The following is a 57,671-nucleotide window of genomic DNA, read 5'->3' on the forward strand; positions in this document are numbered from 1 at the left end:
GAGTAGCTCAAAGGGCAGTCAAGCACTTATTACTGCATGTAATATTAGTTATCGTGAGTATGAAAAACGCTCATTTTTTCAGGCTCAACTAGTGCGTTTTTTATTTTCGGTAGGAGCGATTATAGTCGCAATTTTTGCGCTATTAATTATTGGTATTTTACCTATTGTACTTAATTTAGTGGGACTAAAAGAAAGTATAGATTTATTAATTAAACTCATTTCTTGGCCATTATTGGCTTTTACCTTTAATTTTGCATTGGTACTTTTATATCGTTATGCCCCACATCGTAAACCTGCTAAATGGCGTTGGATCACAATGGGGTCGTCTATTGCTACCGTGCTGTGGATTTTGGCATCTATAGGTTTTTCTTTTTATGTGTCGCGTTTTTCTAGTTATAACGAAACGTATGGCTCACTAGGTGGTGTAGTGATCATGTTGATGTGGTTGTATATCAGCGCTTATATAATCACATTAGGTGCTGTTATTAATGCAGCTACTGAGCAGCAAACAGGTAAAGATAGCACTGTAGGGCCGGCTAAAGAGCGTGGGCAGCGAGGCGCCTATGTAGCAGATCACCTCGATGTAAAAAATGAATAGCTATTAATTAGTTAAATTAGTAAGTGCAGTAATTTGCTCTTTAAATTCTTGTGCTGCAGGACCAAGCCTGTCGTTGTCGTTGCACATTAAATATAAATTAAGAGTACGAGTAGTCCCTTGATCTAAATTAAGTGCAATGAGGGTTTGATCTTCAATTAAGTGTGCAATTTGTGTTTTTGGCAGCCAAGCGTAACCTAAATTTTGACTAACCATATCAATGGAGTTGCGTAAGTGGCTTACTGTCCAGCGCATATCTGCACCTAGCCAGCCTTCATTGTGACTGGTGTAGGTTGCTGAATCGCGCACTACTATTTGTCTATGTAGCTTTAAATCACGAAAGTTGAGTTGTTCAGTATGTTGTTGTAATACATGGTCTTTATGCGCAACCGCTATAAATTCTATATCGCATAACGTACTGCAACTAATTCCATAGATAGGAATTGACGAAATGGCTAAATCAACCACTGAGTTATGTAATAATTCGTTTGCACCGGTTAGCACGCTTTCTACTAAATCAATTTTTAAAAGAGGGTAAAGCTCACTCGTTTTAGCAAGTGCTTGATATAAAATAGCGTGTGGAAAAACCTCATCAACAGCTATTTTTAATGTGCTTTCCACGCCTTCGCTTAGTGTACTTGCTACCGATTCTATTTTAGTCGCTTCTTCAATTAAAAACTCGGCTCTGCGTAAAATCAGCTTACCGCTATCGGTTAAAAATGCTTTACGGCCTTTTACTTCAAGCAACTTAATTTGCAAGGCGGCTTCAAGTTTTTGCACAGCATGGTGTACGGTTGACTGACTTTTATGTACAGCTGCGCTTGCGCCTGCAAACCCGCCATGATCCACAACCGCTTTAAACATTCGCCATTGCTCTAATGTTGCTTTTGCCATTTTTAAATCCTGTTACTACTTTATATCTGATTGCTTAACTTGACCGCGCAGACGCATTATTTATTGCGTAACAGTGATTTTTGTCTATTTATTTTAATAAAGCTACTTTTTTATCAGCTAGAAGTGCCATAAAACTGCTTTTATTTAAAGGTCTTGAAAATAAATAACCTTGACCGTAATCGCATCCTGCTTCAAGTAGTAGCTGCATTTGTAATTTAGTTTCAATTCCTTCGGCGATTACTTTTAAGCCCAACTGATGCGCCATAACAATGATGGCTTCACACAATGCAAGTTCTTGGCTGCCTATTTGAATATTATCAACAAAACGTTTATCTATTTTTAAATAGTCGGTGTCCATTTCTTGTAAGTAAGCGAGCGACGAATACCCGGTACCAAAATCATCAAGAGCAAGCTGCATTCCTGATTTTACTATTTCTTTTAGGCGTCTTTGCGTAAGTGCTTCAGGATTAACCATTAAGCCTTCAGTTATTTCTGCGACAATTGACGAAGCAGGTAGTTTTGCTGCTTTTAGCATATCGTACCATTCATCTATGCCACTCTCTGGCGTGGATAATTGCACTGGCGATACATTTACACTTATTTGAAAAGTATCATCGGTTAGTGTTTTTATATCGTTAAGTGTTTGCAAAGCTTGGGCAAATACAAATTGACCAATTGCATTTATTTGCCTGGTTTCTTCAGCAAGTGGGATAAATGCGATAGGGCTAATTAGGCCTTTTTCGGGATGTTGCCAACGAATAAGCGCTTCAGCTTTATGAATATGTAAATCATTTAAAGCAACTATGGGCTGATAAAATAACTCAAACTGTTCAAGTTCTATGGCACTTCGTAAGTCTTTTAATAGCACCATGCGCGCGTGTGCATATTCGCGCATGTCAGCAGAGAAAAACTCAAAACAGTTGCGACCATTACTTTTTGCTTTATACATAGCCTGATCGGCTGCCTTTAAAAGCTGTTCAGTATTTTCACCATCATTAGGAGCGCAAGCAATGCCTATGCTTGCACTAATAAATAACTCTTCGTTTTCAAGATGCAAAGCTGACGATAGACTAAGTAAAATATTACTCGCAATTTGATTAATATGGCGCGTACTTTTAATGTGACTAAATACAATAACAAACTCATCTCCCCCAATTCGTGCCACAAACTCAGCGTTTTTTGCCGACTGGACTATACGCTGAGATACGAGTTTTAATAAGTTATCGCCATAGTGATGGCCTAATGTGTCATTAATATCTTTAAAGTGATCAATATCTAAAAGCATGACAACCAATTGATTATCTGGAGTAACAACATTTGAAAATCGTTGATTTAATCGCTCCTTTAATTCTAAACGATTTGGTAAGTCAGTTAGGTGATCAAAATGAGCTTGTCGCCAAATGGTTTCATCAGCTTGTTTTTTTTCTGTGAGGTCTGTGAATATCGCGATACGACGAATAGGTGCGTTGTTTGTATCATAAATAGTATCGATTGTGAGCCACTCAGAATAAAGCTGCCCGTTTTTTTTACGGTTAATAACCTCGCCTTGCCAGCGGCCTGTTTGCTGTAATTCAGACCACATTTTATTGTAAAAATTCTTATCATGTTTTCCTGATGAAAGAATTGAAGAGGACCGGCCAATTACTTCTTCTTTACTATATAAAGTCGTTTTGCAAAATGCAGGATTTACATCAAATATGATACCCGTTGGATCGGTGATTGCCATGCCTTCACTACTGTTGTTATACACTAGTGAGGCAAGGTGGAGTGCTTCTTCATTTACTTTTCGTTGTGTTATATCTCGTAGTACAACAACGTATTCATTTTTACTTTGCATTGCGCTAATACGTGCTTCAAAGCTGCGTTTAGGATCTGATTTTTCGAGTGTGAATTCTAAATTACTCGAAACATCAAGTTTAGATAACTGCGATAACAAAAGCTGAACATTGCTGTGTGAAAGTATTGATGATAAATGAGGTACTACAGTGCTGTTAGGATTTACTTGAGGCTTAAACTGTCCTGTTATGTTGAGAATATCGCCATGGATGTTAATTCTAACGTAACTATCGGGCAGAGTATTAAGCAAGCTAGTAAGCTCATCATGCTTGTTTTTTAAATTAGCTTCAGCTGTTAACCGAGTTTGCGCCATTGATTTAAAACGCTGATAGAGAGTATTTAGCTCTGGATTATTGGGTTGTATTTTTTGTGAGGGCATCTCGCCCTTAGCCAATACGTTTGTTGCATTTGTTAGATTATTAATTGGGTCAATAATGCTGGTTTTAAGTAGTTTACGTGCAATTAAAGACAGTATCAGCAGCGATAAAATAAACACACCAATCGCTATAAAAAAATTATTATTTATTTGCTTTAAAGCATGCGTAACAGGAAGTGCGATATGTATATTTAAGCTGTTATTACTCGGATCGCTGTAAATAACAGAGTGGTGAAGCATTCGGGCTTCACCTTCAATAGATTTTATTTTTGTTGATGCCTCATTATTAATCGAAGAATCAGTTGCTAATAAAGTCTGTGCAATATTATCGCCAAGCGCGGCCGTTGTAGGTGGATAACGCGCTAAAATTTTTCCGTTAGAATCAGCAATTGCAGCAATAGAGCCTGGCGGAAGTTCAATGTCATTAAAAGCATTGTTCCACCAGTCAAGCGCAACAACGATAACTACAACGCCCTGAATTACATTTTTTTTATTAATAATAGGTAACGCAAAATTAAGGGTGTTTTTTTGCAGACTTCGGTCGTGCTGAAAATAACCTACCGACAATTGGTTACTTTTTAAGGCGTTTTGGAAATACGCCCGATCGGCAATATTAATTGTTTTGGCTAACCCGCTTGTTGTACATATAACAATGCCATTTGGATCTATAATCCCGATATTGGCAACATGTGCGTAAATAGATCTAAATTGATTAAAATAATTAGGGCAGGTCGTTGCTAGATTTTCTTTCTTACTTTCCTCTTTAGCCAAATAACGCGCTAAACGGTCAATATCATCGACTAAGTGCTTTTGCTGTAAAATTAATTGCTTAGCAATATTTTCTACTTTTTTTTCGCTTTGCTCAATAGAGTGATCGCGTTCAAGCAGCAGTGTAAAAATAATTACAGCGGTGCCCGGAATACTTAGCAATATAAGTAAACGATAAAGCTGATGTTTGAGAGAATAAGTAAAAATAACCATTCCTTAGTTTTGTATTTTGCAATAACAATTGTAGCCAAATTCACTCCAAATAACCATAGTAATTATAAGGTTGAAAATGTAACCAATGAATCATTATAGTTCTATTTTTTGGAATGTTAAGGTCGATTTAAAGACATAGTTGTTTTGTTTAATGAATGATTTAATAACCTCATAAACTTATTCTTTAGAGTGAATTAAAAAATGAAAATATCAAAAATACTTACAGCTTATGCAACTCAAGATGGCGATGGTGTGAGCATTAGCCGTATACCTGGGTTTGATGGTAAATATTTAGATCCATTTTTAATGATTGATGAACTTAAGTCAGACGACAAAAAAGATTATATGGGAGGCTTTCCTGAGCATCCGCACCGAGGTATTGAAACGTTTACTTATATTCTGAAAGGTGGCTTTGAACATCGTGACCAAATGGGTAACAGAGAAGCAATTAAAGCAGGCGATGTGCAATGGATGAGTACAGGGCGCGGCGTCATGCACAGTGAAATGCCACTCGCGGATGCTGTAGATGGACTGCATGGCTTTCAAATTTGGATCAACATGCCAAGCGCAGAAAAAATGCGTGATTCACGTTATCAAGATACGACTAAAAACCCAGCTCCGAGTTTTACAAATACGCAAGGTGTGACGTTAAAAGCACTTGCGGGAACGTGGCAGTTCGAAAGTGAAACGCTTACAAGCGCTCTGCAAAGTTTAGCTGCCAATGCGGCGCTCGCTGATATTACATTACCTGCTGGTAAAAGCATTTATTTAGAGCCTCTTAGCCAACAAAAAGTAATGCTTTATATTCATAGCGGCTCACTAATAACGAGCGACAATCAAACAATACCAGCGGGCAAGTTACTTATTTTGGAACCAGGCAGTGACATCAATATTAGATCTGAGCACGGCGCTGGTGTTTTGGTTTTAGCCGGCGATCCCCTTAATCAGCCGATTGCCCATATGGGGCCGTTTGTAATGACGACGCAAGCTGAAGTACAGCAAGCAGTGCGTGATTATCAAAACGGCGAGTTTGGCAAAATTTAACGGTATTTTTAGGAGAGTTTTATGGGATTATTAGTTAACGGCCAATGGCAAGATAAATGGTACGACACCGATTCAAGTAACGGTAAGTTTGAACGCGAAACAGCGCAGTTACGTCACTGGATCACTGCAGATGGTAGCGCTGGAATAACGGGCGAGGCCGGTTTTAAAGCTCAAGCGAACAGGTATCATTTATATGTGTCACTTGCGTGTCCTTGGGCGCATCGAACGCTTATATTTAGAGCGCTAAAAGGGTTACAAGATTTAATTACGGTGTCGGTTGTTAGCCCTGACATGCTTGATAGTGGTTGGGCTTTTGATACGCAAAACCACAGTACTGGCGATGCTTTATTTAATAGTAACTACTTACATCAAGTTTATACAAAAAATAACCCAAAGTACTCCGGGCGAGTAACCGTTCCCGTATTGTGGGATAAAAAGCTCAATAAAATTGTCAGTAATGAGTCTGCCGATATTATACGTATGTTCAATAGTGCGTTTAATGAATTAACAGGTAATAACGATGACTACTACCCTGAGGCGCTGCAACCAAAAATTGATGAATTAAACGCGTTGATTTATCCAAGTATAAATAATGGTGTTTATCGTACGGGCTTTGCTACAACTCAAGATGCGTATGAAGAGGCGTTTAACGATGTATTTAAAGCACTCGATACAGTAGAGGGGATACTGAGCAAACAGCGGTATTTAACAGGGGATAACCTCACAGAAGCAGATTGGCGATTATTCACCACGCTCATTCGGTTTGATAGTGTGTATGTTGGCCACTTTAAATGTAATTTGCGGACAATTGAAAGCTATCCTGCACTGAGCGGATACCTCAGAGAGCTATACCAGGTTAAGGGAGTAGCACAGACAGTTGATTTTTATCACATTAAACGTCATTACTATTTTAGCCATACAATGATCAATCCAACACAAGTTGTGCCAAGTGGCCCAAGTGTTGGTTACTTATCTGATCACGGTAGAAATGTTTAACGTTTAAGCAAACAGCCTAACAAGCCAGCCGTATTTTCTTACCAAGCTGGTTTCGCCTTTCCCTGCTTGTACAGCTGCACCGGCTAAAAAGGCACTTGTTAGTCCCACTTTAGTTGCGGCAAAACGCTTTAGTCTATATTGAAACGCTGCATGATGTTGGCGTTTTAACTCACTGCGCGTATCCGTTTGCTTACTCAGAGCATCAACGTTTTCATTAGGTGCTTTAATTAAGTAGTTAACTAACATAGTAATTTCCTTATAAGTTAAACAGTTGTTTTAAGCTTTTAAGTGTTTTACTAAAGCCAATTTTATTGCTTAGGTAAACCGTATTTTTCCAAAGCCATGCTAAACAAGCAACTTGCAGCAAAGTAGCTGTTGCAATACTTAGCCATACTGACCCAAAAAGATCATATACACCGTATCCAACAGCACCTAGAAATCCTGCCCACAACAAAACCAAACCACTGGCAAAACAGCCTAAAAATATAGTGATCAATGCAAGCGATCTAAGCGATAACCGCCATTCAGCTTTAGCAAGCTGATGGGTGATCTTTCCTTGAGTTTGGTAATCATCCTTGAGCTGCTTAGAGTACTCTAAAAGCTTTGCAATATGATCTTGCCAATCGTCCTTTTGGCTCTGCTGCTCAGTTGTTTGGTTTTGCGCTTCACCATCCTTGGCTGCGCTTGTTTGTGGGTTATTCATCACTGATTACTTACGACGAAATAGTGATGTAATCAGCATACCCGCAGCAAAAGCAATACCCGCGGTTGCTAATGGATTTTCAGAAGCAAATGCACGGGTTTTAGCTGTACATTCACTTAACTTTTCGCGTGCAATAAGCTGTTTTTCGCTTAGTGCTTCTGCTGAACTCGAAGCGCCTTTACGAACACTGCTTTCAGCTGTTGCTGCTTTGCTAGAAAGTGCATCTACAGCATCGTGCGCCGCTGATGTTGCTTTCTCTGTAAGAGGTGATTCAGTATTTGTTAGTTTAACGTCAGGCTTAACATCTGAAGTTGTGTTTGGTTTCGTATTTGTTGCAGTAGCCATAATCAATCCTTAATAAGTTAAAAATTTAAATAGTGATTTAGATGATGCAATGATTAAACCAAAACTGTTATTTATTTTAAGTTATTGAGTTTGTTTGTTTTTGTTGTTTGTATATAACTTTTCGTATTTGGTAATTTAAAGCAAACAGTAACTATTACTACACGGTTAGGTAAATTTTACAAAGGGAGTAAAAATGCTTAAAAAGTTGTAAATATTCATTGGTTATTCAGTAAGCAAAGCGTGTAAACAGAAAGTTATAAAAAACAGAATAAATATTTTTTTCATCACAATCCCACTTTTTCCCACGTAATTCAAACGCTTCGCTTGAGCCCTTATTTTTTCTAGCTTTGGGACTTACTAAAGCTGGTCAGCTTACTTGACAAAATGGCTTGTCAAGCCCTAAACTGGAGCACTGTGGTAAAAAGTGGTTTTTAGTGGATCACACTGGATAAAAATAAACAAAAGTTGAATAAAACAATTTTAAAGTAGGTTTTTTATGTTTCGTGGCGCGAGTTCACTGAGTTTGGATGATAAGGGGCGTTTTGCGGTACCGACTAAGTACCGAGAATCTCTATTGTCTGAAGATCAGGGAACGGTTATTTGTACCGTCGCATTAAATGAGCCGTGTTTATGGTTGTATCCGCTGGCTGAGTGGCTCGAAATAGAAAGCCGTTTAGCTAAAATCTCCAATATGAACCCACGAGCCCGTCGAATGCAGCGTATGTTGCTCGGGAATGCTACTGAATATCAACTTGATAAAAATGGTCGAATTTTGCTTGCGCCGTCACTGAGGGCTCATGCATCACTTGGCAAAAAAATCATGCTAGTTGGTTTGATGAATAAATTTGAAATTTGGGATGAGGCGCGTTGGCACGAGCAAATGCAGCAAGATACTGAGCTTGAAAGGCTTGGCGATTTTGAACCTAACCAAGATTTAGATAATTTTACACTCTAACAGCACAAAAAAAGGCAAATAATAGCTAATGACAGCGCAATTTGAACACGTATCCGTATTAATGGACGAAACCATCGATGCCCTCGCAATTAAGCCAGACGGTATATACATGGATGGTACGTTTGGACGTGGCGGCCACTCTGGACAAATTTTAGCACGCCTAGGTGATGAAGGTCGCCTGCAAGCAATTGACCAAGATCCACAAGCGATACAATCAGCCGAAAAATTTGCTGATGATCCACGTTTTGCGATTGCACATACTCGTTTTTCAAATTTATACGAAGTAGCAGAGCAGAACGATCTCATTGGTAAAGTAGATGGCATTTTATTAGACATTGGTGTTTCGTCGCCACAACTTGATGACGCTGCGCGTGGTTTTAGTTTCATGAAAGATGGGCCACTTGATATGCGTATGGACCCAACAACAGGTCGCAGTGCTGCGCAGTGGTTAGCAGAAGCTGAATTAGATGATATTACCCACGTAATTAAAAAACTGGGCGAAGAAAAGTTTGGTAAACGCATTGCACACAAAGTACTCGAAGTTCGTGAGCACACGCCTATCACAACAACCAAGCAACTTGCTGACCTTGTTGATGAAGCAGTACCGGTAAAAGATAAGTTTAAGCACCCTGCAACACGTACTTTTCAGGCGATTCGTATTTATATCAATAGCGAGCTTGAAGAGATTCAAACAGCGCTACAGTCTGCAGTTAAAGTGCTAAAGCCAGGCGGACGTTTAGTGGTGATTTCGTTTCACTCACTAGAGGATCGTATTGTAAAACAGTTTATTAGAAAACAGAGTAGGGGAGAAGTGTTACCCAGAGGTCTGCCTTTAACTGATGCACAAATAAATAAAAACCTGACGTTAAAAGCAGTGGGTAAGGCTATTAAGCCAAGTACTGTTGAAGTAGAACGTAATCCACGTTCTCGTAGTTCTGTACTTAGGATTGCACAGAGGTTGGGATGAGTAAAAAAGCGAGCTATCGTCAACCCAATTTATTCTTTGAAATATTAAAAGGCCTAGGTGCTAACAAGCTAACCTCGGCCTTGTTGGTTGTGATATTCGCTTCTAGTTTAGCTGTTGTGCAAACAACACATTTAGCTCGTGGGCAACTTATAAAGCAAGATCAATTATTACAAGAACGTGATGAACTCGATTTAGAGTGGCGCTACTTACTTGTTGAAGAAGAATTTTATTCGCAACATGCACGCATTGAAGAAGTTGCTATATCACAATTAAAAATGAAACGACCTACGAGTCAAGATGAGCAGGTAATAATAGTACAATGAGAAATAGAGGCAAAAAACCAGTCACTAATTTAATCACATGGCGCTTTATGCTGGTGTGTACAGTTGTGTTTATGGTGTTTGTAACACTCGTATCTCGCGCTGCTTATTTACAAGTGATAGAACCTGATAAAGCACGTTCAGAAAGTGATAAACGTACGGTACGTGTTGAAAAACTGCATGTGCAACGCGGAATGATTTTTGACCGCAATGGTAAAGAATTAGCGGTAAGTGTGCCTGTGGTAAGTGTATATGCTGATCCTAAAGCATTACATAAATCGCTTGTATCTAAAGTAATCAAACAAGCACGCAAAAGCGGCGAAGATCACTTATCTTTAACTGAAAACACTGTTGAGCTTGATAAGCGTACTGCACTTTATTATAAAAACGATTTACGCTGGCGTGAGCTTGCAGATGTGCTGCGTATTGATCCTAAAAAGATTAATTCTCGACTTTTAAACGATCCTTCGCGTCGCTTTGTGTATTTAAAGCGCCAAGTTACTCCTGCTGTAGCAAATTATATTGGTGATTTACGCCTCCCTGGTATCCATTTACTAGATGAATCTAAACGCTACTACCCTGCAGGTGAAGTTACCGCGCATGTTATTGGTTTTACCAATATCGATGGTAAGGGCATTGAAGGCATTGAAAAGCTATACGAAAACGCTTTAACGGGCGAGGAAGGCCGCCGTACCATTCGTAAAGACGCGCAAGGGCGTGAGGTAGAAGTACTTGACGAGCGTGAACGTGTAGAGCCAGAAAGTATAGAACTAAGTATTGATCAACGAATTCAAGCCATTGCGTACAAGGCCGTAAAATCAGCTGTACTGACTTATAAAGCCACATCGGGCTCAGCTATGGTAGTTGATGTTAAAACCGGTGAAGTACTGGCAATGGTAAATAGCCCTTCATTTAATCCAAACAACTTAAGCGATGCTGCACCTCATAAACGTCGTAACCGCGCAATTACAGATTTGTTTGAACCAGGCTCAACTGTTAAGCCTCTAGCCATTTTGGCTGGGCTAGACTACGGCGCCATTCAGGCAGATGACACGATTGATACCTACCCAGGTTGGATGCGTTTAGGTGGTAGTTTAGTGAGAGATACCCGTAATCACGGCGAACTAACACTGCGCGAAATACTAAAGTACTCCTCAAACATGGGAGTTGCGAAGGTTACTCAGTTAGTGCCTAAAGATTACCTTGTTGGTTTATACCAAAAAGTAGGCTTTGGTAGTGATACTGGAACAGGCATGGTCGGTGAAAGCAGCGGTTTGTTTTATCCAAATCGTCGTTGGTCTGACTTTGAAATTGCCACTTTATCATTTGGTTATGCGATTTCGGTAAGTACTGCGCAAATGGCGCGCTTTTATACCATGTTAGGCGCTGGTGGAGTTAATCGACCACTGACTATTTTAAAGCAAGACAATATACCTGAAGGCGAACGTATTTTTAAACAAAAAGACGTAGAAGCCGTAGTGCACATGATGGAAAGTGTATTTGAAAAAGACGGTACTGCTCGCAACATAAAAGTTGATGGGTATCGTGCAGCTGGTAAAACAGGTACATCTAAAAAAGCCGTAGCAGGTGGTTATGGTGATGAATATGTAGGTTATTTTGCAGGTGTAGCGCCGGCAAGTAATCCTCGTTTAGCCGTGGTAGTTATGATTAATGAACCAGGTGGTGATGTGTACTATGGAGGTGCCACCGCTGGCCCTGCATTTGCAGAAATCATCTCTAACGCATTAAGAATATTAAACGTAGCGCCTGACAAGGAAGAGGTTGCGTACGTACAAGGTAAAGATAACGATGCGTGATTTAAAGGATATTTTAAAATACATCGAAATAGATGCGCCCTCGCAACTGGTAAAACATTTACGCCTTGATAGCCGTGAAGTAACGCCAGGTGATGTATTTGTTGCTATTAAAGGCCATGCACTTGATGGCGGTCAATTTATTAATAAAGCAATTGAAAATGGCGCAACAGCTATTATTGCTGACAGATTATGTGAATTTGAAACAAGTTTTGAGCCACTATATTTAGTTTCGGAGCTTGATAAAAAGCTTCCAGAATTAGCAAGTCGCTTTTATAGCCAGCCAAGTCAGGCTCTTGATTTAATTGGTGTGACAGGTACAAACGGTAAATCGACAACCACAGCAATGATTGCCCACTTAGCGCAATTTTGCAGTACTGATTCGGCTATTATTGGCACTTTGGGTTATGGTCATCCTGATAACTTAATTCCACTGATTAATACCACACCTTCAACGGTTGATTTGCAGCATATTTTGAGCGATTTAAATTCGCAGCATAAAAAGCTGGTAGCCATGGAAGTGTCATCTCATGGATTAGTGCAGCAGCGTGTTGCTAAATGCGCGTTTAAAGCGGCTGTGTTTACTAATCTTTCGCGCGATCACTTAGATTACCATGTTGATATGGCAAGTTACGGTGATGCGAAACTAATGCTTTTCCGTGATTTTGAGCCGCAAGTTGTAGTGCTTAATCAAGATGATTCTCAAGCTGAGCAATGGCTTGAAAAGTATGATTTTAATAACCTAATCTGTTATGGCCGCAAAAACTTAGCCCCTAAGAATGCTCAGTACGTTTATTTTTCTGATGTTGAATATTCAAGTGAAGGTATTTCGGCGCAGTTATCGACTAGTTGGGGTGATATGTCGATTAAATCGCCTCTGTTTGGCGAATTTAATTTATATAACTTAACGGCCGCGATCGCTACATTACTAGGGCTTGGTTATCCGCTTGAGCAATTAGTTTCAGGTTGTGCGCAGTTACAGCCAGTAGTTGGGCGAATGCAAGCATTTAGCCAAGCAGGCATGCCGACGTGTGTTGTTGATTACGCACATACACCCGATGCACTTGCACTTGCATTACAAGCATTACAGCTGCATGTGCCAGGTGGTGTAAGTTGTGTATTTGGTTGCGGTGGCGACAGAGATAAAGGTAAGCGTGCATTGATGGCGCAAGCTGCAGAGCAAAACGCTAATAAAGTTATTATTACCAGTGATAACCCTCGCTCAGAAAACCCTGATGACATTATTGCAGATGTAGCAGGCGGTTTAACCCATCCTCAAAATGCACATTTAGAGGCTGATAGAGCAACTGCAATTCGTTTTGCTATAGAAAATGCTACAGCTGATGACGTTATTTTGATTGCAGGTAAAGGCCACGAAGATTATCAAATTATAGGCGATAAGCGAATCGACTTTTGCGATCGCCGGTATGTACAAGAACAACTAAAAAAAGCAGTAAGAGGGATAACACAATGATCCCAATGGATTTTGATTGGTTAGCTAATGTGCTAACAACCGATTATCAAGGTGATAATCAACACGTGCTTAATATAAATACTGATACTCGTACAGTGTGCGATGGCGAAGTGTTTTTAGCACTGAAAGGGCCAAATTTTGATGGGCATAAATTTATAGCTGAGGCTAAACAAAAAGGCGCTATTGGCGTTATTGTTCAGCACAAAGTTGATGTAGATATTCCACAATTTATAGTAAGCGATACACGTATTGCACTAGGTGTAATTGGCACCGCTGTTATGGCCCAGGTGGCGCCTAAAACAATTGCAATTACAGGGAGTGTAGGCAAAACCACCGTAAAAGAAATGTGTGCGGCAATTTTGTCGGTTCACGGTGATGTATTAGCTACTAAAGGTAATTTTAATAACGATATTGGCGTCCCACTTACGTTATTGCGCTTAGAGCCTCAACATCGCTTTGCAGTAATTGAACTGGGTGCAAATCACTTAGGTGAAATTGCTTACACCACTGCAATGACAAAACCAGATGTAGCCGTTGTATGTAATGTTGCAGCAGCCCACTTAGAAGGTTTTGGTAGTTTAATGGGTGTCGCAAAAGCTAAAGGTGAGATTTTTGATGGCCTTAAAGATGATGGCGTTGCGATTGTTAACTGTGATAGTGAATTTAGCCAATATTGGTTAGATAAGCTTGAAGGGCGTAATGTTAAACGCTTTTCTACAACCGAAAAACTAGACATTTGGGCAGAGAACATCACGCTTGATGCCAATGCACGTGCAAGCTTTACGCTCTGTACTAAAGACAAGCAAGTCCCTGTTACTTTGGCGCTACCTGGCAAGCACAATATTGGTAACGCACTTATTGCGGCTGCACTTACTAGTGAATTTAATGTAACCCTTGAAGAAATAGCCAATGCACTTGCCACTATGGGTGATGTAAAAGGGCGCGTTAATCTAATTGAAGTGTCTGATTTACTCACCGTGGTTGATGATACCTATAATGCCAATGTTAAGTCGGTAAAGGCTGCGATTGACTTGTTAAGTGATATGCAAGGTCACCGCATTTTAGCGCTGGGAGACATGGGGGAGCTAGGTGAAGATGCACGTAAGTACCATCAAGAAGTTGGTGAGTATGCACTTGAGCAAGGGATTGATGAGTTATTTACATTAGGTGTATTAAGTAAATACGCAAGTGATGTGTTTGAACTACCTAATCGCCACTTTTCGAGCCGCGAACAAATGCAGCAAAAAATTCAAGAAAGTATTAATAAAGTGAATACTAAAACAACAATAGTAGTGAAAGGATCGCGCAGTTCTCGCATGGAATTATTAGTAACCGATTTAGTTAATGGCCAGCAACAAGCCATCAATGGAGTATCATAATGTTAGTTTGGCTGGCAGAGTATTTAACACAGTATTTTAGTGGTTTTCATGTTTTTTCGTATTTAACGCTACGTGCCATTTTAGGTATTTTAACTGCGCTAATTATGTCTCTTTATTTAGGACCTAAGTTAATTCGTGGTTTGCAACGTATGCAAATAGGCCAAACAGTTCGAGACGACGGTCCGCAATCGCATTTGTCTAAGTCGGGTACACCGACTATGGGTGGCTTACTTATTTTAGCGGCTATTTTTACCAGCACGCTACTTTGGGCCGATTTATCAAATAAATACGTATGGGCAACACTGTTTGTAATTGGCTCTTTAGGTATTGTTGGCTTTGTTGATGATTACCGTAAAGTTATCCGTAAAGATCCAAAAGGCTTAATTGCTAAGTGGAAGTACTTTTGGCAGTCGGTCATTGCATTAGTTGTAGCTACTGCTTTGTACTTTACCAGTGCACAAGCATCTGAAACATCACTTGTTGTTCCATTTTTTAAAGACGTATTACCGCAATTAGGTTTGTTTTATATCGTGCTTACGTATTTTGCCATAGTAGGTACATCAAACGCGGTAAACCTGACCGATGGTTTAGATGGCTTGGCGATTGTGCCAATTATTTTAGTGGCTTCAGCACTGGCAATTATTGCTTACTTAACAGGTAATATTAACTTTTCGGCTTACTTACATATTCCACATTTACCGCTGGCGAGTGAGCTTGTGGTTGTATGTACTGCCATTGTGGGCGCAGGGCTTGGCTTTTTATGGTTTAACACTTACCCAGCACAAGTATTTATGGGCGATGTTGGCTCATTAGCACTTGGTGGCGCATTAGGTATTATTGCTGTTTTAGTACGCCAAGAGTTACTGCTTATTATTATGGGCGGTGTATTTGTAATGGAAGCGCTATCGGTAATATTACAAGTGGGGTCGTATAAATTACGCGGACAACGCATTTTTAGAATGGCGCCAATTCATCATCATTATGAATTAAAAGGTTGGCCAGAGCCTCGCGTTATTGTGCGCTTTTGGATTATTTCTGTTGTGCTAGTGCTTGCTGGCTTAGCTACTTTAAAGATTCGATAAATGCAGTATTTAAACGAGATAAAAAACAAACAAATAACAGTGCTCGGACTCGGTGTAACCGGTCTGGGCATTGTGCGTTTTCTATTATCTCATGGCCTCACACCAAAGGTCATTGATAGCCGAGTAACCCCGCCGGGGATTGATTGGTTAAAAGAGCACGCGCCAACTCTAGATACCCACTTTGGTAATTTGGATGACGCAGAGCTTTGTTCAAGCGATATGATTATTATAAGCCCTGGGCTTAGCTTAAAAATACCAGCTGTTGCAAATGCAATTAACGCAGGTGTTGAAGTGATTGGCGACGTTGAGTTATTTGCACGTATTAATTCAAAACCGGTTGTTGCAGTAACGGGCTCTAATGGTAAATCAACCGTGGTTACGCTCGCTTATGAAGTGTTAAAAGAAGCCGGCTATAAAGTTGCTTTGGGTGGAAATATTGGCACAGCGGTGCTTGATTTGCTCAGTGATGATTTTGACGTGTATGTACTTGAGTTATCTAGTTTTCAGCTAGATACCACAACGAGTTTAAAACCTGTGAGTGCAACGGTATTAAATGTGTCTGAAGATCACCTTGATCGCTACGACAGTTACCAAGCTTATATAGATTCAAAGCTTAGTATTTATAATTTCGCAGAGCTTATTGTTGTCAACGCAGACGATAGTCAAACACATCCAGTTGAGCGCGGTACGGCTCCTCTAATTAGCTTTGGTGCTCAACAAGGTGATTACCATTTAGCCCAGCACAATGGCGAAACTCACTTTATGGTTAAAGGCGATGCCTTTTTACCTGTTGATACGCTTGCGGTAGTGGGTAAGCACAATTATTTAAATACGCTTGCAGTAATGGCGCTCTTAAGTCCGTTTGAAGTAAGCAAAGAGCAGTATAAAAACGCATTAGGTCAATTTAATGGATTGGCTCATCGTTGCCAATTTATAGCTGAGCTTAACGGTGTAAAGTATTTTAACGATTCAAAGGCAACGAATGTTGGAGCGACCATTGCTGCAATAGATAGTTTAGCTAGTGACGGTGAAAATCTGATTGTTATTGCTGGTGGCGATGCCAAAGGCGCTGATTTAAATGCGCTTAAACCTTACATAGAACAGCATGTAAAAGCATTAATTTGTTTTGGTAAAGATGCAAGTGACTTAGCTGCGATTACCAATAAGAGTTATTTAACTAACAATATGGAAGAAGCCGTTACTTTGGCCAAAGTACTTAGTAGTACAGGCAATATTGTTTTATTAGCCCCCGCATGTGCCAGCATTGATATGTATAACAATTATATGCAGCGCGGTGATGACTTTGTTCAGTGTGTAATGGCAGGGGCGTTATGATTGCTTTTGCCGATATAAGAGACGCATTAACACCTAAGCCTTCGGCGCAGTTATACGATGTACCGCTATTGTACTGCGTAATAATGCTCATTGGTGTTGGTTTTATCATGGTGACCAGCGCATCAATGCCTACCGCAGAGCGGTTATTTGATGACCCGTACCATATTACCATTCGCCACAGCATGTTTTTGGCAATGGCGTTTGTGCTTTTTTGGATAAGCGTTTGTGTGCCAATGGAGTGGTGGAAACGATCAAACCCTTATCTATTAATACTAGGCATGGTGCTATTAATAGCGGTATTGATTATTGGGCGTGAAGTGAACGGCGCTAAACGATGGATACCTATTGGTCCTGTTGGTTTTCAGGTGGCCGAGGCTGCCAAGTTATACTTTTTTAGTTATATAGCAGGCTATTTGGTAAGAAAACGCGAAGAAGTACAAGAAAACATTAAAGGCTTTGCAAAGCCAATTGCAGTGTTTGCTGTGTATGCACTGCTTATTTTACTACAACCAGATTTGGGCACAGTGGTTGTTATGTTTGTAACAACGGTTGGTTTACTGTTTTTAGCTGGCGCTAAGTTATGGCAGTTTTTTGTACTTATTTTAACGGGCGTTGGTTTGGTTGTATTGCTCATAATTGTTGAACCCTATCGTATGGCACGTGTGGTTGGCTTTTTAGACCCTTGGGATGATCCTTTTGGGAAGGGTTATCAGTTGGTGCAATCGCTAATGGCTTATAGCCAGGGGGGTTGGTTTGGTCAAGGCTTAGGTAACAGTGTACAAAAACTACAATATTTACCTGAAGCGCATAACGATTTTATTTTTGCCGTTATAGGTGAAGAACTTGGCTTAATAGGCGTTGTAAGTATTTTAACGGTATTAGCTACTTTAGTATTTAGAGCCTTATTAATAGGTCAACAAGCGCTTAAATGTGGCAAAGAGTACGAAGGTTATTTTTCATTTGCCATTGGTATTTGGTTTGCATTTCAAACCATGGTGAATGTAGGTGCGAGCGCGGGTATTTTACCGACGAAGGGTTTAACCCTGCCGTTTATTTCTTATGGCGGCTCAAGCTTATTAATTATGACGATTGCCACGGGTATTTTATTACGCGTAGATTTTGAAACCAAAATGGCAACCAAACAAGCCACCTCACGCGGAGGTAAGCGATGAGTAAAAAATTAGTAGTAGTGGCTGGTGGAACTGGCGGACACATTTTTCCCGGTATTGCAGTGGCCGATTATTTAAAACAGCAGGGCTGGCAAGTTAGCTGGATCGGCACACCAGATCGAATGGAAGCGAGCGTTGTACCTAAGCACAATATAGATATTGATTTTATTAACGTTAAAGGTGTTCGTGGTAACGGATTAAAGCGTCTTATTAAAGCCCCATTCATGGTAATTAATGCAGTATTGCAGGCGCGTAAGGTATTGAAAGAACAGCGTCCTGATGTAGTACTTGCAATGGGCGGTTATGTTACGGGTCCAACGGGAATTGCCGCAAAAAGTTTAGGTATCCCGCTGGTTATTCACGAGCAAAACGCTGTAGCGGGTATGAGCAATAAACTGCTAGCTAAGGTGGCTACACGAGTATTAGCTGCATTTCCAAGTGCTTTTGCACAGGGTCAAGCCGAGCTAGTAGGTAACCCAGTTCGCCAAAGCGTTATGAATATAGCCAAACGCGATGTATCAAGCCCTATTAATATTTTAGTAGTGGGCGGCTCGCTTGGTGCACAAGTGCTTAATCAAACATTACCAGAAGCATTTAAAGTACTAAATAATACAGCTCCAATAAGTATATGGCATCAAACAGGTAAGGGTCATTTAACTACCGTAGAAGCCGCTTATAAAATGCATGCCTTTACAGGCAGTAATACAAAAATAGCTGAATTTATTGATGATATGGACGCAGCGTATAGCTGGGCTGACATTGTTGTTTGCCGTGCTGGTGCGTTAACTGTTAGCGAAATTGCAGCGGCAGGTAAAATGGCCGTTTTTGTTCCGTTTCCACATGCTGTGGACGACCATCAAACAGCGAACGCACAATATTTAGTGATGGCTAATGGCGCATTATTAATGCCACAAGGGCAGTTTAATAAACAATCAATTGTTGAACTATTAAGCCCGTATTTAGCCCAACCTTCATTAATTACTGAAATGGCTACAAATGCAAAAAAACAAGCCATTTTAGATGCCACAGCAAGCGTAGCAACGCACTGTGAGCAAGTAACAAATAAGAGAAAATAAGTGAAAGAAATGTCAGTACAAGAAAAACACACACGCCCCGCAATGCGCCGAATAGAAACCATCCACTTTATTGGTATTGGTGGAGCAGGTATGGGCGGTATTGCTGAAGTACTCGCTTTTGAAGGCTACCGTATTACAGGTTCTGACATTGCCCACAGCGCTATGACAGATCGTTTAATTAAAGCCGGTGCAGAAGTATTTATAGGCCATCATGAAAATAACGTGAAAGATGCCAATGTAGTCGTTGTTTCAAGTGCGATTGATGAAACAAATCCTGAAATTATTGCAGCTAAAGCCGCAAGAGTTCCTGTTGTTCGCCGCGCAGAAATGTTGGCTGAATTAATGCGTTTTCGCCACGGTATAGCCATTGCGGGTACGCATGGTAAAACAACGACAACAAGCTTAATTGCGAGTATTTATGGACAAGCAGGGCTTGATCCAACCTTTATTATTGGTGGCTTGTTAAATAGCGCAGGTAGTAACGCAAAAGTAGGCAAAAGTGATTTCTTAATTGCAGAAGCTGATGAAAGCGACGCGTCGTTTTTACACTTACAGCCAATGGTCTCGGTGATCACAAATATTGAAGAAGATCACATGGATACTTATGGCGGCAGTCTTGAAAAAATGAAAGACACGTATGTAGATTTCATCCATAACTTGCCGTTTTATGGTTTAGCTGTTGTATGTATTGATTCTGAAGTTGCTGCTGAACTTATCCCGCGCTTTGGTCGCCCAGTTATTACGTATGGCGAATCAAAGGATGCTGATTATCGCATGAGCGACTTTAGCCAATCAGCTAATACATGCACATTTACAGTAACTAACAAGCAAGGTGAGTGTTTAACTGCCACGTTGAATATGCCAGGTAGACACAACGCACTTAATGCAACCGCTGCGATTGCTGTGGCAAAAGATCAAAATATTGCGAATCATGCAATTTTAGAAGCGCTGCAGAAGTTTGAAGGTATTGGTCGTCGTTTTCAACACTATGGTGAATTTGAAAACGAGCGTGGCAATGTGATGTTAGTTGATGATTACGGGCATCATCCTTCAGAAGTTGCAGCAACAATTGCAGCAGTACGTGAAGGTTGGCCTGATAAGCGTTTAGTAATGGTATATCAACCTCATAGATTTTCCCGTACACGCGACTTATACGAAGATTTTGTAAAAGTACTTGCTGATGTAGATCAGTTGCTACTGCTTGATGTGTATAGCGCTGGTGAAGATCCTATTGTTGGCGCAGACAGCAAAAGCTTATGCCGTAGCCTTCGTCAACGTGGCAAAGAGCCGCTGCATGTAGCAACAAATGCAGAGCTTGCAGGCGTTTTGGCCGCAAATTTACAAAATAATGATTTAGTATTAACCCAAGGCGCTGGTAATATAGGTCAGTTAGTTAAAACATTAGCTGCGACGGGTATGTCGATAGAAAAACTTAAGCAAGGTGAAGTATGACTCAGGTAAACACACAATTTGGTAAAGTAGCGGTACTGCTAGGTGGTAACTCAGCAGAACGTGAAGTGTCTTTACGATCGGGTCAGGCTGTTTTAAATGCGCTGCAAAATAGTGGCATTGATGCAATTGCATTTGACCCGCAAAGTCGTTCTTTGTGGGAGTTAAAAGAATTAAATGTAGAGCGCGTTTTTATTGCTTTGCATGGTCGTGGTGGCGAAGACGGAACTGTACAAGGTGCGCTTGAATTTATGAACCTGCCTTACACGGGCAGTAATGTACTGGGTTCAGCACTTGCTATGGATAAAGTACGTTGTAAGCACTTATTTAAATCAGCGGGTTTAAGCACTGCACCTTATGCCGTAGTTGACGCTAAAAAAGGCTTTGATGCTGCAGCTATTATGGGTGAGTTTAAAAAGGTAATGGTTAAGCCATCGCACGAAGGCTCAAGCATAGGTATGGCGCAAGCAAGTACAGCACAAGAACTTGAAGACGCACTAGCTAATGCATTTAAGTTTGATAATCAAGTGCTTGTAGAGCAGTGGATCACGGGACGTGAATTCACAGTTACAGTGCTTGGCGATGAAGTACAACCAGTCATTGAAATGACTACGCCAAATGGTTTTTACGATTACCAAGCTAAGTATCAATCAAATACAACGCAGTATCATTGCCCTGCAGATTTATCAGAGCAAGATACTAAGTACTTACAAGCTATATCGCTAGATGCATTTGATTTAGTGGGCGCAAGTGGTTGGGGCCGTGTTGATGCGATGCAAGACGAGCAAGGTAATTTTTACCTGCTTGAAGTAAATACAGTACCAGGCATGACTGAAAAGTCGTTAGTGCCAATGGCGGCAAAAGCGAATGGGGCAACTTTTGAACAATTAGTTGTTCGCATTTTAGAGCAAACGCTTTAATATGCATCCCCTTTTAGAAAAAGCTCAGGAAATCAAACTGAAACTTAATTGGTCTTTGATTTTTGGTGTGAGCTTTTTTCTGATAGTTGTAATTGGCTTAGTGCAAATTACGACAGGTGTATCGGATTGGTTAGTTGAAAACAAAGATGCTCAAATTAAGCACCTTACAGTGCAAGGGCAGCCTAAATACACAGATGAAACGGCAATTATAAAAGCGATTAAAAAAGCCGATTTAAGTAGTTTTTTTGAACTTGATGTTAAGCATGTGCAGCAGCTAGTTCAAGACTTACCCTGGGTTGCTACCGCTTCGGTGCGTAAACAATGGCCTGATACTATACAAGTATATGTTGTTGAACATGAAGTAGTAGCACATTGGAATAGCGACTTATTGCTCAACCAAAGTGGTCAAGCATTTCAAGCCAGCAGCGATAAGTTAGATCATGACTTACCGCAGTTATACGGCCCAGAAGGCAGCGAAGAAGAAGCGTGGATTGCTTTTAAGCAATTTGATGAAATGCTAAAAGTTAACGGCTTAACGTTAACAAGTTTGGCATTGTCGGAGCGTTTTTCGTGGCAACTATGGCTAGATAACGGAATACGTTTAAATTTAGGACGTAAAGATAAAGCCAAGCGTGTACAACGTTTTATAGACGTTTATCCACGAATGGAACAACGTGCAGATGCACAAGTAGATACAATAGATTTACGGTATGATACCGGCCTTGCAGTCAGCTTTAAGCCAGTGCAAGAAGAACAATTACAAAATAAGAGTAAGGCATGACTAAGTCAGCAGAAAGAAACCTAGTAATAGGGTTAGACGTTGGCACCTCGAAAGTGGTTGCCACGGTAGGTGAAATCACCGCAGATAACAAGCTCAGCATTGTTGGTGTGGGCAGCCAAGTATCTCATGGTATGGATAAAGGCGGCGTTAACGATTTAAACTTAGTGTCTGAGTCTATTCGCCGAGCAATAGACGAAGCCGAGTTAATGGCTGATTGTCGTATTAGCTCTGTGTATTTGGGTATTTCTGGCAAACATATACAGTGTCAAAATGAAAGTGGCGTGGTGGCAATTAATAACACTGAAGTCACTGACGAAGACATTGAAAATGTAATTCATATTGCGCGTTCTGTGCCTATTTCGGCAGAACGTAAAATGCTGCATGCATTGCCGCAAGAATACAGTATCGACATGCAAGAGGGCATTAAAAACCCACTTGGTATGAGTGGTGTTCGTATGGAAGCGCGTGCACACATTATTACGTGCTCAAACGATATGGCAAAAAATATCGAGAAATGCGTTGAGCGCTGTGGTCTTGAAGTCGATCAACTTATCTTTACTGCATTAGCGTCATGTTATTCTGTACTAACAGATGACGAAAAAGAGCTAGGTGTTGCAGTACTTGATATTGGTGGCGGCACTATGGATATCACCATTTATATTAATGGCGCACTTCGTCACTCTGCGGTTATTCCAGTGGCGGGTAACCAAGTTACTGGTGATATTGCAAAAATATTTCGCACACCTATATCACATGCCGAGTCACTCAAAGTACAATATGCATGTGCTAGTAGCCAAATGGCAAGTAGCGAAGACACAATTGAAGTACCAAGTGTAGGCGGACGACCAGCAAGGTTAATGTCGCGCCATACATTATCTGAGGTGGTAGAGCCTCGTTTTAGAGAATTATTTGAGCTTGCGATGGAAGAAATTCGTCGTTCAGGCTTAGAAGACCAAATTGCGGCAGGTCTCGTTATTACAGGCGGAACTGCTAAAATGACTGGCGCGATGGAAGTGGCAGAAGACATCTTCCAAATGCCAGTAAGAATAGGCAAGCCAATCGGGATGGTTGGTTTGACAGACTATGTAGATGATCCTTCGTACGCAACCGCTGTTGGTTTGTTACAATACGGGCGTACCATGCAATCGATGAATGCACAAAAGTCGAAAGCAGAGGATAACAATAATTGGTGGAACCGCATTACTAAATGGTTCCAAGGCGAGTTTTAAGACTCAAGTCGGAGAGTAAACATGTTTGATATAATGGAACAACACAGCGAAGAAGCTGTAATAAAAGTAATCGGCGTGGGCGGTGGTGGCGGTAACGCTGTTGAGCACATGGTTAAACAACAAATAGAAGGCGTGCGTTTTATAGCCGCCAATACGGATGCGCAAGCATTACGTAACTCTGCTGCCGATATTACAGTTCAGCTAGGCACGCAAATAACCTCTGGGTTGGGTGCGGGCGCAAACCCTGAAGTAGGCCGTAAGTCGGCTGAAGAAGATGCAGATACAATTCGTGCCAGCCTTGAAGGCGCCGATATGGTATTTATTGCAGCCGGTATGGGCGGTGGTACAGGTACTGGTGCAGCACCGGTAGTTGCTAAAATTGCTAAAGAACTCGGTATTTTAACCGTTGCAGTTGTAACACGTCCTTTTGATTTTGAAGGTAAAAAACGTGCAGCAGCCGCTGAACAAGGCATTAACGAATTGTCAGAAATTGTAGATTCACTTATTACAATTCCGAACAATAAATTGCTTAAAGTTTTAGGAAAAGGGACTACACTTCTAGATGCCTTCGCTAAAGCTAATGACGTATTATTTGGTGCGGTACAAGGTATAGCAGAGCTAATTACACGTTCTGGTTTAATTAACGTGGATTTCGCCGATGTTAGAACTGTAATGTCTGCAATGGGTACTGCAATGATGGGAACGGCGTCTGCGTCAGGTCCTGATCGTGCACAAGAAGCAGCAGAAGCCGCTATCTCAAGCCCACTACTAGAAGACGTTGATTTAACAGGTGCTAAAGGTATCTTAGTTAATATCACCGCAGGTATGGACATTGCGATTGAAGAATTTGAAATTGTTGGTAATCACGTTAAAGCACTTGCGTCAGAAAACGCAACGGTTGTTGTTGGTGCGGTAATCGACCCAGAAATGACTGATGAGCTACGTGTAACGGTTGTTGCAACTGGCTTAGGCGGCGATCGTCGTCCACAGTTTGGTATTGTTGATAACGGCTTTAAAAAAGCATCAGGTTCTGATGTTGCAAGCACATCAAACCAAACGAGCAGTATGTACGTACCAAGCTTTGCAAGCCAAGATACAAACACTGAAGAAAACACTGCTAAAGCGCAAACGCAAAGCAAAGAAAAAGCGCCTACAACTAGTTCAAGCAGTGCATCAAGCTCTTCAGCACAAAACAGTAAAAAAGCGGATAAATCAGAAGGTGGTGATTATTTTGATATCCCCGCTTTTTTACGTAAGCAGGCTGATTAACATTTAATAATACTTTTGTTTGAAATATGTACAAATATTGAAAGGCAAAAGGATTTATGTTAAAATCCGCCATATAACTGTAACTGATTTAAAAGTGAGCATACCTATGATTAAACAGCGTACGATTGCAGAAGTAGTCAAAGCCATAGGAATTGGACTTCATAAAGGTGAGAAGGTCACAATAACTCTCCGACCTGCGAGCGCAAATACTGGGATTGTATTTCGTCGTGTCGACCTTGATCCGGTTGTTGATTTTGAAACAACACCTGAAGCCGTTGGTGATACGCAGTTGTGTACCTGTTTAATTAACAAAGATGGTGTTCGCTTATCGACTACTGAGCATCTTATTGCAGCCGTTGCTGCAATGGGAATTGATAATCTAATTGTAGAATTAGATAGCTCAGAAGTGCCGATTATGGATGGTAGTGCATTACCATTCATATATCTGTTACAAAAAGGCGGAATTGAAGAGCAAAACGTTGCTAAACGCTTTGTCCGTATTAAAGAAAAAGTACGCATTGAAGAAGGTGATAAGTGGGCTGAAGTTGAACCATATGATGGTTTTCATATCGACTTTGAGATTGCATTTAACCACCCAGCTATCAATGAAAGTCGCCAACGTATTGGGTTGGATATAACAACGCAAAGCTTTATTGAAGAAATTAGCCGTGCGCGTACTTTTGGATTTATGAAAGATATTGAATACATGCATGCAAACAACCTAGCGCTAGGTGGTAGCATGGATAGTGCTGTGGTACTTGATGAGTTCAAAGTTTTAAATCCTAACGGTTTACGTTATAGCGACGAGTTTGTTAAGCACAAGATATTAGACTGTGTTGGTGACATGTTTATGACAGGCCATAATCTTTTAGGTAAAGTAACTGCATTTAAATCGGGTCATGATTTAAATAATAAATTACTTCGTAAAATTATGGCTACAGAGTCAGCATGGGAGTGGGCAACATTTGAAACGCCTGTGACGATGCCTGCACCCGGTCTTGAGTTAGCTCCAGCCTAAAAGCAGTAAAAGAGCAGCTCGAAAAACAGTTATAAAAAATGACGCTAATTAGCGTCATTTTTTTTGCGTGAAATTTAATAGCTCTATACTTTATTATAACTCTAAAAGAGCTTGTAACTGATTTAAACTAGCTACTGTATAGGTTGGCTTTATTCCGTCGGCTAATTGTTCACCAGGGTGTTGTAACCAGCAAGTATCAATACCTGCATTGTTGCCGCCAAGTATGTCACTTGCAGCAGTATCACCTACCATAAGTATCTCGCTTTTATCTGGGTTACCCATTAGCTCAAATGTGTGCTCGAAAATCGCTTTATTCGGTTTTGCTATACCTACAAGTTCAGATATAACTAACCATTCAAACATATCTTTTAAGCCAGTATGCTCAAGGCGTACGGTTTGTAAGCGGGCAAATCCGTTAGTAATAATACCTAATCTAGCATTTGGCTTAAGTTTATTTAAAAGCTCAATAGCACCAGGTAATGGCTCGCAAATTTGCGCCATAGAATCTAAAAAAGCATCGTTTAGCTCTTTTGCTGGCACATTAAGTTTTGAAGCCCACTCATTAAAGCGTGTTACTTGTAAGTAATCTGCGCTAATAGTGCCATTTTGATAATTAACCCACAGCTGCTTATTGGTTTTTTGATAATGAATATAATCGTCTTGGCTAAAATCTACGTTGTAAGCTTTAAACATGCGAGTCATGCCCGCTAAAATATCAAACCTAAATAAGGTTTCGTCTGCATCAAACAATACATAGTTGTACTTCATTAAACTTCCTAAATTAATTTGTTTGGCCGTATAGCTCAGGGTGTAAAAAAGGCGCCATAGCTAAAGTGAGTGCTTGTGTATAGGTACTTTCGCGCGTGGCATGATTGTTGGTAAGTAGACCAATAGCGCCACCTTTTTGTTTAACGTTGGTGGTATTAAATGCTTTGTCCATTACATCGCCAAGTTCTTCACCTTTAAGTAATGCATTATAAAGTACTTGGGGTAGAGGAAGGTTGCTGCTACGCCCTACAACTTGATTTAAGGCATTATCAATAACAACGTAAGCAAAGGTTGCTGCACCATAGCTAAGTTGCTCTGCACCGCCTTCCATTGCAACGTAATAGTGAGCTTGGTGGTGCTTTTTGCAATAATTAACACGGTTTTGCGCGCCAATACGTGTTTCGTCTTCGCCAATAGGCTGATCGGGCACGCCTGAGGGAGCATTCACACCTTCACAGTCAATGATACATTCTGGAAAATACATAGTAAAAATATGTTTAGCGGCATTTATTTTTACAGGATTTTTAGAACCGACAATAATTTTTAATTGTTGTGACATGCTGATCTCACCTTGAGCAAAATCAGCAGTGTACGTGAGTTAGCTTTAACAAAAAAGAGTCGGTAATCAAATAGGTAAATCGAGTGGTGCTAGGTTTTCCAGTGCACGCTTTTTCAAAATAATATCTTTAATTAATGGGGTAAGCACAAGCTCCATAGCCAAGCCCATTTTACCGCCTGGTACTACAAGTGTATTTATACGAGACATAAAACTGCCTTCGATCATCCGTAAATAATAAGGAAAATCAACATCATCAATACCCCTAAAGCGAATAACTACAAAGCTTTCATCAAGAGATGGAATATCTTTGGCGCTAAATGGATTTGAGGTATCAACAGTAGGCACCCGCTGAAAATTAATATGGGTACGAGAAAACTGCGGGGTAATATGATTTATATAGTCATCCATACTGCGCACAATAGAGCCCATAACCGCTTCGCGAGAATGGCCTCGTTCGGATGTGTCGCGTATTAATTTTTGAATCCATTCAAGGTTAATAATTGGAACCATGCCTATTAATAAATCGACATGCTTTGCAACGTCTACATCTTGATCAACTACGCCGCCGTGTAACCCTTCATAAAACAATATATCAGTATTACTATCAAGGTCTTGCCAAGGAGTAAATGTACCCGGTAATTGATTATATGGGACGGCTTCATCAAAGGTGTGTAAGTATCGGCGTAACTTACCTTGGCCTGTTTCACTATAGTTTTCAAACAACGCTTCTAAAGCACCAAAGTCATTTGCTTCTCGGCCAAAGTAACTAATGTGTTTATTTTCTTGTTGTGCTTCACGTACTTTTTTATCCATTTCAGGGCGAGTGTAACGATGAAAGCTATCTCCTTCGATAAAAGCCGCTTCAATATTAAGGCTACGGAAAATATGTTTAATTGCATTGGTTGTGGTGGTTGTACCCGCACCAGACGAACCCGTAATCGCAATAATAGGATTTTTAGCTGACATGTTAATTCTCTTTTTTAGGACCAGGTTTTATAACCAGACTAAACTTAACATTATTTTAAGCCGTTTGGGTATCTTAAGAGTTGACTGACTTAGCTCAAGTGACGTCATCAGCAAATAACGTTATCATGAGGTGCTTAAAATTAAAACGAGAGAAAGCATGAAACTTATTAAACCATTACTTGGGATATTTTCTATAGCAGCGCTTAGCCCAATTATGGCGCAGGCTAGCATGCCAAAAAGCCAAGTATTACTTGCTGATTTAAATACACCTTTCGGGGTACAAGTTAGTCTAGTGAGTGATAAAAACAGTTATAACAACCAACCGCACTTAACAAGTACAGGTTTATACTTTACTCATGAGGTGATTGCAGATGAGCAAAGCCAAACCGATATTGCTTATTATGATTTAACATCAAAAAAAGTTATTAATATCAGTAACTCTCCCGTAAGCGAATATTCACCAACGGTTATGCCAAGTGGTGATGCAGTATCAGCGATTGTTGTAGAGGTAGATGGTAAGCAAAAACTGTGGCAATACCCACTCAAAAGCGAAGATACGCCAAGTCGTATTTTTGATTGGATTGAACCTGTTGGGTACCATGCTTGGGGCGTTCAAAATGATTTAGTAATGTTTATTTTAGGTGAACCTCATACTCTTCAATATACTTCTGTTGCACAAGCTAAGGGGAAAATAGCTGCCAGTAATATTGGCCGAACGCTTATTTATAACAACTCTACGGCTGCATTTTTATTTAGTTACACTAAAAACGAGCAACATATTTTAGCGAGTTTTAATCCACAAGATAAACAAGTTGAAGACCTACTAAGGTTACCTGCTCAAGTTCAAGATTTTATTTTGAAAGATGATGCAACTATCGCTTATGCTATTAAAAACCGCGTTTATCAGCGTAAACTTGATGGAAGTGATGAAGTATCGCAATGGCTTAATTTAAGCACCTACTGCGAAACAAATATAACAAGAATGAGTTACAACAATGAAAAACTCGCTTTTGTATGTGATATAACGCAGTAAAGCAGACAAATAAATTCAGATTTTATTGTGTGTATGCGTTAATCTAATACGCAAATTAACTAATAGGGATTACACGTGGCTTATAGTGCAGACGAGCTGACAGAACAGCTCATTAAATTACAGTGTAGAAGTAATTTTAAGATTAAAAATATTGCTGAGTACATGTTAGTAAACTCTAAAGAAGCATTTTATACCCACAGCGAAAGCGGCAAGGGTAAAATAGTAATTCGCCCAGCATTTGAGGTGTTTAGCGATGACTTTAGTGATATTGATGGCGTAACGCGTGCGCAAGGCTACTTTCATAGCAGCGAGATGACACGCTTTCCTACACGTATTTTTAAAAGTGCTCAGCCTATTCACTACGGTGTGGCGTTTAAAATAAATTCTGAGCAAGCAGCCAAAGACTTTATAGCCAAGCTAACGATGATTATTGGTAACTAGTAAAACATAAACGTAAAAAGCCGCTGAATTTATATTCAGCGGCTTTTGTGTTTTTATAGCTTAATAAACCTAAGGGTTACTTACTTTTTAAGAAGCTATTAACCGATTCAAGTTCACGTGTTTTAAGCGCAATACAATCGTTTGTGCTTTCTTCAAGCTTACTTAATGTACGAGCGTAACCGGCTACATCGGCTACTTTTTCGTTAAAAAAGGTCTTTGTTTTAGCTAAGCTTTCTGCATTACAACTCGCCGTTGTAAAGTACGGTAAGTTAGGAATAAAGAAAGGCGGTAAGCTTGCTGTTACTTTATCGTAGTTACTGTAAACCCAGTCAATAAATAACGCTTGGCGCTCATCTGTGTAACTTTGACCTGACAAAATAGTACGCATGTCAGAGGCTGTTACTTCATCCGTTAAGCTATAAGCTAATACCGCTTTTTGTAATTCAGGTTTGCCAAAAAAGCCCATTGCAGCAAGCATGTTAGTGCGTACTTGTGGATCTTTCGTTGTTTTAAACGTTGTCATGAATTGATCAAGCAGCGCTTTGTCACCATGAAAAGCAGCAAGAGTTAAGTACGTACCGGCTAAGTAAGGGTCTACTTTTTGTGGATCATTTAAATAAACTTGTGTTTGTTCTTTCGCTTTACTGATTACGTTTTGATCTTCACCATCAAAACCTAAGCGTGATACAACGGCCGCACGAAGTTGTGCAATAGCTCCGTCTTCTCCCGCTTTAGCTTCTAAACCATATTTTTTAGCTGCAGGCGTTACTGCATTACGAATAAATTCAGGCCATAGGTCTTTATTGCTATCGTCTTTAAAAGTACGTTGTTGCGATACTAAGTAACCTAGCGCGGTATTTGCTACGCGAGGGTGGCTATCGCTTACGAACACTTCAAGTGTTTGCATTAACTTAGCAGCAGATATAACACCAGCGTCAAGTAGTGCATCAGTAGCCGATAACAACGCTAAGCGTTCACGGTCACTCAGTACGCTTGGCGCCTTTTTAACAAGTGCGCTAAATTGTGCGTCATCCATTACCCAGCGGTAGTAGCCTAGTGCACCCTGATCTGGATAAATCCATTCTGGCTCAAAGTCTAAGTCTAGCGTTTGGCTTTGTTTATTAAGTAATACATTTGCTGTTTTTACTTTATCGCCAGCACCATATTTAATTGCAACCGGTACATTCCATAACTGCTCTGGCGCATCAACGCCTGCATTTACAAAGCGGCTTTGTGAAATAGTTACTTTGCTGCCTTGTTGAGTTACTTTAACTAGTGGGAAAGAAGACTGTTCAATAAACGATTTTAAAACACTCGCTACGTCTTTATTTGATGCTTTACCAAGTGCTTCCCATAAGTCGGCCGCTTCTGCGTTTTTATATGAAAACTCTTTTAAGTAGCTTTGAATACCTTTTTGAAATGCATCTTCGCCAATCCAGTTTTCAACCATAGCAAGTACTGAGCTGCCTTTACTGTAAGCAAGACCTAAACCATCCATAATGTCAGCTTCGGTTTTAATTGGCTTACGAATAGGCTTGGTGCTTAGGCGTGCATCAAGTGCCATTACGTTGTTTTGTGGCAGGTCTAAGTGCGATTCAAACTCAGGGTTAAGCTGCTTAGTAATTTTTGCAGCCATCCAGCTAGCAAACGCTTCGTTTAACCATAAGTCGTTCCACCATTTCATGGTTACTAAGTTACCGTACCATTGGTGAGCAAGTTCGTGAGCAATAATTGATACATTACGTTGTTTTTTACTGCGTGTTGCGGCAGCTAAATCAACCAACAAAATATCTTCTCTGTAGGTCACTAAGCCTGAGTTTTCCATTGCGCCAAATGGAAACTCTGGTACCGCTACTGAGTCTAATTTTTTGTAAACGTAAGGGATACCAAAATACGCTTCAAGTGCGCCCAGTACTTTTGGCATATTTTCTTTTGCGTATTGGGCTAAGTGAATTTTACCTTGAGGGGTAATTACACGACCAGGAATTGGCATGCCTTTAATTTCTAATTCTTCAAACGGGCCAACAGCCATCGCTACTAGGTATGAAGGGATTGGCGGTGTTTTATCAAAAAAGTGTGTGGTCATATCGCCATTAACTGTTGTTTTTAACTCTGGCGTATTTGAATATACTTTTTGTGATGTAGGCGCAGTAATCGTTAACTGAAATGGAATTTTGTAACTTGGCTCGTCAAAAACAGGAAATGCACGGCGTGCATCACTCATTTCAAATTGAGTAAATAAGTAAGGAGTGCCTTGGTCTAATGTTTTGTATAAACCAACACTTTGACGGTTATATGGCGCTGAAAAATCAACTTTAAGTGTGTATTTACCTGGTTGAATTTGTTCATCACAGCTAAATTTAACTTTACCTGTTTTAAGCATTTCATTGTTTAAATCACAGTTTTCATCACCAAGCAGTTGCGCCATTTTAACAGCGTAAGCTACGCCATTTAACTCAATGTATTTTGTTGGCTTTAGTACTTCTAGGGAAATCTCAGTCATCCCTGTGAATGTATCTTGGCTCGGGTCGAGTGTTAACGACACCTGTTGTGAACTTGGTTTTGCGAGTTTTTCAATAACGAATTCGTTAGCGTTTGCAGCACCCATTGCTAAAGCAACGCTCACTGTTAAGAGGCTTTTAAGAAACATAGTGATCCCTAGATTGTTGTTGTTAGAAACTACCCTAAATAGGCTTTTTTATGCTCATATAATTAGGGGGTTAGATATCCTAACAGTTTTTTTAAATAGAGTAATTGATTATAACGGTGACTTTAAGGGGAAATAGTAACAAAGTTTGTCAGTGGCTTTCGCGTGTTATAAAACGCTGCCAATGCAGGTGTGAGTTAATAATACGTATTTGTTGGACAACGGTATTTAATAAGTAGGTATCGCTAAACACATCGTGTGGATACTCGTTAAAACCCATCAAGTAATTAAAAGCGTCTTTAGAGTTAGCTTGTAGGGCGTATATACGCACTTGTTGCTCAAAGTTAAGACGAAGACTGCTTATTGCTGTTTTCATACCGAGTTGATCTACGTTTGGTATATCACATTTTTGCAGATAACCGGCTCGCTCACCTTCGCCTGAAAACCAAATGCGGACTTTTTCACTGTACCTGCCAGTTTTAGCCGGTAAGTCGAACATTAATCGGTGTTGGTTTTGCGATTTGATGAACGTTATATATTCATTAAATCCAGCATTTATAAGTGCTTGATGTACAGGAACTAAGCGAGGTTTTATTTTACCGTGGGTATGAAAATTAAAGCATAAGACGTTTTTTTCAAGGGACAGATCATCAAGCGTTAAATAACCAACCTCATCGCTATAAGCACCACTATAATATGCAATTAAAGGGAGCCAAAAATGCCAGTGTTTTGGTTGCTCTCGTGCAACTTTAAAATCACCGTATATATATCCATTATAAAGAGTGTGCAGTTCCATGGCTGAAAAGGGCCGGCGACCAAGATGGGTTTTCAACGTAATACCTTGAAAATAATGATGTGTTTTATTTTATACCCAACTAGCAGTAGATGCTAGTCGGGTTTTATCCGCTTTTAGAGTAAAGCGTATAAAGTATTATTCACTCAATGCGCGAGCTAAACCTGTAGGTTCAATTTCTGCACATACTTGGTCGTCATTCCAATTGATACCAACAAGTGCGTTATCTTCATTTAAGTCTTCAACCCATGCATCTAAAAATTCATCAAGGTTGATTTCTACTGGGCTGTAATCTTTCCACTCTTCTTTACACTGTGCTTTAGCTGCTGCTTCACTTTCCCAAAGCAGTAGTACGTCAGTTTCGTCAAATTGGTTAGAATCGCACACTACAAAGCCATTATCTTCTGCACCAAGTGCCCAAATTACTTCGCTAACACGTACTTTTTCTACGAAGTTAACTAGTTGTGATTCAATTTCGATATCGCTCATGTGTTTACCCTTTTAAATTAGTGACGAGGATTGGTGTCTATTGCTGCTTGGCGCTCGTCATATTGCTTATGAAAAGCAACAAGCGCTGAATGCTGACTAAAGTCAGCTAATTCGCGAAAGCAAATCCAATCAAGCAGGCAGTATAAACTGATGTTGAGGTATTCACAGCTTTTAAATTCTTCATCGCTTAAATGGGTATTTAAAAAGCTTAATGTTTGTTCAATACGTTCGTTTTGCAGATTAAAAAATAATTTATCGCTTTTGGTGTCAAATCCAGAACGTTTACATAACACCATTTCTACTAACGAATCGTTACAAGCATTTATAGTCGTAAGTAAGTGCTCTTGAGGCCACGTTAGTTTTGGCTGACCTGTTTTTTCAAGTAAATAACGCAATATAGAATTAGAGTCACTAAGAGTTAAGTCGCCATCTACCAGTATTGGGATTTTTCGAGCTGGATTTTTACTGGCCATAGTAGGGCGATCTTGCTCAGAAAATATATCGAGACTTACAAGCTCTAGTTTGCAGCTGTTTTGTTGTGCCCAAATTCTAATGCGGCGCACGTAAGGTGAAGGTACAGAACCAATTAATTGCATAATTACTCCATAAAAAAGCCGCATAAGCGGCTTTTATCAAATGTTACTTACAGTACAGTTAAATTTATTCTGAACGGCTAGTAACTTCAAGTAAATGATAACCAAATTGAGTTTGCACAGGGCCTTGTACTTGATTAATTGGTGCAGAAAACACAACTTTATCAAACTCTGGAACCATCATACCAGGGCCAAACTCACCAAGAGCACCGCCATCCTGACCTGAAGGACAATTAGAATGTGCTTTTGCTAGTTCAGCAAAGTCTTCGCCTTGCTCAATTTTTGTTTTTAAGTCTAAGCATTGTGCTTCACTGTCTACAAGTATATGTCGTGCGCTTGCTACTGTCATAAAATCTCCCGAGTATAGTGTGGTGTTTTTTTAACCGAATTGAAATATCATTCTAGTTAGTTTCAACTAATTGTACCAGTATAAACTTATTTATCAGAAAACGCAGTTTCAATTGCAGTAATCATTTGCTCTGAATTAGGTGCCACTTTGCTGTTAAACCGTAAAACTGTTTTACGATCAGCAGACACTAAGTATTTATAAAAGTTCCAATTTGGAGAGCTAGTTTGCTCATTCAAATATTTAAAAATTGGATTTGCTTCGCTACCACGAACTTTGCTGGTGGCAAACATGGGAAAAGTTACACCATAATTTACAAAGCATACTTTCGCTGTTTCTTTTTCATTGTCTTCTTCTTGAAAAAAGTCATCAGAGGGGAACCCTAATACGACTAAACCTTGCTCTTTGTATTGTTGATATAGCGCTTCAAGGCCTTTAAATTGATATGTAAAACCACAATTACTTGCCGTGTTTACTATTAACAAAGGTTTATTTTTAAATTGGCACAAGTTAATAGATTCTTTTGAGCGAAGCTTTCGTATATCTACATTAGTAAAATCTTGACAGTCTTGGGCAGAGGTTTGGTTAATAGTTGATGATGTTTCAGCTTGGAGTGAAGCATTAATAAATAAAGCCATTAATCCTATTATAATTTTTTTTAGCATTACATTACCTAAAATTTACGATTGTTTGATTGGATAATCATACGCTAATATGGAACAAATTGATCAACCCTCTAATGACCTATGACAATCCGTTTAGCAACTATTAATGATCTTAATGAAATTGTAGCCATTTACAACGAAACTATTGCAGGGCGAATGGTAACTGCAGATACGCAAGAAGTGAGCGTTGACGAAAAGCGTGACTGGTTTAATAGCCACAACGATAAAAGGCCTATTTACGTTTACTGCGAAAATAACCAAGTACTTGCTTGGGTAAGTTATAAATCGTTTTATGGGCGCCCAGCTTACGACGGCACAGTAGAAATGAGCATTTACATTACCAGTAAAGCGCAAGGTAAAGGGCTTGGTAAAAAGCTAATGATATTTGCTCAAACACAAGCTAAGCAATTAAATATTAAAGTATTACTCGGCTTTATTTTTAGTCATAACTTACCGAGTGTTAAATTGTTTAAGCATTTTGATTTTGCAATATGGGGTGAGTTGCCAAGCGTTGCCATAATGGATGATAAGGCGTATAGCCTTACTATTTTTGGAAAACATCTGGAATAAATTATTTTTCATAATGTTGTAATATTTTTTTACAAAATAAGACGAAGGGTTTATGCCAATTAAATAAAAATAGTCTACGCTATTAACATATTAAGTTTATTAATTTGAAGTGTAGCTTGATGATTCGAAAAATATTAATTGTTGATAGTAGCAGTGTCATCGCAATGCGTGTGAAAGTGCTTTTAGAATTAATAGGATGTGAAGTCGAATTAATTCATTTCAGCATGCTAGACATGTATACCAATATAGGCGACTACGACTTAGTTGTTGTTGCCCATGGTGTGCCTGTTGATTCTATAAAACCGCTTGTTAGCCAAGTAGCGCAAGAGCGTTTTATGCTGCTTGCTCCAAAAGCACAAAGTGGTGAGCAACTAACTGCGTTTAGTGAGCTAAATCATGTTGCGCCTGACGCAACCGTGATCTACCCATTTTTTTCTAATAAAGAAATTACTTCTCTTTTAGAGAGCCTACTAGAATTAGGCTCTAATCATATTTTGCAATTACCCGCTATTTTACTCGTCGATCATGTTCCTGAACGCCTCGAAAAAATGAAAAATAGCTTGATTGGTGCTCATATCGAGACCCATACAGCAACCACCTCTGCAGAAGCTTTAGAAATTACGAAAGAAAAGCAAATCGATATACTAATAAGTGATTTTGTTTTAGATGACGGAACCGGTTTAGAAATTTTTTCAAACTTAAAAATAATGCAACCACATTGCCGTTGCTTATTATTTACCTCACGTCCCGATCAAGTTTCAATGATTGAAGCTATTCGTCAAGGTGTAGAAGACGTACTTATTAAGCCATTGAACGACAGCTCATTATTACAATCAATACATAAACTGTGGCAAACAGAGTTATTAAAACGCCATAACGCAGAACTTGTCGAAAGGCTACAAGATACGGTTGATGCCCTGATTGAAAAAGACAGCCTACTTCAGGTTATTTATAAGCATACGCCTGATGCAATTATGTTGTTTGAGAAATGCGGTAGAGTGATAGAAGCTAATGATGCTTGTTTAAAACTATTTAACTTACCGTTTAACGAACTAGAAGGTAAATCAGTATTTAGCTTTTTAGATGATGATTCAACGTTAGGTATTAAAAATAAAATTTCGACATTAAATAGTAATCGCCAATTTAGCTGCGACTTACGTTTATCTAAAACTGCAGGGGGCTATATACCGTTAGTGGGATCTTTTAATGAGATAGATCACCATGGCGAAATAGCACTTGCCGTAATATTTAAAAATGTAACTCACCTCAAGCAAAAAGAAGATTTACTACTTGAAGCAAAAGATATCCTTGAAGAGCAAGTAAGAGCGCGTACTTCACAACTCGAGCACGCTAAAAACGTGGCTGAGGCTGCAAACTTAAGTAAATCAGAATTTTTAGCAAACATGTCGCATGAACTTCGAACACCTATGCACTCTATTTTAAGCTTTTCACGTTTTGGTTTAAGCAAACTAGAAACTGGAGATTTTGCAAAAGAGAAACTCATTAAATACCTATCGCGAATAGAGAGTAGTGGTGAGCGTTTACTGTCGTTACTAAATAATTTACTCGACCTATCTAAGCTAGATGTGGGTAAGTTTCCATTTAATCCTCGTCCATATAATTTAGCGAACATTATAAAAACAAGTATTGATGATGTATCTGGTACGGCAATGGAAAAAGAAATTGAGGTTGTATTTACCGCGCAGCCATTACCTGTAATTGCGCAATGTGATGAAGAGCAAATAAATCAGTTACTTCGAAACGTATTAGGTAATGCACTTAAATTTAGCGAACCCAAAAGTAAAATACGGGTAAATTTAGAGTCAGATAATAAGCTTGCTACTATAGAGGTTACCGATAATGGGGTCGGTATACCAGAAGATGAGCTGGAACATATTTTTACTAAGTTTGTACAAAGCAGCAAAACAAATAGCGGTGCCGGTGGTACCGGATTGGGCCTTGCATTGTGTAGAGAGTTTGTGTCTTTACATCAAGGTGAGATCACTGCACGTAACAACGAAAATGGTGGTGCAACTATATCTATACAGGTGCCATTAGAAATAAATCTAGATGATCATTTGGCTGAAGAACAATTAATACAACACAGTAATTAATTGCTAGTTAGCATACCAAGTAACTTTTTTTGAGAATTTGAATGGATGATAAATTATGGCCTTAACTAAAATACTTGCCGTTGATGACGAACCCTTTAACCTTGAAATTATTGAGGAAATTTTAGAGGAGCTTGATTTTGAATTACAAGTAGCAACAAGTGGTCCTGAGTGTTTAAACATGGTTGAAGGCTATATGCCTCAGGTTATATTGCTCGACGTAAGTATGCCGCAAATGAACGGTTATGAAGTATGTAAGGCACTTAAAGCAAACCCAAATACAGCACACATTATTGTTATGTTTGTGTCTGCTCGTGGCACAGTTGAAGAACGCATGGAAGGCTACTCGGTTGGTGCAGAAGACTATATTGTAAAACCCTTTGGCCATGATGAACTTAAGTCAAAGCTTAAAAATTTAAACCAAGTACTTGTTGAAAAACAAAGCCTTGAAAAGCAAGTTGAAGATGCTACATCAACTGCATTTAATGCCATGGCTAACAGCAGTGAAATGGGGCAGATAGTTAACTACGTTGAAAACATAGGTTTTATTAACGACCCTCAAGAGCTAGGTAAAGCGCTTATAGATTGCCTACAATCTTTTGATTTGCAAAGTAATATTGAGTTTAGAGAGAACGATGAAATTAGTCACTTTGCATTAAGTGGCGTGTGTTCACCTATTGTGGTGGAGCTATTTGAAATGCTTAAAAACAAAGGGCGTTTACATGAATTTTCGCATCGAATTTTAGTTAACTATGAATTGATTAGCTTACTTATTTTAAATATGCCTGATCACGATCCAGATAAGCACGGGCGTATACGCGACCACGTATGTTTTATTGTCAGTGTTACCGAGCAGCAACTACGCGCCATCATGACTAAGAAAATGCTTGAATCACAACAAGCAAAACTTAATGCCGTAGCAAGTACAGTTCACAGTAAGTTTCATGGCTTAATTAGCTTATTGAATGACAACCGTCAAAACAACGAAAAAGTGTTTAAACAGTTACAAGAAGAGCTCGAAGAACGTATCCCATCAATGGGATTAGATGAAGATCAGGAGGTGTTTATTTATAAAAAAGTAGATGAAACTATCCAAAACTCAGTGGCCAGAGAGGAGTCTGTTAAACAGGTAAAAGCAGCTTTTGCTGAAATTGAGCAAGACCTGTCATTGCTTTTAAAGAGCTAAATATACTTAATTAAATAATGTTACTTTAAGGCTTACTCCAACTGCATTATGCATCTCTGGGTAAGCCTTTTTCTACGATTCTGATTAACCTAGCCGTTTTACGAATTTGTAATCGTTGTTTATCGTTTTGTTGAGCAAGCGCCCATTCAATATGTTCTAAAACAAGCTCGCTGCATATTTGGCTTTTATCTTGTAGGGCATGAATAATAGCCGGGCTAAACTCTGCATTACCTAAACCGACCGCTATATTACGTAACCAACGTTCGTGACCTATGCGGCGAATAGGGCTGCCTTCGGTATTTTTTAAAAATGTAGGCTCATCCCAAGCAAATAGCTCAAGTAAATCTTTATTTTTTAATTGAGTACGAGGATGAAAATCATTTTCATCCGTTATTTGTCCATAACGATTCCAAGGGCATACCAACTGACAATCATCACAACCATATATACGGTTGCCTAATAAAGTTCGGTATTGTTCGGGTATGGGTCCTTGGTGTTCTATCGTTAAGTACGATATGCATTTACGTGCATCAACAACGTAAGGCTCTACAATTGCACCTGTTGGGCAAAGAGTAATACAAGCAACACATTTTCCGCAGCCTTCAAACGTGTTCTCTGCATCTATTGGTAGGGGTAAATCAATAAATAGCTCGCCTAAAAAAAACCATGATCCTGCTTCTTGATTAATTAATAACGAATGCTTACCGCGCCACCCTAAACCGGCTTTTTCGGCAAGTTGACGCTCAAGTACCGGGGCTGAATCTACAAACGGCCTAAAGCCATATTCGCCAATTTCTTGCTCTATTTTTTGGCCAAGTTTTTTTAAACGATTACGCATTAATTTATGGTAATCACGACCCAGTGCATAACGACTTATGTATGCTTTTTCTTTATTTTTTAAGGTTTTTGCAAAGCCAGCATCGGGAGGGAGATAATTCATTTTTACGGATATAACACGCTGTGTACCAGGTACTAATTCAGCAGGGCGAGCGCGTTTCATGCCGTGAGCAGCCATATAATCCATCGAGCCGTGGTAGCCAGCATCAAGCCAGCGTTGCAATTGGGCTTCGTGCTTAGATAGGTCAATATCAGTAATACCTACTTCGCTAAAACCAAGCTCTTGCCCCCAGGTTTTTATTTGTAGGGCTAATTTTTCATAGTCTGGGGTAGGGTTGCTCACACACTTCACACACTTAAATTAATAGCTGCGTAATTTACCATATTTCTCTGAGCCCGAAAACGCTTCTTAGCGCACGAAGCGCTTTAACTGTTGTTGGGTCTGTAAGCTTAACTGTTGAGATTGCTCGCTATCGGCTAATGCCGTATCTATTTGCTGTTTAGCTTGCTCACCTAAAGCTACTATTTGCTCTACCGATTGGTGAGTATTAGTTTGAGTGCCCTCAAGCATATGTACAGCACTGGCTATTTGTTGTAGTTGCTGTTGGTTGTGCTCAAACTCACTAAGCATTTTTGTAAAACCCTCACAGGTTGCACTAATTGAGCTTTGTGCATTATTGGAGTGAGTCATTAATTGCTCTGACTCTTTATTTGTCTCGTTTACCAAATCATTCATCTGATTTATAAAGTCGCTTATTTGCCTAGTTGCGCCACTTACCTTTATTGAAAGTGTGCGTACTTCGTCTGCAACTACGGCAAACCCTCTGCCAGCTTCACCCGCTCTAGCTGCTTCTATTGCGGCGTTAAGGGCTAACAAATTAGTTTGATCAGAAAACTCTTCAACCATTTTTAAAATACTACGAATGTTTTCACTGTTTTCTTTCAGTCCCGCAATTGTATTTGAAAAGCTACCCAGCATATTAGTAATAAGTTTAACCTGCTCCACTAAAGCAGCGAGCTCTGATGCAGAGAGTTTTACAAAGTTAAGGTGTTCATTATTAACGTTATGCACGTTATCTGTATTATTCACAATGTTTTGTAAGCTTTGGGTTATTTGCATACTGGCATTAATAATACTTTGGCTTAATTGTATTTGTTGCTCACTTGATTGCTCAGTATTTTGCATTGATTGGGTGACTTGTGTATTACTGTGTGCACTAGCTTGAGCACTGTTATAAGTTGTGCTGAGTAACTCACTTAAATGGGCAGTAAATATATTATATTGTGTACTTAAATCTTTAAATTCGTCATACGAAAAGTGAGGAAGTTTTGCTGCTAAATTTGCATCTTGTTGGTTTATTTTTATCAAAGTATCGCGCATAGCGGTAACAGGGCGAACAATTAAAAAACGCATATAAAAAAGAGTAAAAATAAAACCAGATATAATAACAAGCGTAAGAAGCCAAAATAGCCCTGTACTTTGCTGTTGTTCGCTTAAGCTCTGATGCAGCCAAAATAACGTAATTGCTTGGAACAATAATACAAAACTTAAATTACCGACTATTTTACGCGTTAACGTAAAAAAGAATGTTTGCTCTATATAGTTATAAATTTTCATAAAACTACTCATTATGCTTAAGCCCTACGATTCTTATTTTAGTTAGGGAGGTGTTAGTTAGCTTTTTTGTAACGATAACAAGTAAGCTTTGGTTCGCGCTGGGTAATTTGTAAAAATTCCGTCTATGCCATACTCAAGCATTAGCGCTATATCTTGTTCTCTATCGACCGTATAAGCATAAATCTTTAAGCCTCTTTTTTTTGCATCATCGGCAAAAGCCTTATTTATAAAGGTTTTATCTGCATGTACGCTATAAGCGTTTAAATCACTTGCAAACTTTGCATAGTTAATTGGAATAGAAGAAGTAAGGGCGCCTATTTTAAGCCATGGTAGCTTGCTTTTAAGCCACTGTAGTTGATGATGATCAAACGATGATACTAAAATATTTGCTTTCGATATTTTGTTAGCTTCAATGTTTTCTTCAAGTTGAGCCACAAACCTTTCTAGTTCAAATGTATGTTTAAGCTCAATATTTAATAAATATTTATTATTATTCCAATCAAACAACTGCTGAAGAGTAGGAATTTGTTCACCATTTCCAGCATCAAGTTTAGAAAGTTCATGTGCCGTAAAGTTACTCACCCTACCTTTACCGCTGGTGGTTCTATCGAGCCATGAGTCGTGTATTAACATGTAATCATCGATGGAACTTTGAATATCTACTTCAATACCATCAACACCTACTTTTAACGCTTCTAAAATAGCGCTTTTGGTGTTTTCAGGAAAATCCCCACTGGCACCACGGTGTGCAAATACTTTCATTGTCGAGCCTTTTTAGTGATTGACCACGTTTCAAAACAAGCGGCACTAACAATAAGTGCTCCACCAACTAACGTCATAACAGTAGGACGTTCATGAATAATTACTATAGCCAGTATGGTGCCATAAAGTGGTTGTAAGCAAGAAATTAACCCCGCAGTTGCCGCTGATAAATGCTTTAAACTTGCTGCAAATAATGAATGAGGTGTAGCCGTAAAGATAACACCTGCTATGGCAATTAAAATTAGGTCGTGATTACTAACCTCATATACCGGCACTTCTATAAATGCGCACAGCATAATGCTTGCCACTAAGGTTTGATAAAACATAGTTTGCGGGCCACCATATTGGCTAAAGTAGCGCTTATGGGTAATGTTTCTGATTGAAAAAAACAATGCCGATATAACACCTGTTATTACACCCAAGGTTACATCGTCGCCTAAGTTTGCACTTGGTACTAATAAGTAAATACCTAAAACAACCACCGCTGCACTTATTATATCTTTTGCTTTTGGCCTGCTTTTATTAAATAAGGGTTCTAAAAACACCGTCATTACGGGGTAGCTAAAAAATGCCAGCATTCCAATAGTTATACCGGCCATTTGCATACCAGCAAAATAGGTAACCCAGTGAATACCCACCGCAACACCTAAAAATAACGCAATAAGGTAGTCTTTAGGTTTGTTGAGTTTAATTTGTTTTTTTTGAAAATACAGCATGGCTAAAATAGCCATTCCTGCAATTGCAGTTCTGTAAACGGTAATATCTAAAGCATTTAAACCAATAAGCTTGGCAAATAGAGCGGTTCCGCCAAAAAGTAATACCGCTATGTGCAAATAAATTAAACTTTGCTGCTGAGATTGCATTTAGTTTCCTTGTTGTACTTTTTGAACATATTAACATTGCTTAAAAATTCTTAAGATGAATTTTTTTATCGCATGACAAATGTCATAAAAGTTGATGACACTTCACACTCTTATTATTTTTATACGCTGGCATAGTTACCTTACTCAACAGGGGATAATTATGAATTCTTTAATTTTAATCAGCTTAACTATTAATGAAGTGCTAGAGGCGTTAAGTTTTACGATTACGTACGCAGATTGCTTTATGCTGGCATGCATTTTTATGTTATTTATATTTATTAATAAAAATAGTCCTATAAGTAAAAATAATATGCCTGAGGTATTAGTATGAGCTCGCTTAACTCCTTTTCTCAACAAAGTGATAAAGGTTTTTGGAAATATGGGCATTTAATTTTTACAGGCTTTTATTTACTCCCACTAATAATTAATTTTGCGAGCTTTACTGCTAACCAAATAACGATGTCTTTAGCCTTTTATGTTGCTTTTATTCTTTTATATGTAAAAGCAATAAACTGCAAAAGTGCAGGGGTGACCAAGTTGTTTGTAGCCATGCTATTAATTTGTTTTTGCGCCACTTTTTACACCACAGGTACTCCTACTTTATTTGGCTTTGCAGCCTACGTAGCAGGCTATGCATACAACTACCATCAAAGAATTTATGCTGCACTCGCGATTATATCTACGGTTTTATTAAGCGCATATATTGGTGATATAGGGAAGGTTCAATACTTTTTAGCCGTTGCTTTGATTTTATGTGCAGCCTTATTTAGTTACGGTATTGCAGCTAAAAGAGAGAGCCTGTACAAAAAACGTGAGCAAGAAAGCGCTAACCAATTAGAGCAATTAGCAGCAATTGCTGAGCGTGAACGGATAGCCCGCGACTTGCATGATATTTTAGGCCATTCACTGTCATCAATTGCTTTAAAAGCTGAGCTTGCAAATAAATTAAACCAAGGTGAGCGTTACGCTCAAGCAAATAACGAAATTGCACAAGTGGCCGATCTGGCAAGGCAGTTACTTAGTGATGTAAGAAGCGCCGTTAGTGATTTAAAACAGCTTAACCTTGTTAGCCAAGTAGCACAGTTAAAACAAAGATTAATAGAACAAGACTTTAACGTTTCATTTAATGTGGTTTTAAATACTCTACCCGCTAAAGTAGAGGGCATCGCCGGCCTTATAATTAAAGAAGCCGTTACCAACTTGCTACGCCATAGCAGCACAAAAAATTGCGAAATAAATATAGAACAAACAGCGCTGCAACTACTCATCACCGTTATTGATCGTGCACCGTGCTCCACATTAAATTCGGGCAATGGCCTAAATGGTATTAAAGAGCGAGCAGAGCAACTCAATGGCAGTGCAACATTTACCTGTGGCGATATTTTTACTTTAAATGTAATGCTACCAATTTCAGCTAAGGATTTACAATGATCAGAGTGTATTTAGTGGAAGATCAAGCGCTTGTGCGCGACGCAGTAGCAGCATTGTTAGGACTCGATTTTAATATTGAGATTATTGGGCAAGCAAGTAATGGGCAAGATGCACTTAATGCAATTGAGGCGCTTGATAGTGATTTACATCCCGATATAATTTTAACCGATATAGAAATGCCAACCATGAATGGTATAGAGCTGAGTGAAAAAATAGCCGCTAAGTTCCCCGCTATAAAAATGGTTATTATGACCACATTTTCTCGTGCGGGTTATATTAGGCGAGCGCTTACGGCAGGTGTTAAAGGTTTTATTTTAAAAGAAGCACCCAGTGAAGAGCTAATAAATGCGCTTAAAAAAGTAATGCAGGGGCAAAAAGTAATTGACCCAGAGCTTGCTATTAATGCACTAGACGACTCCGACCCGCTTACCGATAAAGAGCGAAAAGCGCTTAAACTTGCAAGCGACGGCCTTAAAACAAGCGACATAGCCAAGCAGTTATTTATAAGCGAAGGTACTACACGTAATTATTTATCAGACGCTATTGCTAAGTTAAACGCCACTAACCGTATAGATGCTGCACGTATAGCTAAACAAAAAGGATGGCTTTAAATAGTGGGTTTATAAATTATAAGCAAAGTATTACTTATAAAAGTAACGAACAGCGCTTAAAATTAGCTTAAAATTAGCTTAAAATTAGCTTAAAAAGCGTTAAAAGAGGGTTTAATGGCAAATCTAATAGAACTAACAACTAAAAATAACACCGCTATACTCACCATGAATACCGCTGAAAACCGCCACAATCCAGCGTTTTTGGTTGAGTTTAATTTACACCTTGACCACATTGAAGCAGATCAAAATATTAAGTCAGTTATTCTAACGTCCTCGAGTGACAAAAACTGGTCATTGGGCATCGACCTTCAATGGATGTCTAATCCAAGTATTTTACCTGCTGCAATTTCTGACTTTATGATTCAAATAAGTGACTTGTTTAAGCGCATAGTTACTTTTCCTATGCCTATTATTGCTGCGTTAAACGGGCATACCTATGGCAATGGTTCGGTGCTTGCGTGTGCGTGCGATTTTAGATTTATGAAGTCAGATAAAGGCTTCTTTTGTTTTCCTGAAGTGGATGTAATGGTGCCGTTTGTACCGTCGATGTTTCCTATAATTAATAAAGCTATTTCGCAAACATTCTTTAATCGTTTAGCTATGTCAGGAGAGCGTGTTGGTGCACAGCAGTTGCTAGACAATAAAGTGGTTGAAGCTGTGTTTGCAAATAACGATGAACTACAAGCAGGTGTACTTGAGTTTGCCCAGCAGTTTAATAAAAACCGCTGGATTTACGCTCAAAATAAATCACAAATGAATAAGCAAATTTTGCTTACAATGAAAGAAGAAGACCCAAGCTTTATTGATAATATAAGCAAACTGCTCTGGAAAAATCTACAAAAAAAATAGTATAAGTCTTAGTATTGCTACTAGATGAAAACACTTTGCAGTTAAGGGGTCGTTAAGCCCCATTGCGCTAGATTTTTAAACTATACAGCAAGATAAACAGCAAGGTAAAAGTGCTTTCTTAAAAGTTTAATCGCTTTTACCTGTCTCATTATAACTATATGGGTTAAAATACCTACATAACCAACTAACAAGATAGTGAATGTCAAACCAAGATCCAAATCTCAGTCGAGAACAAGAAAAGTACGAAAACCCAGTCCCTAGTCGTGAGTTTATACTTACTCACCTTCAAGAGCGTTCAAAACCTGCTAACTACGCGCAATTATGTGAAGAACTAGCAGTAAACGATGACGAACGCCAAATAGCATTTAAACGCCGCCTTCGCGCTATGGAGCGTGACGGACAGCTGTATTTTAATAAATTTAAATGCTATGCCCTAATTGACGAAGCCGGTTTAACCAAAGGCAAAGTAATAGGCCACAGAGACGGTTTTGGCTTTTTAGAAGTTGAAGGCGAGAGTAAAGATTGGTTTATTGCTAAGCACCAAATGAATATGGTGTTACATGGCGACATTGTACTAGCTAAAGGCACTAAACGTGGCTCTGGCTCAAAATGCGATGCACGTATTATAAAAGTGCTTACTAACGAGCGCGCGCCAATTGTTGGCCGTTACTTTGTAGAGCATGGTGTTGCCGTTGTGGTAGCTGAAGACCCGCGCATAACGCAAGATATAATGATTTTACCAGGCAACGAAAACGGTGCCCGCCATAACCAAATGGTGCAGGTTAAAATTACTCAAAATCCAAGCCGTAACATGAACGCGGTAGGTAAAATTATTGATGTACTTGGTGAGCATTTAGCCCCAGGTATGGAAATCGAAGTCGCACTGCGCAATCACGATATTCCACATGTATGGCCAGAAGAAGTTGAAGCACAAGTTGCTCACCTAGGTGAGTTTGTTGAAGACGCTGACAAACAAGGCCGCGTAGATTTACGTGACTTACCACTTGTAACTATTGATGGCGAAGACGCTCGCGACTTTGATGACGCCGTATACTGTGAACCTAAAAAATCGGGTGGCTGGCGCTTATGGGTTGCCATTGCCGATGTATCGCATTACGTAGGAATGAACACGCCGCTTAACAAAGAAGCAATTTTGCGTGGTAACTCAGTGTATTTTCCTGAGCAAGTAATTCCGATGCTACCAAAAGTGCTTTCTAACGGATTATGTTCGCTTAATCCAAAAGTAGATCGCTTATGTATGGTTGCCGAAATGACCGTATCGAGCGCGGGTAAACTTTCGGGCTATAAGTTTTACGAAGCGATAATGAACTCGCATGCACGTTTAACTTACACCAAAGTAAATGCCATTTTACAAAACGACGAAAAACTACGCGAAGAATACTCAGCCGTAGTGCCACATTTAACTGACTTACAGCAAATGTATATGGCACTTAAAGCTGCACGCCAAGACCGTGGTGCCATTGAGTTTGAAACCCTAGAAACACGTTTTGTATTTAACGCTCAGCGTAAAATAGAATCAATAGTGCCTGTTATTCGTAACGACGCGCACAAACTGATTGAAGAATGTATGATTTTAGCCAACGTATCGGCGGCTAAAATTCTTGAAAAGCACGAAGCAAGCGCGCTTTATCGTGTGCATGACGAACCAGACAGCGAAAAACTAGGTAACTTTACTAAGTTTTTAGGCGAGTTAGGTATCGAAAGTACATTAAGCGACGAGCCAACGCCAAAAGAAATAACCCAAGTATTAGCGCGACTAGGTGACCGCCCAGAAGCCGAGCTTATTCAAACTATGCTACTGCGTTCAATGAAACAAGCTGTATATCAGCCAGATAACATTGGTCACTTTGGTTTAGCGTTATCGGCTTATGCGCACTTTACATCGCCAATACGTCGTTACCCAGATTTAGTAGTACATCGTGCTATTAAAGCAGTTATAAAAGCACAAGGTCAGCAAACGTCTGGCGAATACGCTTATACCGACGACGAAGTTGATCAACTTGGTGAGCAGTGTTCTACCACAGAGCGCCGCGCCGATGATGCAACTCGCGAAGTAGCCGACTGGCTTAAATGTGAGTTTATGCAAGATCATGTAGGTGACGAGTTTGACGGTGTTATTTCATCGGTCACTAACTTTGGTTTGTTTATTCGTTTAGACGATTTACAAATTGATGGGCTTATTCATGTTACTAATTTAGGCGACGAATTTTTTGCACATGACGCTGCAAAACACACCCTAATAGGTGAGCACTCTCACAAAGTTTATCGCCTTGGCGATAAAGTAACAGTAAAAGTTGCGTCGGTTAGTTTAGACGATCGCCGTATCAACTTAACGCTTAAAGGCGATGTTGCACAAGACAGATACTCACGTCGTCGTGCGCCAAAAAAAGGTTCAGGTAAATCTGAGCATGCGCCAGCAAGTGTGCGTTCGCAATTAAAAGCAGGCAAAGTACCGGGTAAAAAGTCGCACAGCGATGACAAACCAAAAGGTAAAAAAAAGCCAGCAAATAAAGATAAAGGCAAGCCTGCAAATAAGTCTGCAACTAAACCCGCAGATAAAAAAGCAGCAGACACTGCCGTAAAGAAAAAGCCGAAGAAGAAGGCAGTTAAAAAGCCTAAAAGAGCTGGCAAAAATGCCCGTAAAAGTACTAGCCCAGGAGCAGATAATACGTGAGTAATGAATTAATTTTTGGCTTTCACTCTGTTGAAGCAATTTTAGAAAGCGAACCAGAGCGCTTTGTAGAAATTTACGCCCTTAAAGGTCGTGACGACAAACGCTCAACTCCGATTATTGATGAAGCACGTAAGTTTGGTATTTCAGTACAGTTTATGCAGCGTAAAGCCCTTGATAGCAAATCAAAGGGTGAGCAGCATCAAGGTATTATTGCCAACGTAAAAGCAGCGCCAACGTTTAACGAAAAAGATCTTGATGCGATAATCGCTCGTGAAGACACACCGTTTTTACTTGTGCTTGATGGTATTACCGATCCGCATAATTTAGGCGCATGTCTACGTAGTGCAGACGCTGCTGGTGTTCATGCTGTAATTGTACCTAAAGATCGTTCTGCCAAGCTTAACGGCACAGCACGTAAAGTAGCTTGTGGCGCAGCCGAAACAGTACCGCTTATTCAAGTGACTAACCTTGCACGTACGCTTCGCGAAATTAAAGATGCAGGCGTATGGGTTGTAGGCACTGCTGGCGATACTGATAACCACGTATTTGATGCAAGCTTAACGGGGCCAATGGCGATTGTTATGGGCGCAGAGGGAGAGGGCATGCGACGCTTAACGCGTGAGCATTGCGATATGCTCGTTAAAATCCCAATGGCGGGTACTGTTTCAAGCTTAAACGTATCGGTAGCCACGGGTATTTGTTTGTTTGAAGTATTACGCCAACGTAACGCAAATAACTAATATATAAAACGATAAGTTTTATGTATTAAAAAGCCGAGATTGAAATTCAATCTCGGCTTTTTTGTATCTGTAATTTGCGCTTTAACTTTGCACCAATTGTATTGAATTGGTGCTCTATTATAGCGATAGGGAAATAGCTCTATAGCAAGGCAAAAATAACGAAATATAGTTGTTCTTATATCAGTTATTTTTAACGTAGCTAGTGAACCATTTCTCCTATACAAAGCGCAGGTAAACGGTTTAATAACAAGGCAATAATTTAGATGTGTAGTGTTCTTACATAAAAAATTATTAACGCTGTTAGTGAACCATTTCTCCTATACAAAGCGCAGGTAAACGGTTTAATAACAAGGCAATAATTTAGATGTGTAGTGTTCTTACATAAAAAATTATTAACGCTGTTAGTGAACCATTTCTCCTATACAAAGCGCAGGTAAACGGTTTAATAACAAGGCAATAATTTAGATGTGTAGTGTTCTTACATAAAAAATTATTAACGCTGTTAGTGAACCGTTTAACCAGCTTTCAATTTAGAATGAGTAAGTGTAGCCCATCTGTACAGTACGCGGCTTACCTGGTTGAATGCCACCGTTTGAACGGTTAGCAACGTATGTTTTATCAAACAAGTTATCAACGCTTAGGTATACTTTTTGATTTTCATCGATTAAGTATTTAGCAGCTAAATCCCATACTACGCGGCTATCAATTGCGTTTAAGCCCGACTGCGTTAAGTTAGCATGCGCATCAGATACGTAACGTATTTGGCTGTTAACTACAAACGCAGAAAACTCAGCACCTAACGATAACGCTACTTGGTTTTCTGGTACGTAAGGCATTGCATCGCCTTTTTCTACCGTGCCCCAAATTTCTGAATCAAAATCGTTTTTAAACTCAGAGTCTGTGTAGGTATACGTTAATTTAACTGGGAACATAGCTGTATCAGTTGCAAACGTACGTGCTGCACTAAATTCAAAGCCCGCTACTTCTACTTCACCGTAGTTGTATTGGTCGCCAATGTTGTCGTCGCTACAACCAACCGCTGCAGTACAGTTACCGTGCATGTTGCTGTAGTCAGAGTAAAACGCAATTACTTCACCGCTAAAGCCATCCATATTAAAGCGAGAGCCAAACTCAATGTTTACACTTTCTTCTTCTTCTTGGTCAGCATTACCAGGTGCTGCTGGTGCATAACCTTTTTGAATGCCCGCAAGTAGCGTTACGTTTTCGTTAAGCGTGTAAGTAGCACCTAGTGACGGCACTAAAATTTCAGTATCGTTCGACACATCTTTAGTTAAACCGTTGCTGCGTGTTGGATCTGATTTAGACCACTCTTCACGCGTAATAGTAATATCTTCATAACGAAGACCTGCACTTACTACTAATGCATCAATTGTCCACTCGTCTTGAATAAACAAGGTACTTGCTTCTGCGCTATCTACACGGTTGCTGTCAGAGCCCGGAACACCTTGCTCTGTAAGCGTTAAGCTTAGGTCTTGATTAAGTGTGTATTTGTCTTCCCATTGAAAACGATCCATTTCGTCTTCGTGGTAACGTACGCCAACAGTCACATAGTGATCGCCTGCAGGAATATGTAATTCAGACTGAATACCTTTAGCTTGGTAATCGCGGTTATTAGCTTTAATACCAATACCTTCAATACCTTCAATACCTTCGCTTGTCGGGTTTGCTTCAAATTCACTGTATTGTTCAAGGTAGCTTTCGCTTACTTTGCTGGCTTTATACCAGTTACGATGAAAATCGTTTAAGTAAGCCGTAGCTAAAAACTCATAGCCATCACCAAAACGGTACGCGTAGTTAAGTTGGTATGCGTTGTGGCGCGTATTCATTTCATCGTTTTGCGATGCAGCATAACGACGATAAGGACTTTCTTGATAGTCTTCGTCAGTTAAGCCCATGTATGTTTCGTCTGATGTTTCGTCAGAGTACTTAATTTTTAGCTCAAGATTATGCGCATCGTTTTGACCAAACGTATGGCCAAACTTTAATAGTAAATCTGTTTTTTCAAAGCCGGTGTTGTCATTACCTACTGGCAGCTCTTTAAAGCCGTCTGCGCCGTAAGTAAATACTTCAATTAAGCCTGCTGTGTTGTTTTTTTCTTTACCGAAGTAAGCGTGACCTTTGTAATATCCATCACCACCAAGGGCAGCATCTACCATACCCTTTGAGCTATTTGGCTCAGTAGGTAAGCTGCGCGAAAGTAAGTTTAAAACACCGCCCGTAGTACGCGGGCCATACTTAACTGATGCCGCGCCTTTTAATACTTCAATAGACTCCATACGACCCGTAGTAGGGAAGTAGTAAGCAGAAGGTGCTGAGTATGGTGCTGGTGCAACTAATACACCGTCTTCCATTACTGATATTTTATCGTTACGACCAGTACCTGTGCCGCGCATACCAATATTAGGACGAAGACCGTAGCCGTCTTCTTCTTGCACGTAAACGCCCGGAACAGACGCTAAAACGCGAGAAATATCAGTAAATTTGAATTTTTGAAGTTCTTCATCAGAAATAAACGTAGCCGAACCAGGAATATCGTTGATTGCTTGCTGAGAGCCAATAACGGTAATTTGTTCAAAGCGTTGTTCTTTATTGCTGGTGTCTTTTGCTATTGCAGTAGCACTAAAAGACAAAGCAACCGCAGTTGCCAGGGTAGATACTAAAAACTTAGGGTTCATTGTGTTCCTAATCATGTCAATTATCTTAATTGGCGTAATTTGAACACGTTAACGAATACGAATCAATGTTATTAAGTATTTAATTATTCAGTTTAATAGAACTAAAAGCACCTACTTATGCAACTTTGTTAACTAAATTGTTTCTTTTGTATTAGTTTGTAATTGCTTTACTCGTTATAAAGTTTTGATTAGCTATAACCTAAACGTAGCGCTATAAACTCCGCGAGCTTATCTACTGCATGATCCGATTCACCCGAACTTTTAATTAAACTAATACCAATATTACCAAGGGCAGGTAAATGTTTGGTTTGAACTTGATAGTTAAGCTCACTCGGTACTGTGCTTTTAGCAAGTACGGTAATACCTAAGCCTTCTTTTAATGCAGCAATAAGGCCGGTTAAATCGGCGTTGCTATATACAATTCGGTATTTTATGCCTGCATTTTTTAATGCATCAATTGCACGACGACGATAAATACACCCCTCTGGTGCGGTAACTAGCGTAACCACGTCGTTTTGCGCAAGTGACAGGTCGCCCACCCACACCAGCTCGTCTTGCATAAAAATAGGGAACTTATCAGAGTTGAGTCGCTCATTTAGCGCAAGTACTAAATCGAACTGATCTTGGCGAGAAGCCGAAAGTAAATGTTTACTTAAACGCGACTTAACTTCTAACGACACCTCAGGGTAGAGCGCCACAAAGTCGCCAATAATAGAAGGTAAAATACGCGCAGCAAATTCGCTCGGAATACCCAAGCGCACTTTACCTGCGATGTTTTCTGATGTGAACTGCTGCAAAATAGCATCGTTGTGTTGCATCATTTGCTTTGCCATAGGCAATAATAGCTCGCCGTACTGGTTTAATACTTGGCGCTGTCCTTGTTTTTTAAATAGTTTATATCCGAGCACGTCTTCTAAGCGCTTTATTTGCAAACTTACAGCAGGTTGCGACAGGCCAAGTAAATCGCCTGCTTTAGCAAAGCCACCTATTTCAACTACCATTACAAAAGTACGTAAACCGTCTGTTGATATGTTTTTCATATTTAAAATTACAATTTATATAGCTATATATATAAGTATTATTTATCAATTGATAAAAAATTACAATTTGTTGTTGGTAGGCGTGGGCAATATACTTTTGTAATCGAAAATACACAGGTGTTTGTTATGACTTTTAACCCAATAATGTTTGCCCGCCACAGCAACGCAAGTAGTGCGGTTACTAACGCTTTGCAAACTAACAACAATCACGTTGTAATGGATTTTAGCGGCACCGAAACCAGTGTATTTTTAAGCACTATTTTAGGCCTTGATTTAACTAAGCTTACCGCCAGCGGTTTAGGCTTAAAGGGCACGCTTGATGGCGACTATAATTCTGACTACAGCTTTGCTGTTTATTACTTTAGCGAAACCGCCTTTAGATTTGTATTACCGCATAGCGCAAGCCTTCAACTACAAGCGCTTATAAACGAGCAACAGCTACGTTTTGATATTGATTATGTAGTACGCACCGACCTAGCAAGCTTTATTTTAAGTGGCGACAACGCGTTTGATACTCTAGTAAATGCTTTTAAATTAACACCAGGTTTGCGCTTATCAAATGCGCAACTATGCTACGGTGCGCAAAGTGGTGATGTATTTATTACCGCCATTGATAAAAACGACGAACAACACTTTGTATTAGTAGCTAAACAACAAGAATTACAAAAATGGCAAAGCTACATGCAAGCGCAAGGTTTTGCACTTATGCATAGTGAAGCCGCATAACGAATACAAACAACAGGTGAACATAACAATGTTTACCTGTTTTTAATTACGGTTAAGTAAAAACTAATTTAAGCCACGCCCTAAACAGGGTTAATTTAAACGTGAAGGAATGTTATGACTTCTAAAACTGTACTACATGCTAAGCACCTAGAAGCGGGCGCTAAAATGGTTGATTTTTATGGCTGGGAAATGCCAATCAACTACGGCTCACAAATAGAAGAACACAATAGCGTGCGTACCGACGCAGGTATGTTTGACGTATCACACATGACTATTGTTGATATTGAAGGGCCTCAAGCACAAGCATTTTTACGTAAGCTAGTAGCTAACGACGTTGCAAAATTAACCGTACCAGGTAAAGCGCTTTACACAGGCATGCTTAACGAGCAAGGCGGTGTAATAGATGACTTAATTATTTATTTCTTTAGCGAAACCTTTTACCGCCTAGTTGTTAACTCAGCAACGCGCGAAAAAGACCTAGCGCATTTAGCTAACGTATCGAGCGACTTTGACGTAACCGTTACAGAGCGCCCAGAGTTTGCAATGATTGCAGTACAAGGCCCTAACGCTAAAGCAAAAACAGCCACTCTTTTAAATGCTGAGCAACAAGCCGCGGTTGAAGGCATGAAACCGTTTTTTGGTGTTCAAGTAGGTGATTTATTTATTGCCACAACGGGTTATACTGGCGAAGACGGTTACGAAATAGTAGTACCGAACGACCAAGCAGCCGATTTATGGCAACAACTGCTAGACGCAGGGGTTAAGCCTGCTGGTTTAGGTGCACGCGACACGCTACGTTTAGAAGCAGGTATGAACCTTTACGGCCTAGATATGGACGAAAGCGTATCACCACTTGCAGCTAACATGGCATGGACCATTGCATGGGAACCAGAAGATCGCGACTTTATTGGTCGTGACGTACTTGTTAAGCAACGCGCAGAAAAAAGCACTGACAAACTAGTTGGCTTAGTGTTTGAAGAAAAAGGCGTGTTGCGTAGCGGTTCTAAAGTAATTGTTGACGGTGGGATAGGTATTATTACCTCTGGTACTTTTTCACCAACACTTGGTTTTAGTGTCGCCCTTGCACGTGTACCACGTTCAACAGGCGATACAGCTCAAGTAGAAATGCGTAAAAAATTAGTAAACGTTAAAGTAGTAAAGCCTAGCTTTGTACGTAACGGTAAATCAATACTTTAAATAATTTGGTTATACCAAGCACAATAATTATTGCGATTGGTATCCTCCCAATATAAACCAAAGGACAAATAAAATGAGCAACATTCCTAGCGAGTTAAAATACGCACCTTCACACGAGTGGGTTCGCAGTGAAGGCGACGGTACATTTACTGTTGGTATTTCTGAGCATGCACAAGAGCTTCTTGGCGACATGGTATTTGTTGAATTACCAGAAGTTGGCGACGAAGTAGACGCTGGCGAAGACTGTGCAGTAGCAGAGTCAGTTAAAGCAGCATCAGACATTTACGCACCTATTAGTGGCGAAATTGTTGCTATTAACGAAGAACTTGAAGATTCACCTGAAACAGTAAACAACGACGCTTACGGCGACGGTTGGTTATTCCGTATTAAAGCATCTGACGAGTCTGAGCTAGACAACTTATTAGACGCTGAAGGTTACTCGCACACTATCGACGAAGAATAATCATTTTTTGTAGATAACTAAAAGCCCCGTTTAATGTATAAAAATGGGGCTTTTATGATTTTACAGCTCACCACCCCATACTGAGTGAACTGTTAAATCGTCAAATATTTTAATTAATGCTAGTTACCCATTAGCATTTAGGATCATAGGAATCTGGATTCATGTCAAACGCCAAATCTCTTGAAGAACTAGAGCAAAAGCAAGATTTTATTCGCCGCCATATTGGGCCAAGCCCAGCACAAGTAAGCGATATGCTAAGTGCTTTAGAAGTATCGAGTGTGCAAGAGCTCATTGACCAAACTGTACCTGCTAGCATTCGCTTAGAGCAGCCATTAACAGTTGGCGAAAGTCGTACTGAAGTTGAAACACTAAGCTACCTAAAATCAGTAGCAAGCAAAAATAAAGTTTTCAAATCGTACATTGGCCAAGGCTACCACCCAACTAACGTACCGCACGTAATTTTACGTAACGTACTAGAAAATCCAGGTTGGTATACAGCGTACACACCGTATCAGCCAGAGATTGCTCAAGGGCGTTTAGAATCATTATTAAACTTCCAAACTATGACCCTAGATTTAACCGGTCTTGATTTAGCAAGTGCATCACTACTTGACGAATCAACAGCGGCTGCAGAGGCTATGGGCCTTGCAAAACGCGTATCAAAAGCTAAAAAAGCCAATGCCTTTTTTATTGCCGACGACGTACACACACAAACAATCGACGTAGTAACAACGCGTGCTGAGCAGTTTGGTTTTGAAATAATTGTAGGTAAAGCAGAAGATGCCGTAAACCACGACATTTTTGGTGCATTGTTCCAATACCCAACTACATCAGGCGAAGTGGTAGATATAACTGACCTAATTGCTGGCGTACAAAGCAAAAAGGCCATTGCCTGTGTTGCTGCCGACATAATGAGTTTATTACTATTAAAAGCACCGGGTAAACTAGGCGCAGACGTAGTACTTGGTTCGGCTCAACGTTTTGGCGTACCTATGGGTTACGGCGGTCCACACGCTGCATTTTTTGCAACACGTGACGCATACAAACGTTCATTACCAGGTCGTATTATTGGTGTATCTAAAGACCGTTTAGGTAACGACGCACTACGTATGGCAATGCAAACGCGCGAACAACACATTCGCCGCGATAAAGCCAACTCAAACATTTGTACAGCGCAAGTATTACTTGCCAACATGGCAGCGTTTTACGCGGTGTACCACGGCCCACAAGGCTTAAAAACTATCGCGCAGCGTATACATCGCTTTGCTGATATTTTAGCAACAGGCTTAAAAGCTAAAGGCATTGCACTTAAGCACAGCACTTGGTTTGATACGCTAACAGTAGTAAGCGATAGCAAAGACGACGTAATAGCACGTGCAATTGCAAAAGGCGTAAACTTTGCAACAAACCACGAAGGCGAGTACTCAATCTCGGTATCAGAGACAACAACACGTGCCGATATTACTGAGTTATTTGATATTATTTTAGGCGAAGGTCATGGCCTAAGTGTTGACGCTATTGCAGCCGACGTTGAAGCAAATGGCAGCGAGTCAATTCCTGCAAGTTTAGTACGTGACGACGAAGTACTAACGCATCCAAACTTTAACAGCTACCACAGCGAAACAGACATGCTTCGCTACATTAAGCGACTAGAAAGTAAAGACTTATCGCTTAATCACTCAATGATCTCGTTAGGCTCATGTACCATGAAACTAAACGCGACTGCTGAGATGATCCCAATTACGTGGCCTGAGTTTGCAAACCTTCACCCATTCTGCCCGCTAGATCAAGCAGAAGGTTACCAAATAATGATTGGCGAGCTACACGACTGGCTAGTAAACATTACCGGTTACGATGCAGTATCACTACAGCCAAACTCTGGCGCGCAAGGTGAATACGCAGGCTTAATCGCGATTCGTAAATATCACGAGTCACGCGGCGACGCACACCGTAATGTATGTTTAATCCC

53 protein-coding genes (2 of these 53 only partly in view) are annotated in these 57,671 nt (G+C 39.8%); 33 read left to right on the forward strand and 20 right to left on the reverse strand.

Annotated elements, in window-relative coordinates; genetic code table 11:
- A protein-coding gene (locus I6E72_RS11155; RefSeq protein ID WP_197112308.1) for a YihY/virulence factor BrkB family protein crosses the window boundary here: on the forward strand, positions 1-598 show its 3' portion. The gene continues 356 nt to the left of window position 1, outside the view; 598 of the gene's 954 nt are visible here — the last part of the coding sequence; the start codon falls outside the window, past its left edge; the stop codon is at positions 596-598.
- A 3-nt stretch (positions 599-601) separates the two neighbouring features.
- Here I6E72_RS11155 and I6E72_RS11160 read toward each other — a convergent pair whose 3' ends face one another.
- Together I6E72_RS11160 and I6E72_RS11165 are read right to left on the reverse strand one after the other, a co-directional pair.
- Positions 602-1,489: a LysR family transcriptional regulator gene (locus I6E72_RS11160; RefSeq protein ID WP_197112310.1), complete on the reverse strand. Its 888-nt coding sequence runs from the start codon at positions 1,487-1,489 to the stop codon at positions 602-604.
- Between the two features lie 88 nt (positions 1,490-1,577).
- Positions 1,578-4,682 (reverse strand): bifunctional diguanylate cyclase/phosphodiesterase, encoded by a 3,105-nt coding sequence (locus I6E72_RS11165; RefSeq protein ID WP_197112312.1) that lies wholly within the window; start codon positions 4,680-4,682, stop codon positions 1,578-1,580.
- A gap of 201 nt (positions 4,683-4,883) precedes the next feature.
- Here I6E72_RS11165 and I6E72_RS11170 point away from each other — a divergent pair, with 201 nt between their 5' ends.
- Both I6E72_RS11170 and I6E72_RS11175 read left to right on the forward strand, forming a co-directional pair.
- A complete protein-coding gene (locus tag I6E72_RS11170; protein ID WP_197112314.1) occupies positions 4,884-5,726 on the forward strand; it encodes a pirin family protein in 843 nt (280 codons plus the stop codon).
- Between the two features lie 21 nt (positions 5,727-5,747).
- Positions 5,748-6,722 carry a glutathione S-transferase family protein gene (locus I6E72_RS11175; protein WP_197112316.1) on the forward strand — a complete coding sequence of 325 codons (975 nt, stop codon included), beginning with the start codon at positions 5,748-5,750 and terminating at the stop codon, positions 6,720-6,722.
- Between the two features lie 3 nt (positions 6,723-6,725).
- On the opposite strand, the gene I6E72_RS11180 is transcribed toward I6E72_RS11175, so the two are convergent.
- From I6E72_RS11180 to I6E72_RS11190, 3 genes are read right to left on the reverse strand one after another with little or no spacing between them, the layout of a single operon-like run.
- Positions 6,726-6,968: a hypothetical protein gene (locus tag I6E72_RS11180; protein WP_024590207.1), complete on the reverse strand. Its 243-nt coding sequence runs from the start codon at positions 6,966-6,968 to the stop codon at positions 6,726-6,728.
- Positions 6,969-6,978: 10 nt separating this feature from the next.
- Positions 6,979-7,425, reverse strand: coding sequence for a hypothetical protein (locus I6E72_RS11185; RefSeq protein WP_024590208.1), 447 nt, complete (start codon positions 7,423-7,425; stop codon positions 6,979-6,981).
- A gap of 6 nt (positions 7,426-7,431) precedes the next feature.
- Positions 7,432-7,770: a hypothetical protein gene (locus I6E72_RS11190; RefSeq protein ID WP_010554292.1), complete on the reverse strand. Its 339-nt coding sequence runs from the start codon at positions 7,768-7,770 to the stop codon at positions 7,432-7,434.
- A gap of 496 nt (positions 7,771-8,266) precedes the next feature.
- Between I6E72_RS11190 and mraZ the strand changes: the two genes are divergently transcribed.
- The 16 genes from mraZ (at position 8,267) to lpxC (ending at position 26,007) form a co-directional block, all read left to right on the forward strand.
- Positions 8,267-8,725, forward strand: a complete 459-nt coding sequence (gene mraZ / locus I6E72_RS11195; RefSeq protein WP_007582904.1) for a division/cell wall cluster transcriptional repressor MraZ — start codon at positions 8,267-8,269, stop codon at positions 8,723-8,725.
- 28 nt (positions 8,726-8,753) lie between these two features.
- On the forward strand, positions 8,754-9,692 hold the full coding sequence (rsmH, locus tag I6E72_RS11200) for a 16S rRNA (cytosine(1402)-N(4))-methyltransferase RsmH (protein ID WP_008167099.1): 939 nt from the start codon (positions 8,754-8,756) through the stop codon (positions 9,690-9,692).
- Positions 9,689-10,015 (forward strand): cell division protein FtsL, encoded by a 327-nt coding sequence (gene ftsL, locus I6E72_RS11205; RefSeq protein WP_007582915.1) that lies wholly within the window; start codon positions 9,689-9,691, stop codon positions 10,013-10,015. The genes rsmH and ftsL overlap by 4 nt, the downstream gene beginning before the upstream one ends.
- Positions 10,012-11,829, forward strand: a complete 1,818-nt coding sequence (locus I6E72_RS11210) for a peptidoglycan glycosyltransferase FtsI (protein ID WP_010554293.1) — start codon at positions 10,012-10,014, stop codon at positions 11,827-11,829. Before ftsL ends, I6E72_RS11210 begins: the two co-directional genes overlap by 4 nt.
- Positions 11,822-13,300 (forward strand): UDP-N-acetylmuramoyl-L-alanyl-D-glutamate--2,6-diaminopimelate ligase, encoded by a 1,479-nt coding sequence (gene murE / locus I6E72_RS11215; protein ID WP_197112318.1) that lies wholly within the window; start codon positions 11,822-11,824, stop codon positions 13,298-13,300. Before I6E72_RS11210 ends, murE begins: the two co-directional genes overlap by 8 nt.
- Positions 13,297-14,679 carry a UDP-N-acetylmuramoyl-tripeptide--D-alanyl-D-alanine ligase gene (locus I6E72_RS11220; protein ID WP_197112320.1) on the forward strand — a complete coding sequence of 461 codons (1,383 nt, stop codon included), beginning with the start codon at positions 13,297-13,299 and terminating at the stop codon, positions 14,677-14,679. Before murE ends, I6E72_RS11220 begins: the two co-directional genes overlap by 4 nt.
- Positions 14,679-15,761 carry a phospho-N-acetylmuramoyl-pentapeptide-transferase gene (mraY, locus tag I6E72_RS11225; protein WP_007582922.1) on the forward strand — a complete coding sequence of 361 codons (1,083 nt, stop codon included), beginning with the start codon at positions 14,679-14,681 and terminating at the stop codon, positions 15,759-15,761. Before I6E72_RS11220 ends, mraY begins: the two co-directional genes overlap by 1 nt.
- Positions 15,762-17,096, forward strand: a complete 1,335-nt coding sequence (murD, locus tag I6E72_RS11230; RefSeq protein ID WP_197112322.1) for a UDP-N-acetylmuramoyl-L-alanine--D-glutamate ligase — start codon at positions 15,762-15,764, stop codon at positions 17,094-17,096.
- Entirely contained in the window at positions 17,093-18,268 is a 1,176-nt protein-coding gene (ftsW, locus tag I6E72_RS11235; protein WP_007582927.1) for a cell division protein FtsW, read from the forward strand. The genes murD and ftsW overlap by 4 nt, the downstream gene beginning before the upstream one ends.
- Positions 18,265-19,341: an undecaprenyldiphospho-muramoylpentapeptide beta-N-acetylglucosaminyltransferase gene (murG, locus tag I6E72_RS11240; RefSeq protein WP_007582929.1), complete on the forward strand. Its 1,077-nt coding sequence runs from the start codon at positions 18,265-18,267 to the stop codon at positions 19,339-19,341. The genes ftsW and murG overlap by 4 nt, the downstream gene beginning before the upstream one ends.
- The gene (gene murC, locus I6E72_RS11245) at positions 19,342-20,793 is read left to right on the forward strand and encodes a UDP-N-acetylmuramate--L-alanine ligase (RefSeq protein WP_197112324.1); all 1,452 of its coding nucleotides are present in this window, start codon (positions 19,342-19,344) and stop codon (positions 20,791-20,793) included.
- Positions 20,790-21,710, forward strand: coding sequence for a D-alanine--D-alanine ligase (locus tag I6E72_RS11250; RefSeq protein ID WP_010554298.1), 921 nt, complete (start codon positions 20,790-20,792; stop codon positions 21,708-21,710). The genes murC and I6E72_RS11250 overlap by 4 nt, the downstream gene beginning before the upstream one ends.
- 1 nt (position 21,711) lies before the next feature.
- Complete coding sequence (locus I6E72_RS11255) at positions 21,712-22,491, forward strand: cell division protein FtsQ/DivIB (RefSeq protein WP_024590214.1); 780 nt, start codon at positions 21,712-21,714, stop codon at positions 22,489-22,491.
- Positions 22,488-23,720, forward strand: a complete 1,233-nt coding sequence (gene ftsA, locus I6E72_RS11260) for a cell division protein FtsA (RefSeq protein ID WP_007582937.1) — start codon at positions 22,488-22,490, stop codon at positions 23,718-23,720. Before I6E72_RS11255 ends, ftsA begins: the two co-directional genes overlap by 4 nt.
- A 21-nt stretch (positions 23,721-23,741) precedes the next feature.
- Complete coding sequence (gene ftsZ, locus I6E72_RS11265; RefSeq protein ID WP_007582938.1) at positions 23,742-24,989, forward strand: cell division protein FtsZ; 1,248 nt, start codon at positions 23,742-23,744, stop codon at positions 24,987-24,989.
- A 106-nt stretch (positions 24,990-25,095) separates the two neighbouring features.
- Positions 25,096-26,007, forward strand: coding sequence for a UDP-3-O-acyl-N-acetylglucosamine deacetylase (gene lpxC, locus I6E72_RS11270; protein ID WP_024592892.1), 912 nt, complete (start codon positions 25,096-25,098; stop codon positions 26,005-26,007).
- A 93-nt stretch (positions 26,008-26,100) separates the two neighbouring features.
- On the opposite strand, the gene yjjG is transcribed toward lpxC, so the two are convergent.
- From yjjG to I6E72_RS11285, 3 genes are all read right to left on the reverse strand, one after another.
- Complete coding sequence (yjjG, locus tag I6E72_RS11275; protein WP_165721132.1) at positions 26,101-26,775, reverse strand: pyrimidine 5'-nucleotidase; 675 nt, start codon at positions 26,773-26,775, stop codon at positions 26,101-26,103.
- A gap of 13 nt (positions 26,776-26,788) precedes the next feature.
- The gene (yjjX, locus tag I6E72_RS11280; RefSeq protein ID WP_197112326.1) at positions 26,789-27,334 is read right to left on the reverse strand and encodes an inosine/xanthosine triphosphatase; all 546 of its coding nucleotides are present in this window, start codon (positions 27,332-27,334) and stop codon (positions 26,789-26,791) included.
- 66 nt (positions 27,335-27,400) lie between these two features.
- Positions 27,401-28,300: a phosphoribulokinase gene (locus I6E72_RS11285; RefSeq protein ID WP_007579904.1), complete on the reverse strand. Its 900-nt coding sequence runs from the start codon at positions 28,298-28,300 to the stop codon at positions 27,401-27,403.
- Between the two features lie 157 nt (positions 28,301-28,457).
- Here I6E72_RS11285 and I6E72_RS11290 point away from each other — a divergent pair, with 157 nt between their 5' ends.
- Positions 28,458-29,333, forward strand: coding sequence for a hypothetical protein (locus I6E72_RS11290; protein WP_197112328.1), 876 nt, complete (start codon positions 28,458-28,460; stop codon positions 29,331-29,333).
- Positions 29,334-29,408: 75 nt separating this feature from the next.
- Complete coding sequence (locus I6E72_RS11295) at positions 29,409-29,774, forward strand: hypothetical protein (RefSeq protein ID WP_007579906.1); 366 nt, start codon at positions 29,409-29,411, stop codon at positions 29,772-29,774.
- 76 nt (positions 29,775-29,850) lie between these two features.
- On the opposite strand, the gene I6E72_RS11300 is transcribed toward I6E72_RS11295, so the two are convergent.
- The 6 genes from I6E72_RS11300 to I6E72_RS11325 form a co-directional block, all read right to left on the reverse strand.
- Positions 29,851-32,424: a M1 family metallopeptidase gene (locus I6E72_RS11300; RefSeq protein ID WP_166377001.1), complete on the reverse strand. Its 2,574-nt coding sequence runs from the start codon at positions 32,422-32,424 to the stop codon at positions 29,851-29,853.
- A 148-nt stretch (positions 32,425-32,572) separates the two neighbouring features.
- On the reverse strand, positions 32,573-33,253 hold the full coding sequence (locus I6E72_RS11305; protein ID WP_197101279.1) for a hypothetical protein: 681 nt from the start codon (positions 33,251-33,253) through the stop codon (positions 32,573-32,575).
- Between the two features lie 99 nt (positions 33,254-33,352).
- Positions 33,353-33,703, reverse strand: coding sequence for a DUF2750 domain-containing protein (locus I6E72_RS11310; protein ID WP_007579911.1), 351 nt, complete (start codon positions 33,701-33,703; stop codon positions 33,353-33,355).
- A gap of 17 nt (positions 33,704-33,720) precedes the next feature.
- A complete protein-coding gene (locus tag I6E72_RS11315; protein WP_007579913.1) occupies positions 33,721-34,299 on the reverse strand; it encodes a glutathione S-transferase family protein in 579 nt (192 codons plus the stop codon).
- 64 nt (positions 34,300-34,363) lie between these two features.
- The gene (locus I6E72_RS11320; protein WP_002958009.1) at positions 34,364-34,645 is read right to left on the reverse strand and encodes a peptidylprolyl isomerase; all 282 of its coding nucleotides are present in this window, start codon (positions 34,643-34,645) and stop codon (positions 34,364-34,366) included.
- Positions 34,646-34,731: 86 nt separating this feature from the next.
- Complete coding sequence (locus tag I6E72_RS11325; protein WP_197112330.1) at positions 34,732-35,307, reverse strand: glutathione peroxidase; 576 nt, start codon at positions 35,305-35,307, stop codon at positions 34,732-34,734.
- 81 nt (positions 35,308-35,388) lie between these two features.
- Here I6E72_RS11325 and I6E72_RS11330 point away from each other — a divergent pair, with 81 nt between their 5' ends.
- The 3 genes from I6E72_RS11330 (at position 35,389) to I6E72_RS11340 (ending at position 39,174) form a co-directional block, all read left to right on the forward strand.
- Positions 35,389-35,877 carry a GNAT family N-acetyltransferase gene (locus tag I6E72_RS11330; protein WP_007579917.1) on the forward strand — a complete coding sequence of 163 codons (489 nt, stop codon included), beginning with the start codon at positions 35,389-35,391 and terminating at the stop codon, positions 35,875-35,877.
- Positions 35,878-35,996: 119 nt separating this feature from the next.
- Positions 35,997-37,991 (forward strand): hybrid sensor histidine kinase/response regulator, encoded by a 1,995-nt coding sequence (locus tag I6E72_RS11335; RefSeq protein WP_197112332.1) that lies wholly within the window; start codon positions 35,997-35,999, stop codon positions 37,989-37,991.
- A 55-nt stretch (positions 37,992-38,046) separates the two neighbouring features.
- Complete coding sequence (locus I6E72_RS11340) at positions 38,047-39,174, forward strand: response regulator (RefSeq protein ID WP_165721128.1); 1,128 nt, start codon at positions 38,047-38,049, stop codon at positions 39,172-39,174.
- A 46-nt stretch (positions 39,175-39,220) separates the two neighbouring features.
- Here the strand turns inward: I6E72_RS11340 and queG are convergent, their stop codons facing one another.
- From queG to I6E72_RS11360, 4 genes are all read right to left on the reverse strand, one after another.
- Positions 39,221-40,354 carry a tRNA epoxyqueuosine(34) reductase QueG gene (gene queG / locus I6E72_RS11345; protein WP_007579922.1) on the reverse strand — a complete coding sequence of 378 codons (1,134 nt, stop codon included), beginning with the start codon at positions 40,352-40,354 and terminating at the stop codon, positions 39,221-39,223.
- Between the two features lie 66 nt (positions 40,355-40,420).
- Positions 40,421-41,641: a methyl-accepting chemotaxis protein gene (locus tag I6E72_RS11350; protein WP_197112335.1), complete on the reverse strand. Its 1,221-nt coding sequence runs from the start codon at positions 41,639-41,641 to the stop codon at positions 40,421-40,423.
- 45 nt (positions 41,642-41,686) lie between these two features.
- A complete protein-coding gene (locus I6E72_RS11355) occupies positions 41,687-42,391 on the reverse strand; it encodes a glycerophosphodiester phosphodiesterase (protein WP_197112337.1) in 705 nt (234 codons plus the stop codon).
- Positions 42,388-43,254 carry a DMT family transporter gene (locus tag I6E72_RS11360; protein WP_007579930.1) on the reverse strand — a complete coding sequence of 289 codons (867 nt, stop codon included), beginning with the start codon at positions 43,252-43,254 and terminating at the stop codon, positions 42,388-42,390. The genes I6E72_RS11355 and I6E72_RS11360 overlap by 4 nt, the downstream gene beginning before the upstream one ends.
- Before the next feature lie 327 nt (positions 43,255-43,581).
- Between I6E72_RS11360 and I6E72_RS11365 the strand changes: the two genes are divergently transcribed.
- The 5 genes from I6E72_RS11365 to rlmB all read left to right on the forward strand — a co-directional run bounded on the left by I6E72_RS11365 (position 43,582) and on the right by rlmB (position 49,580).
- Entirely contained in the window at positions 43,582-44,685 is a 1,104-nt protein-coding gene (locus I6E72_RS11365; RefSeq protein WP_197112339.1) for a sensor histidine kinase, read from the forward strand.
- A complete protein-coding gene (locus I6E72_RS11370; protein ID WP_165721124.1) occupies positions 44,682-45,296 on the forward strand; it encodes a response regulator transcription factor in 615 nt (204 codons plus the stop codon). Before I6E72_RS11365 ends, I6E72_RS11370 begins: the two co-directional genes overlap by 4 nt.
- Positions 45,297-45,410: 114 nt before the next feature.
- On the forward strand, positions 45,411-46,145 hold the full coding sequence (locus I6E72_RS11375; RefSeq protein ID WP_197112340.1) for an enoyl-CoA hydratase/isomerase family protein: 735 nt from the start codon (positions 45,411-45,413) through the stop codon (positions 46,143-46,145).
- Positions 46,146-46,344: 199 nt separating this feature from the next.
- Complete coding sequence (gene rnr, locus I6E72_RS11380; RefSeq protein WP_197112341.1) at positions 46,345-48,840, forward strand: ribonuclease R; 2,496 nt, start codon at positions 46,345-46,347, stop codon at positions 48,838-48,840.
- Positions 48,837-49,580 (forward strand): 23S rRNA (guanosine(2251)-2'-O)-methyltransferase RlmB, encoded by a 744-nt coding sequence (gene rlmB / locus I6E72_RS11385; protein ID WP_197112342.1) that lies wholly within the window; start codon positions 48,837-48,839, stop codon positions 49,578-49,580. The genes rnr and rlmB overlap by 4 nt, the downstream gene beginning before the upstream one ends.
- Before the next feature lie 530 nt (positions 49,581-50,110).
- On the opposite strand, the gene I6E72_RS11390 is transcribed toward rlmB, so the two are convergent.
- A complete protein-coding gene (locus I6E72_RS11390) occupies positions 50,111-52,276 on the reverse strand; it encodes a TonB-dependent receptor family protein (protein ID WP_197112343.1) in 2,166 nt (721 codons plus the stop codon).
- Positions 52,277-52,464: 188 nt separating this feature from the next.
- Positions 52,465-53,316, reverse strand: coding sequence for a LysR family transcriptional regulator (locus I6E72_RS11395; protein ID WP_197112344.1), 852 nt, complete (start codon positions 53,314-53,316; stop codon positions 52,465-52,467).
- A gap of 126 nt (positions 53,317-53,442) precedes the next feature.
- Between I6E72_RS11395 and I6E72_RS11400 the strand changes: the two genes are divergently transcribed.
- The 4 genes from I6E72_RS11400 to gcvP form a co-directional block, all read left to right on the forward strand.
- Positions 53,443-54,042 carry a hypothetical protein gene (locus I6E72_RS11400; protein WP_197112345.1) on the forward strand — a complete coding sequence of 200 codons (600 nt, stop codon included), beginning with the start codon at positions 53,443-53,445 and terminating at the stop codon, positions 54,040-54,042.
- A 114-nt stretch (positions 54,043-54,156) separates the two neighbouring features.
- Complete coding sequence (gcvT, locus tag I6E72_RS11405; RefSeq protein WP_197112346.1) at positions 54,157-55,239, forward strand: glycine cleavage system aminomethyltransferase GcvT; 1,083 nt, start codon at positions 54,157-54,159, stop codon at positions 55,237-55,239.
- Positions 55,240-55,312: 73 nt separating this feature from the next.
- Positions 55,313-55,702 carry a glycine cleavage system protein GcvH gene (gcvH, locus tag I6E72_RS11410; protein WP_024590231.1) on the forward strand — a complete coding sequence of 130 codons (390 nt, stop codon included), beginning with the start codon at positions 55,313-55,315 and terminating at the stop codon, positions 55,700-55,702.
- A gap of 161 nt (positions 55,703-55,863) precedes the next feature.
- Positions 55,864-57,671, forward strand: partial view of an aminomethyl-transferring glycine dehydrogenase gene (gcvP, locus tag I6E72_RS11415; RefSeq protein WP_197112347.1) — the 5' portion only. It continues 1,084 nt past the right edge of the window; only the first 1,808 of its 2,892 coding nucleotides appear in the window; it begins with the start codon at positions 55,864-55,866; its stop codon lies off the right edge, out of view.

Origin of the sequence: Pseudoalteromonas sp. NSLLW24 (genome assembly GCF_015864725.1) — a bacterium.
Lineage (GTDB): Bacteria > Pseudomonadota > Gammaproteobacteria > Enterobacterales > Alteromonadaceae > Pseudoalteromonas > Pseudoalteromonas arctica.

Bases quoted from the DNA above. Each gene is read 5' to 3' on its own strand.
- I6E72_RS11360 (WP_007579930.1), bottom strand. From the start codon at position 43,254: ATGCAATCTCAGCAGCAAAGTTTAATTTATTTGCACATAGCGGTATTA.
- murG (WP_007582929.1), top strand. From the start codon at position 18,265: ATGAGTAAAAAATTAGTAGTAGTGGCTGGTGGAACTGGCGGACACATT.
- I6E72_RS11175 (WP_197112316.1), top strand. From the start codon at position 5,748: ATGGGATTATTAGTTAACGGCCAATGGCAAGATAAATGGTACGACACC.
- I6E72_RS11250 (WP_010554298.1), top strand. From the start codon at position 20,790: ATGACTCAGGTAAACACACAATTTGGTAAAGTAGCGGTACTGCTAGGT.
- I6E72_RS11365 (WP_197112339.1), top strand. From the start codon at position 43,582: ATGAGCTCGCTTAACTCCTTTTCTCAACAAAGTGATAAAGGTTTTTGG.
- I6E72_RS11375 (WP_197112340.1), top strand. From the start codon at position 45,411: ATGGCAAATCTAATAGAACTAACAACTAAAAATAACACCGCTATACTC.
- I6E72_RS11210 (WP_010554293.1), top strand. From the start codon at position 10,012: ATGAGAAATAGAGGCAAAAAACCAGTCACTAATTTAATCACATGGCGC.
- I6E72_RS11320 (WP_002958009.1), bottom strand. From the start codon at position 34,645: ATGACAGTAGCAAGCGCACGACATATACTTGTAGACAGTGAAGCACAA.
- ftsL (WP_007582915.1), top strand. From the start codon at position 9,689: ATGAGTAAAAAAGCGAGCTATCGTCAACCCAATTTATTCTTTGAAATA.
- I6E72_RS11350 (WP_197112335.1), bottom strand. From the start codon at position 41,641: ATGAGTAGTTTTATGAAAATTTATAACTATATAGAGCAAACATTCTTT.
- yjjX (WP_197112326.1), bottom strand. From the start codon at position 27,334: ATGTCACAACAATTAAAAATTATTGTCGGTTCTAAAAATCCTGTAAAA.
- I6E72_RS11290 (WP_197112328.1), top strand. From the start codon at position 28,458: ATGAAACTTATTAAACCATTACTTGGGATATTTTCTATAGCAGCGCTT.
- I6E72_RS11165 (WP_197112312.1), bottom strand. From the start codon at position 4,682: ATGGTTATTTTTACTTATTCTCTCAAACATCAGCTTTATCGTTTACTT.
- I6E72_RS11400 (WP_197112345.1), top strand. From the start codon at position 53,443: ATGACTTTTAACCCAATAATGTTTGCCCGCCACAGCAACGCAAGTAGT.
- I6E72_RS11190 (WP_010554292.1), bottom strand. From the start codon at position 7,770: ATGGCTACTGCAACAAATACGAAACCAAACACAACTTCAGATGTTAAG.
- yjjG (WP_165721132.1), bottom strand. From the start codon at position 26,775: ATGAAGTACAACTATGTATTGTTTGATGCAGACGAAACCTTATTTAGG.
- I6E72_RS11325 (WP_197112330.1), bottom strand. From the start codon at position 35,307: ATGCTAAAAAAAATTATAATAGGATTAATGGCTTTATTTATTAATGCT.
- I6E72_RS11285 (WP_007579904.1), bottom strand. From the start codon at position 28,300: ATGTCAGCTAAAAATCCTATTATTGCGATTACGGGTTCGTCTGGTGCG.
- lpxC (WP_024592892.1), top strand. From the start codon at position 25,096: ATGATTAAACAGCGTACGATTGCAGAAGTAGTCAAAGCCATAGGAATT.
- I6E72_RS11395 (WP_197112344.1), bottom strand. From the start codon at position 53,316: ATGAAAAACATATCAACAGACGGTTTACGTACTTTTGTAATGGTAGTT.
- ftsW (WP_007582927.1), top strand. From the start codon at position 17,093: ATGATTGCTTTTGCCGATATAAGAGACGCATTAACACCTAAGCCTTCG.
- I6E72_RS11160 (WP_197112310.1), bottom strand. From the start codon at position 1,489: ATGGCAAAAGCAACATTAGAGCAATGGCGAATGTTTAAAGCGGTTGTG.
- rnr (WP_197112341.1), top strand. From the start codon at position 46,345: ATGTCAAACCAAGATCCAAATCTCAGTCGAGAACAAGAAAAGTACGAA.
- I6E72_RS11300 (WP_166377001.1), bottom strand. From the start codon at position 32,424: ATGTTTCTTAAAAGCCTCTTAACAGTGAGCGTTGCTTTAGCAATGGGT.
- I6E72_RS11310 (WP_007579911.1), bottom strand. From the start codon at position 33,703: ATGAGCGATATCGAAATTGAATCACAACTAGTTAACTTCGTAGAAAAA.
- I6E72_RS11170 (WP_197112314.1), top strand. From the start codon at position 4,884: ATGAAAATATCAAAAATACTTACAGCTTATGCAACTCAAGATGGCGAT.
- I6E72_RS11355 (WP_197112337.1), bottom strand. From the start codon at position 42,391: ATGAAAGTATTTGCACACCGTGGTGCCAGTGGGGATTTTCCTGAAAAC.
- I6E72_RS11180 (WP_024590207.1), bottom strand. From the start codon at position 6,968: ATGTTAGTTAACTACTTAATTAAAGCACCTAATGAAAACGTTGATGCT.
- gcvH (WP_024590231.1), top strand. From the start codon at position 55,313: ATGAGCAACATTCCTAGCGAGTTAAAATACGCACCTTCACACGAGTGG.
- I6E72_RS11370 (WP_165721124.1), top strand. From the start codon at position 44,682: ATGATCAGAGTGTATTTAGTGGAAGATCAAGCGCTTGTGCGCGACGCA.
- I6E72_RS11255 (WP_024590214.1), top strand. From the start codon at position 21,712: ATGCATCCCCTTTTAGAAAAAGCTCAGGAAATCAAACTGAAACTTAAT.
- mraZ (WP_007582904.1), top strand. From the start codon at position 8,267: ATGTTTCGTGGCGCGAGTTCACTGAGTTTGGATGATAAGGGGCGTTTT.
- I6E72_RS11340 (WP_165721128.1), top strand. From the start codon at position 38,047: ATGGCCTTAACTAAAATACTTGCCGTTGATGACGAACCCTTTAACCTT.
- I6E72_RS11330 (WP_007579917.1), top strand. From the start codon at position 35,389: ATGACAATCCGTTTAGCAACTATTAATGATCTTAATGAAATTGTAGCC.
- murE (WP_197112318.1), top strand. From the start codon at position 11,822: ATGCGTGATTTAAAGGATATTTTAAAATACATCGAAATAGATGCGCCC.
- I6E72_RS11315 (WP_007579913.1), bottom strand. From the start codon at position 34,299: ATGCAATTAATTGGTTCTGTACCTTCACCTTACGTGCGCCGCATTAGA.
- mraY (WP_007582922.1), top strand. From the start codon at position 14,679: ATGTTAGTTTGGCTGGCAGAGTATTTAACACAGTATTTTAGTGGTTTT.
- I6E72_RS11335 (WP_197112332.1), top strand. From the start codon at position 35,997: ATGATTCGAAAAATATTAATTGTTGATAGTAGCAGTGTCATCGCAATG.
- murD (WP_197112322.1), top strand. From the start codon at position 15,762: ATGCAGTATTTAAACGAGATAAAAAACAAACAAATAACAGTGCTCGGA.
- I6E72_RS11185 (WP_024590208.1), bottom strand. From the start codon at position 7,425: ATGAATAACCCACAAACAAGCGCAGCCAAGGATGGTGAAGCGCAAAAC.
- rsmH (WP_008167099.1), top strand. From the start codon at position 8,754: ATGACAGCGCAATTTGAACACGTATCCGTATTAATGGACGAAACCATC.
- I6E72_RS11390 (WP_197112343.1), bottom strand. From the start codon at position 52,276: ATGAACCCTAAGTTTTTAGTATCTACCCTGGCAACTGCGGTTGCTTTG.
- I6E72_RS11220 (WP_197112320.1), top strand. From the start codon at position 13,297: ATGATCCCAATGGATTTTGATTGGTTAGCTAATGTGCTAACAACCGAT.
- ftsZ (WP_007582938.1), top strand. From the start codon at position 23,742: ATGTTTGATATAATGGAACAACACAGCGAAGAAGCTGTAATAAAAGTA.
- ftsA (WP_007582937.1), top strand. From the start codon at position 22,488: ATGACTAAGTCAGCAGAAAGAAACCTAGTAATAGGGTTAGACGTTGGC.
- gcvT (WP_197112346.1), top strand. From the start codon at position 54,157: ATGACTTCTAAAACTGTACTACATGCTAAGCACCTAGAAGCGGGCGCT.